Source organism: Providencia sp. 2023EL-00965 (genome assembly GCF_033550225.1).
Lineage (GTDB): Bacteria > Pseudomonadota > Gammaproteobacteria > Enterobacterales > Enterobacteriaceae > Providencia > Providencia manganoxydans.
The window spans coordinates 288,358-346,028 of the sequence record NZ_JAWUEH010000001.1 but is presented as its reverse complement, the minus strand read 5'-3'; the positions used below and the strand labels follow the sequence as shown (position 1 = coordinate 346,028).

The following is a 57,671-nucleotide window of genomic DNA, read 5'->3' as shown; positions in this document are numbered from 1 at the left end:
CAATACCATCAGGTAATTCACGTACTAACATCGTTTTACCATTACCCGTACATCCACCAACTAAAACAGTAGGCCGCTGTAATAACTCTTCGGTCGATTCAATGATTGTTTGTCTTATTGCTTTATAGCCTCCACTCACGAGTGGATAATCGATACCCGTTTCATGAAGCCATTGTTGAACAATGTGTGAACGCATTCCACCACGAGCACAGCAAATATAGCCTTGAGGGTTTTTAATACATGCATCGCGCCAAGCAGCTATTCGCCTATCACGAATTTCACCGCTCACTAATTGATGACCAAGTTCAACGGCTTTCTGAGATCCTTGTTGCTTATAACATGTGCCTACCGCTGAACGTTCTTCATCACTCATTAATGGTAAATTATAAGCTGCGGGCATTGAACCTTGATTAAATTCAATCGGTGCTCGAACATCAATTAGCGGAGTATCTGTGGCTAATATCTCTCGGATATTTTGTTGTGAATGTATTAATTCCATAAATAAAACTATAGTTAATCAAAATTAAACCAGAGGTCACTATACGCCTGTATGGCGATTATGGCACGTAATGATCCGTATTTTGTATTGCAATTAAATGCTTACACTGCGCCTTTATCGCTAAAATACAACATGTAATGGCGGTTTTGTTTGAAGCATCGAATACTTCGCCCGTTAAATAGGTTTGTTTCGCGGCCATAATCAGTTGCTGATGTAAAGGTTCTGAAATTCTCTCAATTAACCAATCGGCAGCTACCGATTTGGACTCAATTTCACCAGTAGTGAGCGTATACATAATGCGCGCTAAAGCAAGAATGATATTACATTCGTCATTCTCCCAATCAGCAGGGGCGTTCCATTGGTCTAACGTCGATATAAAGGCTTGAGCGAGATCTTCGCGAGGAATGGCTGGAAAATTTATCGTTGCTTCATCACCAAATAGAACAATATTATGTCGCCGAATTTTAGTGATTAAAATCGCAATATCTGGGTCAATTTGAGGTGCTTCATAAATCCCCGCGTTAATATCATCACGCAGCCATTCGCCAAATTGCAATTCACGTTTAGGCGGATAATGCCAGTGCTTGATGGTGTCATTGAGTAATATGGTAATCTCTAATGCTCTATATTGTGGATCCGCTCCGGGCCAGGCCGAAATGTTCAGAAATTGCGTCATTAAATTTTTACGCTGTTGTTCTGAAAGAGGGGCATTTACAGTCACCAATAAATCGATATCACTTAATGGTTTTAATCCTCCAAGTAGAGCTGAGCCATATAAATGAATACTGTTAAGCTGTTTTCCAATGTTTTGTTGAATAATTTCACAAGCTGCTTTCACTTGCTCACGAATATCATTATCAATATTTTCAAAAATCACATTTCACCCATGTATTTGTTTTTAATATAATATACTGAAAAATATATAAGATATATCCAATCTTTCTATAAAACACACTTGCATTAGACTGGTCGGTCTATTATGGTATCCATATGAACAGAAAAACTGAACATGACACCCGTGAACACCTTTTAACCACTGGCGAACGCCTTTGCCTCCACCTTGGTTTTACTGGGATGGGGCTAAGTGAATTGTTAAAAACCGCTGAAGTACCTAAAGGGTCATTCTACCATTATTTTCGCTCAAAAGAGGCATTTGGCGTTGCTATGCTTGAACGCTATTATGCAGGTTATTTGCAAGACTTATCTGACCACTTTGAGCATGGGAAAGGGAACTATCGGGAGCGTTTTCTGACTTATTATGGAAATGTTTTAAACAATACTTGTTTGCTAGAACATGTAAAGGGTTGCCTAACCGTTAAATTGTCAGCTGAAGTCTGCGATTTATCAGAAGACATGAATGCAGCGATGAATAATGGGGTTAGCCAAGTAATCGCATTGTTAGCTCAGGCCTTAGAAAATGGCCGAGAAGAAAAGTCGCTTTCTTTTCAGGGAGATCCATTTTCAACCGCACAAGTATTTTATTCATTATGGCTTGGAGCAAATTTACAAGCCAAAATTTTACGTAGTGATGCGCCGGTAAAAAGCGCCATTTCACATATCGAAAAATTAATCACAGCGCCTGAAAGTGAATAGGCGTTTTTATTTTCCTAGTTACTAGTCGACCGGTCTAATTTTCGGAGGTTAAATGTTACAAGAAAAACTATTTACACCCATTAAGATAGGTACATTCACTGCGCCCAATCGTATATTTATGGCTCCACTGACTCGATTACGTAGTATTGAACCTGGTGATATCCCAACTCCGTTGATGGCCGAATATTATCAGCAAAGAGCAACTGCTGGATTAATTATCACTGAGGCAACACAAATTTCAGCGCAAGCTAAAGGCTATGCAGGGGCTCCGGGAATTTATAGTGCCGAACAAATCACAGCATGGAAAAAAATCACTTCAGATGTTCATAAAGCAGGAGGGCATATTGCTGTACAGTTATGGCATACAGGACGTATCTCACATACCAGTGTACAACCTAACGGGCAAGTGCCTGTCGCACCTTCAGCAATTAATTCAGGTACACGAACCTCATTGCGTGATGAGAATGGTAATATTACCCGTGTTGATACATCGACACCACGTGCTTTAGAACTATCTGAAATTCCGGGTATTGTTAATGATTTCCGTAAAGCTGTAGCTAATGCAAATGAAGCGGGCTTTGATATGATTGAATTACATGCAGCACACGGATATTTGCTACATCAATTTTTATCACCATCAGCAAACCATAGAACAGATCAGTATGGTGGAAGTAGAGAAAACCGTGCACGTTTTCTTTTAGAGGTGGTGGATGCAGTTTGTGATGAATTGGGTTCAGAACGTATCGGTATCCGTATTTCCCCAATTGGCTCTTTTCAAAATACCGATAATGGACCAAATGAAGTAGAAGATGCGCTCTATTTAATTGAAGAACTTGAAAAACGTAAGATAGCCTACATCCACATGTCTGAACCTGATTGGGCTGGAGGGAAACCTTACACCGAGGATTTTCGTCAAAAAGTTCGTGAACGTTTCAGTGGAGTGATTATTGGCGCGGGAGCTTACACCACAGAAAAAGCAGCCTCATTGATAGGAAAAGGCTTAATTGATGCAGTTGCATTTGGCCGCGATTTTATTGCGAATCCAGATTTAGTTGCTAGGCTTCAGCAGAACGCTGAGCTTAATCCACAGCGCCCTGAAAGTTTCTACGGTGGAGGCGCAGAAGGTTATACTGACTATCCATTTCTTTTATAACAATTCGTTATTGATAAAATAATATATTAAATAAAAAAATCCGATATTAATTCAATATCGGATTTTTTATTATTCAAACATTTTTGAGCATTTGGTTAAGGACATTCAACAATCTTTCTCTGAGCATTTTTGATACGATGGGTTAATGTGAATATTAATACAAACGCTAATGATGCGACCAGTAACATACTTACCATCAAGATATAACCATTAAAATTATCCATGATATAGCCGCCAACTAAGCTACCAATAGTAATTAAAATTAAAAACATGAATGTGATAAGTGCGGAACCTTTTTCAACTAATTCAGGAACATGAACGTGCATCCACATATTAATTGTCGCGGGTATCATACCTGCCGCCACCCCCCATAAAAACACAATCATTGCACTATTGAACCAACTAAAATGCCAAATAGATAAAGCTAAAAATGTGACTGATAATAAAAATGCACTAATTGCAAAATTGTAACGCACATTATATTTACCAACATAGCCTGCTAGTACATTACCCAGAAAACTAGCAATACCAAAAACCAGTAATAATGCAGAGATCTGCTCATCTAAAAAACTAATCGTTTCTTTAAAGAAAACAGTAAAATAGTTATATGCGGCAAAGTGAGCTAAAAATATTAATGAAAATATAATTAAACCTTTACGAGCAATAGGATGAGAAGGAAGTAATAATAATTCTTTCCATTGCATTGTCGATGATGGTTTTAATGAAGGTAGAGATAGATATTGCATAACAAAAGCTATCACACCAAGGATCACTAAAATAAAGTAGGGAGCTCTCCAGCCATATAAATTACCTAGCCAAGAACCTAACGGTACTCCAAACACAGTAACGAATGTGACAGCAGAAAAGAATATAGTTACAGAAGTCGTAACGGGCATATTTTTAGGAGCTAAACGTAAGACTAACCCAGCTGAGACTCCCCAAAATCCCCCCAAAGCAATACCTAGAATGAATCGTCCTAATAAAACAAGATAATAATTGGTTGCTAATGCTGTAATGGCATTAGCAACTATCATTAATACCACTAGAAATAGTAGGACTTGTCGTCTATCGAGTGTTTTGGCATAGATAGGCACGAGTAATGCAGATGCCATACCTGCGATAGATGTAACAGTCACGGTTAGGCCAGCGGTGCCTACAGAAATCTGAAAGTCATATGCGATATTATTGATGACACTTATGGCCAAAAATTCACCTGTCACAATAATAAAGCAAGCAAAAGTTGCAGATATTAGCGAAAGCCAGTTACCATTGTGTGTAGAAAGGTTAGGTATTGCCATGTGTTTACCTTATTAAGTTATTGTTGCTAGTTAATATATAATTCTATAGCGGTCACTATAGAATTGAGCTATTCTTAATGGAAACATGATGGCTGTCAATTTATTTTATAGTGATCACTATAAAATAAAACAGTGATATGAAATTAATTGTTGGAAAACAAGTATATGACTCAGACAAAACGCGGACGTCCAAAAGGCTTTGATCAGCAAGAAGCTTTAGCTAAGGCGATGTTACTGTTTTGGGAAAATGGTTATGTTGCCACCTCAATTAGTGATTTGACTAAATCACTAGGCATCACTGCGCCTAGTTTATATTGTGCTTTCGGTGATAAAGCTGCCTTATTTAATCAATGTATTGATTATTATTTAACCCATGAGGCATGTCCCATCCTTGCTATCATGAAGCAAGCGAAGACAGCTAAAGTTGCGATTGAATTATTAATGTATGATACAGCAAAAAGATTGGCGCAACCTGATAAACCCGCAGGTTGTATGCTTATCACTGCCACGATGAATGGTGCAAAACAAATCGAAGAAGTATCACAGAACGTACATGAAAAAAGACAAAATTATCAAGAAATTTTGCTGAAAAGATTGGAGCAGGGCATTGAAGAAGGTGATATTGCTCCAAATGCACCAATTCATGCAATTACTGATTTTTATATTACAGTGATCAACGGGTTAACAATACAAGCCTGTGATGGCGCGGATATTGATAAGCTTAATCAAGTGATCCTAAATGCGATCAAAGCATGGTCAATTTTTGATGTTGATATTAACTAGCAATATTAAGGAAATAAAATTAATACTATGATTGAACCTAAAATTCGTCTACTCGGAGTAGCTGATGTACAAGATTTTCGTAACATTCGCTTGTCAGCGTTGAAGAAATCTCCAGAGATGTTTGGTTCAATTTATGATTGTGAGGAAAAACAACCAATTCAATCTTTTGCAAAACGGTTGGATAGTTTTACAGCATTCGGTGCATACATAGACGAAAAGATTGTCGGTTTGTGTGTCTTTAAACAAGATGATGGCATTAAAGATGCTCACAAAGCTTATTTATCGAGTGTTTTTGTTGAGCCTGAATTTCGAGGGTTAGGTATAGCGGAAAAGCTATTACAGTCAGTGAAAAATTATGCTCTTAAGCATGTTGAGCAAATCATGCTCAGCGTAGTAGATGGAAATACCGCTGCTATCAACCTCTATGAAAAACATGGTTTCAAAATCTACGGTGTTGAACCTCGTGCGCTGAAAGAGGGCACGGAATATCGAGACGAAATATTGATGGCGTTAATCCTTCGCTAAGGCTTTTTGTATAAACCTAATATTGCAAAATTTGGGATCTACATTACACAGAAGTAAAAGCATCGTTAATTTGCCTTTAGTAATTAGTGCAAGCCATTATTGACTGTGCAATCCTAACCAATTGATTATATTGTTATTTTCATTTTTGGTATAAATCGTCCAGGGATTGACTCTGAAGGTGTATTGTACATCGTTATTGCGCCCATTTTTTTATAAAAATTTTCAGCATTAGGATCTGCATCAAGTACTAGCTCTTTTATGTTCATCTTTCGTGCATGTTCCACAGCTCGTTCATACAAGGTTTTGCCAATCCCTTGGCCAATAAAAGAGGGTGCGACAAATAGCTTTTCTAGTTCTCCTTGTCCTGCGTTATCATTCAATTTGAGTTGAACAAAACCACAATATTTTTCATTATTTCTTGCGACCAAAATTAAAGAGTTAACAAAATCGGCTTCTTTCAATGTGAGTTCATCACGGCACATCTCAATAAAGTCAGAACTGTATCCCCAGTATTGTTTAGATTCCAGAGCGATTGTTGTAAGTTCTTTTGCTTCAGAGGCATTAGCTATATTAATACTAATCGACATATTATTAAGTCCTTATTGGGGATCCACGCAGAATTGAATAATTTATTCTAAAGATTATCTCAATGCCTGAAGCGCAACAACAAATATAATAAGAAAGAAAAGGTCACGATGATGTGCATGTGGTGAAGATTGAAATCACATCACAAGATATTTGATAGAGGTTTGGTTTAAAATAAGTTGTTCGGTCAGTATCTGTTTTTTACCTATGCGTAAATGCTGTATCGAGTATCTCATTAAAATTCTCAACACGTATCTGAGTCAATAGGGCTTTGAAGCGGTAAATTATTGAAAGGACCCATCTTATGAAGTTATTGCATTCAATTTAACATAATATTCATTATGTGAACCTAGGTATGAAATGAAGGAATCCAGCGTTCTGGCTGGTTAATCGTGTTGGTTCGTTTATCGCTGAAATGGTCTTTTGTCTCCGACCGTCAAGCCACTGAACCGCTTTAATCTCGCTAAAAGCAAAACCCGTCAGACAGCGCGAAGCGTGTTACTTGCTACTCGATAAGTCCCCCCGTTTTATTGGCGGTTTAACTGATGGTTATCTTTGAAACGATTACTTGCCGCCTTACATGCCTGACGGCATAAAGAGTGATTAATTTGATTTAAGAATCAACGTTGTGTTACTATTTTGTACTATTTAAAACTACATAGGTTGTTGATATCAATGTCTAATATAATTTATTTAAAGCTGACGGGTGAAAAGCAAGGCTTAATCTCTAAAGGCTGTGGAACCGAAGATTCAATTGGGAATAAATTTCAGCTTAATCATAAGGATGAAATATTTATTCTTCAATACTCAGAATCAACATCACGTGTACAAAATATGACTCATCACCCTATTGATTTAATTAAGATAATTGATAAGTCTACACCTTTACTTTTAATTGCGAATTCAAATAATGAAAAGCTTAAATTAGAATTAAGTTTTTATAAAACTGCAACAAATGGCTCCATGGAAAAATACTTGGTCGTAAAAATCAATGAGGCTTATATAATTCATCGTAATATAAGAGTACCACATTCTATAAATAGTAATGATATGCAACCAGAAGAATCTTTTTCTATTATATACAGAGATATTACATATAGCCATATAACCGCAGGAACGTCTGGCTATAGTATCAATGACAATAATAATTTCTAAAAGAAAAAGGTTTTTGTCATTAAGTAATTAATTGTTCTTAATAAGATAAAAACCTTTATAAAAAATTATCTTTTTTTAATGTTAAGTTTATTACAAATAATAGTTTTAATGTAAAACAATCCAATAAACGACAGCAAAAATAAAATCAATGCGGTTCCTGCACTATCAACCCCAAAATCTTGAAGGAAAAGATATATTGACATTGATATGAAAACTGAAATCAATATATTTACCCACATAAAAATCTCCAAAAATATCAAACTTAGCATTGCTCTAACAAAATCGATCATGTTATTTACCTGCTACCATGGCGTTTTTAATTAGTTCATTAAAAGATAAATATAAATTATCCAAAACTAATTTACTATCACTAGAAGAAACCAATGTTAATATTTTGCTTAAAAGTGGCTCAGCAAAATAATATAACATATTAATGTTTTTTTCTCTTAACTTACTATAAATAACTGGATGTGTTCTATATAATTTCCTTGATGATATAGACATTTTTTCAATCATGCCGTATCCAGAAATAGCAAGGGTTGGAAGCCCTATAGAGCCTCTAATAACCGCTGCTTTAGATAGATTATTTAGAATAATAATTGCAATAAGATTTGATAATGTATATACCAAAGCATCTTTAACGAGGATTTTTGCAGCAAAGCGCTCTAATACGTTTTGAGGGCTCTCATAATTAAGGTATGGATTAATATTCGTGACACTATGAATAAAGCCTGACATTGAAAAGGAAAACTTATCTTTAAAATAATTTTTAAGTTGTTGAGCAATGGTTACATCATCAATTAAGCCATTCTCAACCAAAGCTTGTAGAATGACTTCTATCTTTTCATTGGATGAAATAGCAATTATAGAATCGAAAATGGTTGAAACTAAATCAAATATAACCTCATAATACTTGAATGGAGAAGATAAAACTCGATATAAAATGATAACTATTTGTAATTCCTCATCGTTCATTGTTTGCCTTAACGCGGTTCTTAGAGGAATTAAATTATGCTCAAAATAGCGAGCGTGAAATGGATTTAATTTAGAAGGATCCATTGAAAACTCTCGAAGTGATAACCGACTTACTCCTTGATAAATATCATTTGCAACGCTAGCTCCCAATTCAGCGGCATCATCGGTTAATTTCATCCATTGCTCAGAATTCTTAGAGCGGTATATCCAGCCCTCATCAAAATCATCCATCATGTGTATATTTCCCTTATTGATTATTTGTTATAGATTTTAACTAGTTGACAGTATAAATTTCACTTATGTAATATGCAATCAAAACCCCTATTAATTGCACTTACACTGAAAACATCTAACAATATCAATACAAAGCACAACCTTTCTAACTATTGGTAACATCAGCGACGGTAACGCATTCGTGCGTCCTCGCACCGCTGCGGGCGGCGCGAACGCGTCACCGCCGCCGATTATTTCAAGCGTCCAAATGGCTGCGTTTTCTCTTGATCCACATCTAACTGTAAGAAAATCAAAATATCCGATTTCGATTTCTCATCACTGGACGATTTCCACGATTTAGGTAAAAACGTTAAACCTGTTTCGGCTTCGCTGCTTTTGGTTTCAGCCAGACCGACCGCCCAAAACGATAATATCGCCTGAACGCACCCCAACGGAGATTGAAACCTCCCGTTTTAATAACGTCGGTGAATCATTCACGCCTGTGTCCGTTTTTACAAAGGTACTCAACTGCTGGCTTACGGTTAAATCGGTGATATCGCCGCGCACATTGGGCTGAATTTCAAAAATAACCCCTGAGTTTTTATAGCTGATTGACTGGTATTTTCCCCCGTTATTGTCAATCTGAATGCCGCCCAAAACGGGCACTTCGGAACCCACCGAAAATTGGGCTTTATTGCCTGATTGAACGCGCAAGCGTGGCGAACTGACCACATGAAAACGGCTATCTTGCCGAAACAGCTCGTATAACGCGTCGATGCGTGACCCTGTCACACGAATGTAATTATCAAACGAGCCGGTTAATGATCCGGTGGCGATTTGTACTTTTCCGTTAAGTAATTTTGCCGCCAATGCCAAGCCGGAGCCGTTATGCTCAGCGGTTTGTACCTCGAACACGTAAGCGGCCACAAAGACTTTACGAGTTTTCGTGTCTAACTGGGGCAATACTTGCTGTATTTTCGCAATATTGGCTTTTGTACCATAAAACACGAGCAGATCACCCGAACGACTGAAGGCATCGGATGCCGTGTGCGGTTTGATTTGGTCAGGACTAAAGCCGCTCCCTATCCCACTGCCCGCCGCTGAAAATTAGTTAAGTTTTTTTGCTTCTTCAATATAGAAGTCGATTAAACATTCATTACCTACTGATTGCCCTATGTGGTCAGAGCCCATAAATGTCAGAAAAAATTCGATCGGGCCATACGTTTTTTGTGACGTAAAATTCCTTACCAGTACAATTGCTATTTTTCTCATCCAATCGGGTAAGTGTGTGATTTTGATTTCACGACCAAGGGCTTGACCGGCTAAATGACTAATTTGATTAAGGCTGAGTATTTCTGGTCCTCCTACGGCAACATCGCTTTGTTTTTGTGCTATCAAACTTACGATAAAATTAGCAAGATCGCCACCGGAGATAGGATTAATTTTTACGTTACCATTACCGAAAAGGTAAATCCGTCCAGATGCAGCCATATTGAGAAAGTCCCCCATGTCACTGAAGTAACCGTTAGGACGGACAATCGTTGAATCAATCGATGAACGTTTAAGTTCATCAGCAAATCGCTCTTTGGCTTGAAAAATTTTAAGTTGTCGGTTTTTGTCACCGTCTATTGCGGAGATATAGATGAATTTCTTAACGCCTGAGCCTTCCGCTTCGTGTAATAAATTAGCATTACCTTGGTAATCTACATCCATATACGTTAAGCCGTCTTTCTGACGAGTGATACCGACAGCACTGATCACGACATCTATTCCATCCGCTATACAGTGTAAGGTTTCTGGCTTGGTAATCTGACCAACAAAAATTTCATCCGCAGCTGAAACCTGAATTTGCTGCTTGGCTGATCTGACCAATGCCCTTACCCAATATCCTTTCTGTTTCAATTCTGAAACAAGATGACGACCTAAATAACCTGTAGCCCCTGCGACCAATACTTTTTGCACACTATATCCTATGGTTAACCGTTTGTTCTAAGCCAATTTACGGCTTATATTTTAAAAGAAAAAGCTAAGCAGCTAATGGCGCTCGCTCGGCATAATGGGCTGTAATGTTTAACGGAAGTAACACCTATCAATGCTATTCATGCTTTGCAAATAACCTAAATCGTTGGAAGCAAATGCCATCATATACAAGAGTACCATCTGGTTGAAAGCCATAACGAGATACTGCTTTAGCTGCTCTGGATAGTGGTAATAAGATGGTTATGCTCTCCAGATTCATTTCATCAAATGCTCGGCGGATAATTTCTTTATAAATAGTTTTCCCCATTCCCCAATATTTAGGGTGAAGCACAAGCGCTAAGTCTGCATCGTCACCTTCTTTTTGAAGCCCTCCCCAACCTATAAATATCCCATCAATTACAAAGGCCCAAGGGCCATAACCATGGATATCCCATTGAGAGTCTTTATCTTTCGCCCAAGCTTGGCTTTTTTCAATGTCAAAATTAGGGCTACCTAGTGGCATATGTCTGAGAACCTCAGGGTGGTTATTTAATTCTGCGATATCACTCGGCGCTATATCAATCAGTCTTTTAAACTCTAATTGCATCTCTTTCCTTATTACGAAATTCTACCTAGTATGTTAATGATATTTTATAAGCAGTTACTTGCCTACCTTAACCTTATAAAGGTCATATTTAGGTTTATTCTGTTATCTAGATATTATCATATGAAATATGATGCGTTGTAATCCGCTAATTTTCACATTTTTATGAGGTTAAATATGCCGACTGTAGCAAAATTGGTGAAAGGTGTTGCATTATTTTCAGCATTTATTTCGTTGCAATCTGTTGCTAATGAGATCCAATCAATAAATAAAGAATTAAAACTAAATCAAGCAACGATATTTTTGCGAGGTGCGGAACTTAATAATAGCGCTGAGTTAGTGCTGCCTGCTGGCCAAAGCCAAATAACGCTAACAAATGTAGCTAGAAATGTAGATAAACAAAGTCTTTCTATGAGTTTTGCAACTGATGATATTGTCATTCGTTCAGTCAATCTACAACATGTTCCGACAAAACCATCGTATACTGCTGATATTACAGCACTAATACAGAAAATTAATGAAATAAAAAATCAAATCGCAGATATCAATATCAACGTAAAAGTTAATGATGAACAACTTGCATTACTTAAAGATCAGCGTTTTTTTTGGTGAATCTACAGCATTATCTTTAGAACAAATCTCATCAAAACTCGACTTTATTCGTAAACAAATGGCATCAATTCTCAGTGAGCAACGTGTACATGAACAAAACATACAAAAATTAACTGAGGAAGTGGAGCTATTACAAGCTCAGTTAGAAAGTAAAATACCAGCCAATGCAGATTCTCAAACCGAAATTGTACTGACCGTTGATACACCTAAAAGTATTACAACAAATATGCACGTTTCTTATATGACTCCTGATGCGGGCTGGTCACCATCGTATGATATAAGAGCAAAAGCGATTGATAAGCCATTATTATTAACCTATAAAGCAGATGTTATTCAAAATACAGGTATTAATTGGGAGCAAGTTAAATTATCACTTTCATCAACTAACCCTACTCGTAATATTATTCCCCCGGCTTTATCACCTTGGTATTTATCTGTTTATGATGAACAAATGGCAGATATATCCGGTGGAAGAATGATGATGGAAATGGCGCCATCAGCCCCTGCTCCAATCGCTAGAATGAGTGCTAAAAAGGTTAATTCAGGTATTGCAGATTATGTGGTTACGGACACGAATGGTTTAAATCTTAGTTATAATATTGAATTACCTTATAGCTTAAATAGCACACCACGCTCCCAATCTATCACGATCAAACAAGAAGATGTTGATGCTAAGTATCGCTACACAGCAACGCCAAAACTATCAGAAGAGGTTTATCTACAGGCTGAAGTTGATAATTGGCAAAATCTTAATTTGCTTAATGGCCCTGCAAATATCTATTTAATGAATAATTATATTGGTAGCTACCAAGTGATGACGGATCAACTGACTAAAACATTAGACGTACCTTTTGGGGTAGATAAAAACATCCAAATAAGCCGAGTAAATAATGAGCTATTACGCAAAAAACCGACGTTTATCGGCTCAATGATTGAACAAAAAGAAAGCTATATTATCAAAGTTAAGAATAATCGTAATAATGATATAAATCTTGTGGTCTATGATCAGTTACCAGTTAGCCAAGATAGTGAGATTAAAATTACCGATATGGAATATGAAAACGGTAACTTGGATAAAACTAACGGTAAAATTAAATGGGATCTCTTGCTGAAACCTAATCAACAAACTGAAATCCCTCTTAATTACACCCTTAAATATCCAAAAGAAAAGCATATTGTCGGGTTATGATCTGCAATTTGTAGAACGGTGCCGCTAGCGCTAGAATGACGTAATACTAATCGATAATAATTTGACAGGGGTAATGATGATTATTTTAGTAACAGGCGCAACATCAGGTTTTGGCGAATCAATAGCTCGTCGTTTTATACAAAATGGTGCGACCGTTATCGGCACGGGTCGGCGTTCTGAGCGCTTAGCTGCATTGCAAAAAGAATTAGGTGATAATTTTTATCCTTTAACTCTTGATGTGAGAGATAGACAAGCTATACAAACTGCGATCGCTGAGCTACCTGCTGGTTTAAAAAACATTGATGTCCTTGTCAATAATGCAGGCTTAGCACTAGGTATAGAGCCTGCATTCAATGCTAATCCTGATGATTGGGCAACTATGATTGATACGAATACTAAAGGCCTAGTCAATATGACCTATGAAGTTCTGCAAACGATGGTTGCGAACAATCATGGGCACATTATCAACATAGGTTCAACAGCTGCAAATTGGCCATATAAAGGTGGAAATGTTTATGGCGCAACAAAAGCATTTGTTAGACAATTCTCTTTAGGTTTACGGGCTGATCTGCAAGGTAAAAAAATACGAGTCACCGATATTGAGCCAGGCTTAGTCGGTGGAACTGAGTTTTCAAATGTCCGCCTTAAAGGTGATGATGATAAAGCCGCAAGTATTTATAAAGGTGCTGATGCATTAACACCGGATGATATTGCAGAAACTGTCTATTGGGTGGCCAACTTACCGGCTCGTATGAACGTAAATACACTTGAATTGATGCCTGTCTGTCAAACATTTGCTGGTTTGACGATCCATAAAGAAGGCTAATTTTTCGTACTTTTCTAAGGTATTTAAGTCAACTTTTATGGTTACATTGTTAGAATGGAACTAAAGTAAGGAACTAAAATGAACTCATCATCAAAGTTTATTAAACATGGTTTAGCAGCATTACTTCTCTGTTTACCTTTAATGGGCGCTCAAGCTGCGAGTGTCAACTGTACTGCTGGAAGTACGTGTGTAACTTCGGGTAACGTTGATAGTGTTTTGACAAAAGAACAAGCACGTCAAGAAAAAGAGCAATGGGATCAAACTCGTCAATTGCGTACAAAAGTTAACTCTCGTACCGAAAAAGAGTTCGATAAAATTGATGCTGCGTTTGATGCTAAAGATGCATGTGAAAAAAGCCTTAATTTAAATGCTTATTGGGAACCAAGTACTCAACGTTGTCTTGATGTCAATACTGGACGCCCTCTTGCTCGCCCATAACTCATTAATCAATTAAGGAGTTATTATGAAAATGAGATTGGTACTACCTGCATTAGTCGTTTTACTCGCGCCTGTATTCGCTCAGGCATCATGTGAAAGTGTGATTGAAGAAATTAAACAAAAAATTATTAATAATGGCGTGCCTGCTGATAATTTTAGTTTAGTTGCCGTCCCAAATGATGAAGCGGAACAGTCTCAAGGCCAAGTTGTTGGCCACTGTCAAAATGAAACGTATAAAATTATTTATACGCGTCATTGATAGCCAAAAGGGCACTAATTTCAGTGCCCTTGTCAATTTTGTTCGTCTTACTAAGCGTATTCACACATAAACTCTTTCAGTTTATTTTGATTCAAATACTGACTGAGCTCTTTTTCTTCTGGTCTTAACAAATAAGGGATTTCTCCAAGCAATGGGGCTTGTATATGTTGCTGTAGACGATTAATAATTTGTGCATAGTGGCCTAGCCCAGGGTTGATTCGATTGGCAATCCAGCCAACAAGCGGTAAACCATCAGCACGTATCGCATCAGCTGTTAATAAAGTATGATTAACACAACCATGTTGAATGCCAACAACGAGTATCACGCCAACTTTTTGGTCTTTTAGCCAATCCGTATAAAATGTATTGTCATCTAATAGATAACGCCAACCACCATTTCCTTCAATAACAACAGTATCACATTGGCTATTTAAATTGTCTAAACCTTGTTTTACCTTATTGAAGTCAATGAGGTTTTCTTGATTATAGTTATCTTTAATTTTAATGGGATTTACATCATCATAGGATACTAATTGTTGTGATGCGCCATGTATTAGCAATGCATCTTTATTCCGCATTCCTTCTGGAGTATCAATACATTTATCTGCGATAGGCTTATAACCTACCGCTTTAATTCCTTGACTATTAAGTGCCTGCAATATCGCTAATGTGGATACTGTCTTCCCGACATCTGTATCTGTCCCGGTAACAAATAGATTCATCATGGTTATTTTCTATCCTGAAGTGACAGACGACTGCATAATTCGCAGTGAAAAATGATATGGGACCAGTTTATGGGAAGAGAGAACTCTGAAGTTTGCGTTAGCTCAATTTTCTAGTTAATAACAATAATTTTATTAATAGTTATTAACCTTGTAGTAACTGAAGTAATAAAGAACCATCATAGAGCGCTTGTAAAATTAATGCTGTTTCACTGTCTTTCTTGGTAATTATAGAATTTTCTATCTGTAATTCATTACAATATAGGGGAATGGATTGAGAAATACAGTATTGGCGTAAAAGACAATTGAATTGATCTGAAATATTATTTAAAGGTGAATTGATTAAAATTAATTCGGTACCAAAGATATTGATTAATTGAGAAAGCTGGTTAGCAAGTATTTTAGCGACATACTTCAATACATATAAGCAATGGGGATCTTGATTTTCAACACCGTGACAAAAGTGATTAAATGAAATATCACGACTAGTCAGATTAGATAATGAGAGTTGTTCTTGTGACTGATTGAGTTTTGCTAAAATGGCGGGAATTGAGATGACACTTTCAAGGCACCCTGTTCTACCGCAATAACAGTTTTCATTGTGCCCCTCAATTTTCACATGACCAAAATGTATTGCACGGCGAGTACTACTGTCTAATGCAACACCATTATTGATGATGGCGGCACTAACAATCTCATCAATTTGTAAGTAGATAATATTTTTGGCTGTTCGTTTAGTATGCAATGAAAAATAATCTGTTAACGCTAATGCATTGACGTAAGGCTGTATATAAGTTGGCAATCCTGTTTTTTCAGTTAAAAAATTCCCAAGCGATAGATTTTCAATATCATAGCTCGCTAATTTATAAATGACCCCAGAGAACGGTTCAATTAAACCATCGAGAAGAATGCTAATTGCAGTCACACGTTCTAATTGCCGTGCATAGGTTGAAAAAAAATCACTAATTAATGTTGCAATGGTGCTTGAAAATTCATCATTACCTTTTACATTAAAAGGATAATCTTGCTCAATAATGGTTTGTGTATTGATCTGTTTAAGTGAAAGACTGATTGAGTTATGTTCAATACGTATTGATAAAAATTGCCACCCTTCGCTCTCTATCACTAAGCCAATTGCTGGACGCCCTCGTAAACCGAGTACAGGGAACTCAATCTCTTTCACTAAATGTGCATCAATTAATTCACGAGTAATTTTAGTGATACTGGCTGGTGCCAGTTGTGACTGCTTTGATAGGGCAATTCGGGAAATTGGTCCATATTGATCAATGACTCGGTAAACAATACCAGTATTTAATTGCTTTATTTGATCAATATGACCCGTTTGGTTTTCCATAATAAGCTGTTAGATCCTATTGTATAGCAGTAGATTGACTCATTAATCATCATCGTCCTTCAAGTTGCCTTGTTTTTAAGCGCCTAGCGACGTGCTTATCTGTCGCCTAGTTACAACTTGAATTATTTAGAGTATACATCAAGTTATGGCGAACTTAGCTATCTTCATTTGAATTTGTTTAACCAACAATATTTTTGATTAGCAGATCCGTCAATTTTTTAGCCGCTGCGGGTAATGCTCTACGTGTATTGTAGACTAACCATACTTCTGAAGCTGCCTCGATGTTAGAAAATTTGATATATCTAACGCCATCAATTTTCATACGAGTAAAGGATTCTGTAATAATTGAGATCCCCATTCCAGCTGAAATTAACCCCAAAATAGTCATCGCTTCCCCTGCTTCTTGGGAAATTTTGGGCGTGATCCCTGCTGATGTTAGTAAATGATGGATTTCGTCATACAAAGCAGTACCAACCTCTCTTTCGAAAAATACTAGGGGATAATCGGCTAATAGATGAATGTCGATGCCTGTTTTTTCATATTTTAACAATGGATGTCCTTCATAAACAGCCACCATAAAAGGTTCTTTAAAGAGCAATTGATAATCTAAATGTTCAGGCAAAGCCGTATTTCGCATAATACCGATATCAATCCGCCCAGTAAGTAACGGAGCCAACTGTTGTTTAGTATTCATCTGGTGCATATGAATCGCCACTTCCGGAAATGATTCACGATACTGGCGTAAGCTTGTTGTGACTTTATTCATAAAAGGCGTAGTTGAAGTAAAGCCTATTGATAGCTCCCCTAGCTCTCCCTTTTCCATCCTTGCGGCCTTAGTTGCCGCCGCATCAACTTGAGACAAAATTTGATAAGCCTCTTTAAGAAACATACTGCCTGCTGGCGTCAACGAAACGTTTCTATTATTCCGCTCTAGTAGTTTTGCGTTGATCTGCTCCTCAAGAGCTTGAATTTGCTGGCTTAACGGTGGTTGAGAAATATGCAACCGTTCAGCGGCTCGTCCAAAATGGAGTTCCTCAGCGACAGCAATAAAGTATCGTAAGTGTCTTAATTCAATGGCCATTTTCATTTGATATGTTTAAAGTATTATTTTTAATAATTAATATATTAGACAAAAAACTCTGAAGTTTCTATCTTTGATCAAAATCAATTGGATTGTTATGACAAGGAACATTATGGAACACTCAACAACAAATAGTCTGCCGACTGAAAATACTGCTAATGGAAAGCAAGATAATCCCACGCCTAAAAAACACTACATTCAACGTGATGACTCGCTGTACTTACGCGTAACGCTGTCATTTTTCACTGTTGGGTTAGCAACATTTGCGTTGCTTTACTTTGTACAACCAATTTTACCAATGCTGTCGGAAGATTTTAATGTGTCGCCAGCCACAGCGAGCCTCGCCCTCTCATTAAGCACAGGACTAATGGCATTAGGGTTATTGATCACAGGGCCAATATCGGATGCGATTGGTCGTAAAAATGTCATGGTAGTTGCATTAACCAGTGCGGCGTTATTTACTTTATTGAGTGCCTTCATGCAAAGTTGGCAAGGCATATTAATTGCGCGAGCTATGGTTGGCCTATCTTTAAGCGGCGTTGCCGCTGTAGCGATGACTTATTTAAGTGAAGAGATTCACCCTAGCTATGTTGCGCTATCTATGGGCTTATACATTAGTGGTAATTCAATTGGTGGCATGAGTGGTCGTTTGGTAACAGGTGTGATTGCTGATTTCTATTCTTGGCGTGTTGCCGTCATTTTATTAGGTAGCTTAGCGCTAATTGCAGCAATAGGTTTTTGGCGTTTACTACCACCGTCACAACATTTTCGCGCTAGCTCATTAAAACCTAAAAATTTATGGATCAACTTACGCCTTCATTTTAGGGATAAAGGGTTACCTTGGCTATTTATTGAAGGTTTTGTTTTAATGGGCGGTTTTGTCACTATGTATAACTATATCGGTTATCGTTTATTGGAAGCCCCCTATCATTTTAGCCAAGCGACAGTAGGTTTATTATCTATTATATATTTAACAGGAACTTACAGTGCATCTAAATCAGGTAGCCTCACGCACAAATTTGGTTTAGCAAAAGTACTACTTTCTGCACTGGCACTGATGCTTATTGGTATTTTGTTAACATTATTCTCAGAGTTTTGGATTATTTTATTAGGTATGACAATATTGACCACAGGCTTCTTTGCTGCTCATTCAGTTGCAAGTAGTTGGGTTGGCCATAGAGCGAAACGAGCAAGAGGCCAAGCTTCATCTCTTTATTTATTCAGTTATTACGCGGGTTCGAGTATTGCTGGCACAGTAGGCGGAGTATTTTGGTTGAAATTTGGATGGTCAGGTGTTGCCTTATTTATTGCTGCCTTATTGCTTGTTGGTATGTTGATTGGTTATAAATTGAAAGTTAGTTGTTAACAAAATAATTAATTTTTAATGCATTTGATTTGTTAATACCTATCAAACGATGAAATTTATTTATAGCGTTTGATTAAGAGAACATGTTGTCTTCAATCTTAACGAGGACAACATATGAAAAACTTTTTTCTACTCTCTGTTTTATTTTGCTTTTCTACCACTGTTTTTGCCCATGGCTATGTTGAGAACCCAGAAAGCCGCGCCTATTTATGCAAACTGAAAAAAAATACGAGTTGTGGCGCTGTAGAATATGAACCTCAATCTCTAGAAGGTCCTAAAGGTTTCCCACAAAATGGACCTAAAGATGGTGAAATTGCCAGTGCGGGTATTCAGCGATTTGATGCATTGAATGCGCAAACCCCTTCACGATGGATAAAAAACACGATTACTCACCCTCAATTAACATTTAAGTGGTATCTAACGGCTAGGCATGCAACTAAAAAATGGGAATACTTTATTACTAAGCCTAACTGGAACCCTTCCCAATTATTAGCTCGTGATCAACTTGTTTTAACCCCATTTTGTGAATATAACGAACCAACTCATCCACAAACGATAGTAACTCATAATTGTAAGTTACCGGTAGAAAATAAAGGCTATCATGTGATATTAGCTGTTTGGAGTATTGCTGATACGGCGAATGCATTCTATCAAGTTATTGATGTAGATATTAAATAATCATTCAGGGGAAAAGAACTCCCCTAATTGCTGGTTAAATTATTATTATGCACGGTGTTTAATATTTGCTATTCTATTTTCAAGAACTAATGAATGTTGTAACTAAATGGACATCTGTGATATGAACAAAGCTAAATATGACCTTCTTGATAACTTCAAACAGTTGGAAAGTAGAATATCTGAATTCAGTCAACAGCTGTCGCAATTAACTGACTTTACAGCCGTTGTATTTCGTTTACCCGACATAATGAAAGGCGATGAAAACAAAGAAATTAGTGAAATTAATGTTGAGAAATTTACCGGTTTATCCGCCATTAGACAGGCTATAGACCATTTTAACCTATTATTTCTTCAAGATAAATCAGAATCGACGAGCAATAAGTCTGCTATTCGCTTACCTGGTGCAATATGTGTCAGTACCCCCTATTCTACTTTTCGTTTACTTCAGTCTCAATTAGATGAAATTAATCAGTTAAAAAAACAAATTAAACATATCGTTACGAAAAAATCAGGAATTGATGAATCACAACGCTTTGAATTTGTTCATGATAGTTTACATGGCCTATTGACTCTCAATACCTATCGAACACTAACCTATCTTGTTGATGTTGATACTGTTAGATTTGGCTGGGCCAATAAAAAGGTTATCAATAAAGTCACTAAAGAACAGATTCTAAATAAGTTACAGGATTCATTAGAGAGTAAACGTTCACCATTAGGAATGACCCGTGAACATTGGCAAAGCCAAATAGAACAAGAAATACTTCTGATCAAAAGTTTAAGCGATAACGCGGTTTTAAAAACACAGCGTCCAGTGAAAGTACAACCTATTGCTCGAGTTTGGGACAGCGCACAGCAAAAACAAACGCAATTAGCCTGTGCGAACCCATTGATTGTGTTTGCGGTTGATAAATCTTATGAAGAGATAGTGCTAGGCGATCTGCCTGATTATCGAGCGACGAATATTGCTTTACGCAATCGACCTCGTTCAAAGCCTGTTGAATTGCTGCTCCCGCGTCTCAACTTATATGTGGAAATATGATGTGATGAATGGCTAATATAATTAATCATATAAAGCACCTGCCGCGCTGCGAGCAAGTGCTTTTCATTACCAATTAATTAATGATTAGCTTTTCATGCTACCAACCATATCTTCAGGGCGAACCCACTCATCGAACTGCTCAGCAGTCAGATAATTAAGTTTCAATGCTGCTTGTTTCAGCGTTAACCCTTCTTTATGGGCTTTCTTAGCAATTTCAGCTGCTTTATCATAACCAATGTGCGTATTAAGCGCAGTGACTAACATTAGCGATTCATGCAGTAATTTTTCAATACGTTCACGGTTTGGCTCGATACCAATTGCACAGTGCTCATTGAAACTACGCATACCATCAGCTAATAAACGGATAGATTGCAGGAAGTTATCAATCAACATTGGACGGAAAACGTTCAATTCAAAGTTACCAGAAGCACCACCGATGTTCACTGCAACATCGTTACCCATTACTTGAGCGCACAGCATAGTCAGTGCTTCACATTGAGTTGGGTTTACTTTACCAGGCATGATAGAGCTTCCTGGTTCATTTTCTGGAATAGAAATTTCACCGATACCACAACGCGGACCCGATGCTAACCAACGAACATCATTAGCGATCTTCATTAATGATGCGGCCAAACCTTTTAGAGCACCATGAGCATGTACTAATGCATCACAGGTTGCCAGTGCTTCAAATTTATTTGGTGAAGTAACAAATGGTTGCCCTGTTAGCTCAGCAATTTTTTTCGCAACACGCACCGCGTACTCTGGATGAGTATTCAAACCTGTACCAACAGCAGTACCACCTAACGCCAGTTCACAAACATGTGGAACTGAATTTTCAATGTGTTTCTCACTGTGAGCTAGCATTGCTGCCCAGCCAGAAATTTCTTGGCCTAAAGTCAGTGGAGTTGCATCTTGCAAGTGGGTACGACCAATTTTGACGATGTCTTTGAACTCTTTTGCTTTAGCATCTAACACTTTGTGTAACGCTTTTAGTTCAGGTAACAAGTGTTCGCGAATGGCTACAACGGCCGCAACATGCATTGCCGTTGGGAACACATCATTTGAACTTTGGCTCTTGTTCACATCATCATTTGGGTGAATAAGACGGTCGTTCCCTCTTTGTCCACCTAAGATCTCGCTACCACGGTTCGCTAGCACTTCGTTCATGTTCATGTTGCTTTGCGTACCAGAACCTGTTTGCCAAATAGCGAGAGGGAATTCAGTAGGATGTTTACCCGCTAATACTTCATCCGCAGCTGCAACAATTGCATCACCACGATCTTTAGGGAGTAATCCTAAATCCATGTTCACACTCGCCGCCGCTTTTTTAGTGACCGCTAAAGCATGGATCAATGCGACAGGCATCTTTTCTACAGATATACGGAAATGTTCTAAAGAACGCTGAGTTTGCGCGCCCCACAACTGGTCAGCAGGTACTTCGATTGGTCCCATTGAGTCTTTTTCAATGCGAGTGGCTGCCATTACTATCTCCTTAAGTACATACACAGAATAATCGGTTTTGGAATCATTGGCTTGCAGGTAAGCCGATGACAACGAACCTATAATGCCACATATTTAATTTCAATAATGCGACTTAACCGTGTTTATTGTATTGTAGTGTATAAGGAAATAAGTTGATTTTTAGAAAAAGAGAGTTTGCCCATGCTAAAAATGATTAATAAAGTTCAAAATTATGACTGGGGAAGTAAAACTGCTCTCACGCAGTTGTACTCAGTCCCTAATCCAGAACATTTGCCAATGGCTGAATTATGGATGGGGGCTCATCCCAAAGCGAGTTCTTACGTTATTGACAATAAAACAGGGCATAAACTCTCATTAATCGATTACATCGCACAAAACCCATCTCAAATTTTAGGCGATAAAATAGCAGAGACATTTAAATCTCGTTTACCTTTTTTATTTAAAGTGCTTTGCGCTGCAAGACCACTGTCAGTTCAAGTTCATCCAAATAAAGTATACGCTGAGGTTGGCTTTGCAAAAGAAAATGCGGCGGGTATTCCATTAGACTCCCCCATCCGTAACTATAAAGATGATAACCATAAGCCCGAGTTAATTTATGCACTAACTCCGTTTAAGGCAATGAATGCATTTCGCCCATTAGAGGAAATTGCTGAATTACTTGATTTTGTCTCTGCCGCACATCCAGAAATTCAGTTTTTTGTTCAATCACCTAACGATGAGAAACTCGCTAAATTATTTGCACAAATTCTCAGCCTGACTGGAGAGCAAAAAGAACTCGCTTTAGGGGTGTTAAAAGCAGCATTAAATAGCCGCCAAGGAGAACCGTGGAATACGATAAAACAAATGGTCAGCCTGTATCCAGAAGATACAGGGCTATTTGTTCCTCTTTTGCTTAATGTCATCGAGTTGCAGCCGGGCGAAGCTATGTTCTTGTATGCAAGAACGCCTCATGCCTATATTGAAGGTGTTGGTTTAGAAATCATGGCTAACTCAGATAATGTATTGCGTGCTGGGCTAACAAATAAGCATATTGATGTTCCTGAATTGATTGCTAATGTCGATTTTATTTCGAAAACTAAAGAAAGCTTACTTAGTGAACCAGAAAAATCAGGAAATATCTGTAAATATCATATACCAGTAGAAGATTTTGCATTTAGTATATATTCTATTAACGACACGGGAATAGGCATAACTAATGAAACCGCTTCTATTCTATTTTGCATAGATGGCGAATTAGTTTTGAAATCAGGCGATGATGAATTAAAGATCTGTTCAGGAGAATCTATTTTTCTTTCTGCCTTTGAAAAAGAAGTTTATGTCACAGGTGTGGGTAAACTCGCTCGCGTGTATAACCTTTAATGTGTTTTTTTGTGTTTTATTCGTCTTGATTGCACGCAATAGACGGTTGGATGAAACTTGTAAATTTTTATAGTGCGTTAATAAAACGTGCTAAAAGGATGGATGTTTATAATGAAAAAGTCATTAGTTGCAGTTGGTGTGATTGTTGCTGTTGGTGCGGCTTGGACCGGTGCATCTTGGTATACAGGCTCTAAAGTTGAAAATGAACTGAATAAAATCATCAGCAACACTAACGAGTTCTTTGCTGCAAATGCCCCTGAAGCGGGTGTTGTGTTTAAAGTTGAAAACTTTAAACGTGGCGTCTTTTCTTCACAAGCGAACATCGTTATTTCAGCAGCAGAATCTAACGGTGCTGATGAAACTATAGTCTTCAATACCGATATTGAACATGGCCCTTTCCCTCTATCTCAAGTTGCTAAGTTTAATTTAATTCCTAAACTAGGTGCCGCGAATATTGAGCTCGCAAATAATGCTGCGACTAAAGAGTTATTCGAAATCACTAAAGGTAAACCTTTCATTTCTGGTACTGCTGTTGTTGGTTATAGCAAAAGTATTGATTCTAATTTAGAGTTGCTTCCAATTGAATATTCTAAAGATGATGCAAGTATCTCTTTCAGTGGTTCAAAACTGGTATTCAATTCCTCTGCTGATTTCGCTGATGTTGATGGCTCAATTATCACTGATAACTTAGTTATTCAAAAAGCTGACAAATCTGAGAGCATGACGTTAAAAGGGTTAAAAATAACCACGAACGTAACCAAATCTCAATACGGCTTCTACACGGGTAAACAAGATCTCGTTATTGCTGATACTGATTTCAACATCCCAGAAACGAAGTTCTCTTTCAAAAATCTGGTTATAGGTTCTGATACTGTTCTTGAAAAAGAAAGTGTTAAAGGTAGCATCTCCTATAGCATTGACGATTTGAAAGCATTAGAGCAAAACTTAGGTTCAGGTAAAGTTGCACTTTCAATCGATAAACTGGATGCGAAAGCGCTGGGTAAATTTGTTGAGCAGTACAACAAAGCATTAGCCGAAGGTTTGGCTACAGGTGATCCTTCGGCAGCGGCTGAGCAAGTTGCAATGGATATGATGACCAAAACATTGCCTGAGTTACTGCAAAGTAAACCAACCTTCTCTATCAGCCCGGCTTACTGGAAAAACGATGCAGGTCAAAGTTCAATCGATTTGAGTATGACCTTCAACAAATGGGATCAAGACGAACTGACTTCATTGGCTATGGCTAATAAAGTGGATGAAGCCGTTAAGAGCCTACTGACTTCTTTTGATTTTAACTTTACGTTGAATAAACCAATGGCGATTGAGTTAATAGCTCAAGCCGCAATTTTAGATCAAGGTAAAGCTGTTGATGCAGCGACTAAGAAGCAATTTGTGGAGCAAGCAACCGCTGAGTTTGACCAAGCGCAAGTTATGCTGACTTCAGACATGTTCTCTTCACCATTCGAAGAAATGTTCATGACCGATGAACAACGTGCAGAAAAAGCAAAACAGAAAAAATCACCTTGGATGGTTGAAAAAGGTAATGACCTGACAATGACTATCAAGTTTGCAGGTAACGATATCACCTTCAATGCTGATAAATACACTCTTGCTGATTTCTTAACTAAAATGAAAGTTATGTCTAGCCCTGAAGATAACATGGGTTATGAAGAAGACTTAGCTGAACCAGAAATGGGTACTGAAGAAGCCCCTGCGGAAGGTGCAGATATTGCTGTACCAGCAGCTAACTAATTACGATTAATTAGTTAGGATCACAAACAAACGCCAGCTTTATTTTTAAGCTGGCGTTTTATATTTATACCCCAAATAATTCGAGGTGCAGCCAATAGCAGAGAAATTAGTCACCAAATGCGCTGACTAAAAGCACTGCAACGTGAAGGATGACGGGTATATACTAAAGATACGATATAACGACATAGGAACGGAATTCAGTGATCAACAAACAACTACCACTCACAGACATTCATCGTCATCTCGATGGCAATATCCGCCCTGAAACAATTCTTTCTCTCGCACAACAACATAATATTATTTTACCTGCTAATGAAATTGAAAGCCTACGCCCTCATGTGCAGGTTATTACTCAAGAAGCTGATTTAGTAGGTTTTTTACAAAAGTTAGATTGGGGAGTCGCCGTTTTAGCTGATTTAGATGCTTGCAAACGAGTCGCTCAAGAAAACGTTGAAGACGCTTATAATGCTGGCATCGATTATGCTGAATTACGCTTCTCTCCGTACTATATGGCCATGAAACATCAGCTTCCTGTTGAAGGTGTCGTTGAGGCTGTAATCGATGGCATTGCCGCTGGTTGTCTAGAATACGATATAAAAGTAAATCTAATTGGTATTCTAAGCCGTACTTTTGGCCAAGAGGCTTGCGCAAAAGAGTTAGCTGGATTATTAGCCCATCGTAATAAACTGTGTGCTCTTGATCTTGCAGGCGATGAACTTGGCTTCCCTGGCGCCCTATTTCATAATCATTTTAAACAAGCGAGAGATGCTGGCTTACAAATTACTGTACATGCAGGTGAAGCAGCCGGTGCTGAAAGTATTTGGCATGCAATAAAAGAGCTTGGTGCTCAACGGATCGGCCACGGTGTAAAAGCTAGCGAAGATCCGAAACTTATTGAGTATTTAGCAACACATAAGATAGGTATCGAAAGTTGTTTAACCTCTAATATTCAAACCAGTACCGTTGCTTCTTTGGCTAACCATCCACTGAAAATGTTTTTACAGCACGGAATCATTGCCTCAATAAATACGGATGACCCTGCGGTAGAAGGAATTGAATTAGCTTATGAATATGAAGTTGCTGCACCTAAAGCAGGATTAACCCCTGCTGAAATTGAACAAGCTCAAATTAATGGTTTAACCATGTCATTCCTCAGTGATAATGAAAAACAGCAACTACGGCAAAAAGCTGCCCTACGCCAATAAGTCACCATCTAACGACCATGGGTAGAAAGTCCCTTTCTGCCCTGTTTAACCTGTAAATGGCGCCATTGTTTATGTGATTTTTATTTTTTACACCACAAGTATGTTGTAACTAAAAACTATAAGGCCGAACAAGTTTAATTGTTCGGCTGATAAATATTATTTCGTTAGACGATTGGCGTAGCGCTGCGCAAGAACAGCGCTGACCATTAACTGAATTTGATGAAATATCATGAGTGGTAGAAGGATCACGCCAACTACCGAGGCTGGAAATAGTACATTAGCCATAGGTACCCCATTGGCGAGGCTTTTTTTAGAGCCACAAAAAACAATGGTGATCTCATCTTCTTTGTTAAATTTAAATAGTCGAGCTGCAATTATGTTTAGTATCATAACAATAAATAAAATAATACAACTCACGACAGCAATCATAAATAATGAGAAAGCATCAATCCGTTGCCAAATTCCCTCTACTACCGCTTCACTGAACGCAACATAAACAACAAGTAGTATCGATGAACGATCTGTAATATTGATCAGCTTACGATTGCGACTCATCCAATTAGCAAGTAATGGTCGAGCTAAGTGTCCTACAACAAATGGTAACATCAATTGCAGTAAGATTGACCCTATCGCATTGAGCGTGTCCATCGCTTGACTGCCATCTTCATCCATTAAAAAACCAACAAGTATCGGAGATAAAAAGACCCCAAGTATGCTTGACGCTGATGCACTACAGATTGCGGCAGCAACATTACCTCCGGCAACAGAAGTAAATGCAATTGCTGATTGTACTGTTGCGGGCAATGCACATAAATAAAGGAAGCCCATATATACCGTTGGAGACATCCATGAAGGCACCATAAAGTGCAATCCTAGCCCAATAATTGGAAATAAAATAAATGTGCTAGAAAACACCATTAAATGTAGTCGCCAATGCCCTATCCCAGCAACAATTGATTCTCTAGATAGTTTTGCGCCATGCATAAAAAAGAGCAATGCAATCGCTGCTGTAGTTAAATATTGAAAAGCCACCTTTATATTCCCCTCACAAGGAAATAGGCTGGCAATCACGACAACACAAATCATGATCAATAAGAACGGATCAATTTTTAGTTTAGCTAACAAATTCATCATATTACCCAAAAAAGAACCAGCAAATGCTGATGCATCAAATAAATATTAGAAATCAATATTGATAGTACGTTTTTCCTTGTCAGAACGTATGCCTGCTTCAATAAGTTTCATAATATTGATAGCTTCTTGAGGAAGAACAGGCGTGGCTGCGCCATTGCGTATCGCCTCATAAATCGCAAGGTAATATCCACCATAGTTACCTTTCTCATTGATCCATTCTTGGGTAACGAGTTCATCATTTTGTGACAACGTCACGTAACCGTTGCGTTTATCTATTCCCCAATTATCATCAGTGGGTAATCGCCCTTTTTTCAATTCATCTTCTTGTGAATCAAGGCCATATTTAACATAGCTACCTTTCATGCCGTGAATAACATACAACGGTGATTCTGCTGCTGCGACTGTCGTCGCATGTAAAACCACTTTTTTATCTGAATAGTTAAGTAAAACATGAAAATAATCAGTTGCTTCGGCATTAGGGCGAATAATGCCTAAATCAGCCGTAATACCGAGCGGTTTACCAAAAAACTGCAATGCTTGATCTAATAAATGAGGGCCTAAATCATACCAAATACCGCCACCTGCAACGGCTGATTCACGCCATCTTTGACGCGTTTCGGGACGATAGCGATCAAAGTGTGACTCATAATATTTGATATCACCTAAGCAACCATCAGCAAACAGTTTTTTAAGGGTTAAAAAACCTGCATCCCAACGGCGGTTATGGTAAACAGAGAGTAACTTACCCTCTTTAAGCGCCTGTTGTTGTAACTTTTCAGCTTCTTCGACTGTCACTGTGAATGGCTTATCAACAACGACGTGCTTACCTGCAGCCAATGCTTGGCTCGCTAATGCATAATGTGTGTCATTAGGTGTGGGAATTATGACTAGTTCTATTTCTGGATTAGCAAACAATTTTTCAGGGGAAGAGGCAACAGCTACATTCGGCCAATCGAGGGTGACTTTATTAGGATCGCTACTAGAGATGGCGGTCAATTCATATCCGGGTAACGTGGCAATAAACGGCGCATGAAATGTTTTACTGGCATAGCCATAACCCACAATACCTACTTTTATCGGTGTAGACATAAGTAACCTCATTAATTATTTTTTATTCGTAACCACAAAAAGTATCACCATAACCAATTAATTAGCAAATTAAACTATGGTAGGATACTCATTAATTGATTTTATGGAATAGATGATATGACTCCTGTTTATGACCATCACCGTATCACTGGTTGGCTACTCGCTCCAGCTGCTTTTATTTTACTCACTTTCTTTGCCGTTTGTGCGATGGTTGTTATGTATTCCATTAAGCTTTATCAAATAATCACCACCATCGATAATTGGACTAGTTATATTCCACTTGATTGGTGCTTATCTTTTTTGATTACCATCGTAATGGCATTATTTACTGCTCATATCATTAAACTCATGTTTAACCGTTCCCGCTTCTTCCCACGCCGCTTTATTATTTGGCTGCTGATCTTATTACTACTCGGGCTAAAAACATTTGCATTTGCCGCTGTCGATGATGCAACAGCCCTTAAAGCATTGGCTTGGCCTCTTATCGGTGCTGGTTTCTTTGTCCCCTATATCAAGAATTCTGCACGTGTAAAAATGACTTTCACACAAGATCGATAAGCATCACAAAAATAGCTTGTTATGATACGGCCTGTTTAACTGACATTCGTCGTTTTTTGTACTTTTAATTTTGTTTTCAGGCTATGAAATGACTGATTATCTTTTGCTATTTATTGGAACAGTACTGGTTAATAACTTCGTACTGGTAAAATTCCTTGGTCTGTGTCCTTTTATGGGCGTATCAAAAAAACTCGAAACAGCCATTGGAATGGGATTTGCCACGACCTTCGTAATGACGCTCGCCGCGATCTCTTCTTGGTTAATGGACACCTTAATATTGGTTCCCCTTGACCTCCTTTACTTACGCACATTAAGCTTTATCTTAGTCATTGCAGTGGTTGTGCAATTCACTGAAATGGTGGTGAGAAAAACCAGCCCAACCCTGTATCGCCTACTAGGTATTTTCCTACCATTGATCACCACTAACTGCGCAGTACTGGGTGTCGCACTACTCAACATTAACCAGTCGCATGGCTTTTTACAGTCTGCCGTCTATGGCTTTGGTGCGGCCGTTGGTTTTTCATTAGTTATGGTGTTATTTGCAGCCATTCGTGAACGCCTTGCAGTTGCAGATGTACCCGCACCTTTTCGAGGCTCATCTATCGGCTTAATTACAGCTGGATTGATGTCTTTAGCATTTATGGGCTTTAGTGGTTTGGTGAAATTCTAATGATGTCATTATGGATTGCTATCGCTATTTTAGCTGTATTAGGGCTGATTTTTGGTCTGATCCTTGGCTATGCCTCTTTACGTTTTAAGGTTGAAGAGGATCCGATTGTTGAAAAAATTGATGCTATTTTACCTCAGAGCCAATGTGGTCAATGTAGTTACCCTGGCTGTCGTCCGTATGCAGAGGCTGTTGCCAATAATGGTGAAATGATCAACAAATGTGCCCCCGGTGGTGAACAAGTGATGCTTAAACTAGCAGAACTTCTTAACGTCGACCCTCAACCTATTGATGGTGATGAAAGCGCACAAAACCCTGTGCGTAAAGTCGCGATTATTGATGAAGACAATTGCATCGGTTGTACTAAATGTATCCAAGCTTGCCCTGTAGACGCCATTGTAGGTGCAACTCGTGCAATGCATACCGTTATCGAAGATTTATGTACAGGGTGTGATTTATGTGTAGCCCCCTGCCCAACAGACTGTATTGAACTTGTCCCCGTGAAAACCACCACAGCAAATTGGAAATGGGATTTAAACAGTATCCCAGTTAAAAATATACCTGTATCACCGAATCAAACAGCAGTAAAAGGTGAAACACATGTTTAATTTATTTAACTGGTTGAAAAAAGATAATATTTGGGACTTTGCAGGTGGCATACATCCACCTGAAATGAAGCTACAGTCTAGCCAAACACCCATGCGCATTGCCACGATCCCTGATGAGTTAGTCATTCCATTACAACAACATTTGGGCCCAGAAGGTGAACTAATAGTTAATGTTGGCGATCATGTATTAAAAGGCCAACCATTAACGCGAGGTGTTGGGCGGACTGTTCCTGTACATGCTTCAACATCAGGCACGATCACCGCCATCAAACCGATGGTCACTGCTCACCCTTCTGGCTTGAGTGAATTATCCGTCTGTCTCAAATCTGATGGCCTTGACACTTGGTGTGAATTGTATCCAGAGGCGGATTATTCACGTTTAACGCCTCAACAGCTACTGCAAAAAATCGAACAAGCAGGCATTGCGGGTTTAGGTGGAGCAGGATTCCCTACCGCTTCAAAACTTGCCGGTGGTAAAGATGCCATCAAAACATTAATTGTTAATGCAGCAGAGTGTGAGCCTTATATCACCGCTGATGATCGATTAATGCAAGAGCATGCTGATGAAGTGATTGAAGGCTGCCGAGTATTACAGCATTTGTTAAACCCAGACCAAATATTAATTGGTATTGAAGATAATAAACCTGAAGCAATCGCAGCGTTAAAAAATGCGATTACTGACCATGACAGACAGATCATTGTTCGTGTCGTGCCCACTAAATACCCTTCTGGCGGTGCTAAACAGCTCACTAAAATCTTAACTGGTAAAGAAGTGCCGTCTGGTGCCCGTTCGTCACAAATTGGCGTACTGATGCAAAACGTGGGAACTGTCGTTGCAATTAAACGAGCAATTATCGATGGACAACCATTAATTGAACGTGTTGTGACCGTGACTGGCGAGTCAATTACTTCTCCCGGTAACTTTTGGGTACGTTTAGGAACTCCTGTTTATCATCTCCTAAAGCAAACAGGCTTTACACCTGCCACAGAACAAATGGTGATCATGGGAGGGCCTTTGATGGGCTTTACCTTACCTGATCTTAACGTTCCTGTCGTGAAAATCTGTAACTGCTTATTAGTTCCTAGTCTTGAAGAAGTGGGTCAGAAACCACTAGAAGAAGCTTGTATTCGTTGTGGCCTGTGTGTTGAAGCATGCCCTGCTGCCTTGTTACCTCAGCAATTATATTGGTTTAGTAAAGGCAAAGAACACGAAAAAGCCCAAAAACATAACTTGTTCGATTGTATTGAATGCGGAGCTTGTGCTTATGTCTGCCCGAGTAATATTCCACTGGTACAATATTATCGACAAGAAAAAGCTGAAATACGCGAAATTAATCAAGAAGAACGCCGTGCTGCTGAAGCTAAATTGCGTTTTGAAGCAAAACAACAGCGAATGGAACGAGAGAAACTCGCTCGAGAAGAACGCCACAAAAAAGCCGCAGTACAAGTCGAGGCATCTGATAAAGATGCAGTTGCAGCGGCATTAGCTCGCGTAAAAGCTAAACAAGCTAATGCAACAGCTGATATCAATATTGTCAGTGGCGCTGAACCTGATAACAGCGCAGTCATTGCAGCTAGAGCCGCTCGTAAAGAGCTTGCTAGAGCAAAACAAGCAGAAAAACAAGCCGCAACGACTACGGCTAATGATGTAGCAGATGACCCACGTAAAGCGGCCGTCGCCGCTGCGCTTGCTCGAGCCAAAGCTAAAAAAGCACAGCAAGCGGCGGAAAGTGACAGTGTAACTCAAGGAGCAGCTTCACCTGAAGTGGATGACCCACGTAAAGCCGCTGTTGCCGCTGCCATTGCCCGTGCTAAGGCCAAAAAAGCGGCGCAGCAAGCTGAGGCAGCCCCTGCCGCGACTGAGCTTGATGCATCCGTTGGAGTAGCCGAAGCCGAAGTGGATCCACGTAAAGCCGCCGTTGCCGCAGCCATTGCCCGTGCTAAGGCCAAAAAAGCGGCGCAACAAGCTGAGGCAGCCCCTGCCGCGACTGAGCCTGATGCATCCGTTGGAGTAGCTGAAGCCGAAGTGGATCCACGTAAAGCCGCCGTTGCTGCTGCCATTGCCCGAGCCAAGGCCAAAAAAGCGGCGCAGCAAGCTGAGGCAGCCCCTGCTGCTACTGAGCTTGATGCATCCGTTGGAGTAGCCGAAGCCGAAGTAGATCCACGTAAAGCCGCCGTTGCTGCTGCCATTGCCCGAGCCAAGGCCAAAAAAGCGGCGCAGCAAGCTGAGGCAACCCCTGCTGCTGCTGAGCTTGATGCATCCGTTGGAGTAGCCGAAGCCGAAGTGGATCCACGTAAAGCCGCCGTTGCTGCTGCCATTGCCCGAGCCAAGGCCAAAAAAGCGGCGCAGCAAGCTGAAACAGCCCCTGCCGCGACTGAGCCTGATGCATCCGTTGAAGTAGCCGAAACCGAAGTGGATCCACGTAAAGCCGCTGTTGCTGCTGCCATTGCGCGAGTTAAGGCAAAAAAATTAGCTCAAGAAAAAGCACAAATGGTTGCTCAAATTAGAGAAGAAGAGTTGCTTTCTCCAGCCGCGGAGCTACCTATTGAAGAAGAAACGGATCCACGCAAAATTGCCGTTGCAGCAGCCATAGCTCGCGTAAAAGCTAAACAAGCTCAAAAGCAAAATGAACAAACAACGACAGAGTAAGTGATTAGACACCATGAAATTTAGGCCTATTGACCCAAATAATCGCCGCTTAAAAATTGCTAGCGCGCCATTTACCCACGATAAACAAAGTACCAGCTCGGTGATGTTTTGGGTTTTACTGGCAGCGATCCCAGGTATAGCAGCACAGCTTTATTTTTTTGGTATTGGTACACTCTATCAGATCATTTTAGCCATGCTGACTGCGTTAATTGCCGAAGGTATATCTATACGTTTGCGTAAGCAACCTGTTGTTAACGTACTAAAAGATAACTCCGCGGTCGTCACCGCATTGCTCTTAGGTGTAAGCTTACCGCCGTTAGCGCCATGGTGGATGATTGTTTTAGGAACAGCGTTTGCCATTATTATTGCCAAACAATGTTACGGTGGATTGGGACAAAATCCATTTAACCCAGCAATGGTTGGCTATGTTGTATTATTGATATCATTTCCCGTACAAATGACCAGCTGGTTACCACCTCATGAATTACAATCACTCAGCATAAACCCATTAGAAAGTTTAGCCATTATCTTTACTGGACATACGCCAACAGGTGTGACCCTTGATGCTCTACGCATGGGGGTTGATGGTATGAGCCAAGCAACACCTTTAGATAGCTTTAAAACAGGGCTGTTAACACACTCCATTTCTGATGTTTTACAACAACCTATTTTGCAAGGCTCATTAGCTGGTATTGGCTGGCAGTGGGTAAACCTTGGCTATTTGCTAGGTGGGTTGATCATGTTGAACCGCCGCATTATCAACTGGCAAATTCCAGTGTCGTTCCTTGTTACATTAGCTTTCTGTGCAACTGTCAGTTGGTTGCTAGATGATAGCCGTTACTCATCACCGATGTTGCAACTGTTATCTGGTGCAACGATGTTAGGCGCCTTCTTTATTGCAACCGATCCTGTTACGGCATCCACAACACCGAAAGGTCGCCTTATTTATGGTGTTATGATTGGTTTATTAGTTTGGTTAATTCGCGTATACGGCGGTTATCCAGATGCGATCGCTTTTGCAGTGTTATTAACCAACATCGCAGTCCCACTTATTGACCACTATACGCAACCTCGCGCATACGGGCACGGACATAAGTAAGGAGCCTTTATGCTAAACACAATGCGCCGTCATGGCACGATATTGGCTATCTTTGCAGCAGGTACAACAGCACTCAGCGCGGCTGTCTATACCTTGACTAAAGATACTATTGCTCAACAAGCTGCGATCGTTCAAAAGCAGTTGCTCGACCAAGTCGTACCCACCAATTTATATGATAATGAATTTGGCCAAGAGTGTTATCTTGTAGGTGCAGAAGCTGAACTCGGCAGTAAACAGCCGCATCGACTGTATATTGCGCGTAAAAATGGTGAGCCTGTTGCAGCTGCCCTTGAATCAACTGCGCCTGATGGCTATTCAGGGGCAATACACTTATTGGTCGGTGCGGATTTCAATGGAAATGTATTAGGTGTTAGAGTTACCGAGCACCATGAAACACCCGGTCTTGGCGATAAAATCGAAACGCGAATTTCAAACTGGATCACGTTACTTACGGGTAAAGTCGAATCAGAACATGATCCTAAATGGGCGGTAAAAAAAGATGGCGGTGATTTTGACCAATTTACAGGAGCAACGATCACACCTAGAGCTGTAGTGAATGCCACTAAGCGTACGGCCACATTTATGCAAAAAATACCACAAAACTTATCAAATTATCCTATTTGTGGAGCAGAATAAACATGAGTGAATCTAAAGAACTGTTTGCACAAGGCTTATGGAAAAATAACTCGGCTCTTGTACAACTATTAGGTCTATGTCCATTACTGGCAGTTTCATCAACGGCAACTAATGCCCTTGGTCTCGGCCTTGCGACCACTTTGGTTTTAGTTTGTACCAACGTCGCCGTTTCTGCGTTTCGTCGCTGGGTACCTACAGAAATTCGTATTCCTATCTATGTTATGATTATTGCATCTGTCGTAAGTGCCGTACAGATGCTGATCAATGCATATGCCTTTGGTTTATATGAATCTCTGGGAATATTTATCCCTCTTATCGTTACCAACTGTATTGTCATCGGTCGTGCTGAGGCCTACGCCTCAAGAAACCCTGTATCACTTTCTGCTATAGATGGTCTAGCGATGGGGTTAGGTGCTACCGCCGCATTATTTGTGCTTGGTGCTATGCGTGAAATACTGGGTAACGGTACTTTGTTTGATGGTGCTGATTTACTCTTAGGTTCGTGGGCTAAATCATTACGCGTTGAGGTATTACACCTTGACTCACCGTTTTTACTCGCTATGCTGCCACCGGGCGCTTTTATTGGCCTAGCCTTGATGCTTGCGGGCAAATATTTGATTGATGAAAAAATGAAAAAACGTGCCGTACTCAAGTCAGGTGAACAACCTGAACGCGAATATCAAAAAGAACAAGGGTGCGGCAGCCATATTTCTAGATAAAAATAACATTGAATGTGAGTATGAATAAATCGAAACGCATTGAAATATTAACTCGCCTGCGCGATAACAATCCAAATCCTACCACGGAGCTGCAATTCAGCTCCCCTTTTGAATTGCTGATAGCCGTATTGCTATCAGCGCAAGCGACCGATGTCAGTGTCAATAAAGCGACTGCAAAATTATACCCTGTCGCTAACACCCCTGAAGCCATGTTAGCGCTTGGTGTTGATGGTATTAAAGAATACATCAAGACTATTGGCCTATTTAATACTAAAGCCGAAAGCGTAATTAAAACGTGCAAAATCCTGATCGAAAAGCATAACAGCCAAGTCCCTGAAGATCGCGAAGCACTAGAAGCGCTTCCTGGAGTAGGTCGTAAAACGGCGAATGTCGTCCTCAATACGGCTTTTGGTTGGCCTACCATTGCTGTTGATACCCATATTTTCCGCGTTTGTAATCGAACTAATTTTGCTCCGGGTAAGAATGTCGTCGAAGTTGAAGAAAAGCTTCTAAAAGTTGTTCCAGTAGAATTTAAAGTTGACTGCCATCATTGGCTGATTTTGCATGGTCGTTATACTTGCATTGCACGTAAACCTCGCTGTGGCTCGTGCATTATCGAAGACCTCTGTGAATTTAAAGATAAGGTTTACCCAGAAAATTAATCTAACACAGCTCCCAGTTATTTGTTGCCTGCGCAAATTTTTCCTTGCCCTAAGACTTTGTCTTACGTAACAATGGGAGCCAAACTCAACCTCCATAAAAACGGTAAGTATGTTTCAAGACAACCCATTGCTCGCGCAACTTAAACAGCAGCTACACTCTCAAACGCCTCGCGTTGAGGGCTTAGTTAAAAGCACCGATAAAGGTTTCGGTTTCCTAGAAGTAGATGGTCAAAAAAGCTACTTTATTCCACCGCCACAAATGAAAAAAGTCATGCATGGTGATCGCATCATTGCCGCCGTTCATACTGATAAAGATCGCGAATTCGCTGAACCTGAAGAGCTGATTGAACCCTTTCTCAGCCGCTTTGTGGGTAGAATTCAAAAAAAAGATAACGATAACCGTTTATTCGTTATTCCTGATCATCCACTTCTGAAAGATGCTATCTCTTGCCGCCCAATCAAAGAAGTTACTCATGACTTTGCTCAAGGCGATTGGGTCGTCGCTCAGATGCGCCGCCATCCTTTAAAAGGTGACAAGGGTTTTTATGCAGATATCACTGAGTTTATTACTGATGGCGAAGATCATTTTGCTCCTTGGTGGGTAACGTTACGCCGTCATCAACTCGACCGTGCTGAGCCGCAAATGGTTGACGGTGAGCGTGATGATGAAGGTATTGAGCGTGTTGATTTAACTGACTTACACTTTGTCACTATTGATAGCGCAAGCACCGAGGATATGGATGATGCGCTCTATGCCGAAAGAACAGAAAATGGTGATATAAAGTTATATATCGCTATTGCTGATCCAACAAGCTACATCAAAAAAGATAGTGAGCTAGATAAACTCGCTTTAGCGCGTTCTTATACTAACTATCTACCGGGTTTTAACATTCCAATGCTGCCTAGAGAGCTGTCAGATAACCTTTGCTCTTTGCGCCCGAATGAACGTCGCCCTGCTCTGGTATGCTGTGCAACTATTTTAGATGATGGCCACATTGCTGATGATATTCAATTTTTCAGCGCATGGGTCGAGTCTAAATCCAAGTTAGTCTATGATGAAGTTTCTGATTGGCTAGAAAAGTCTGGTAGCTGGCAGCCTGCAAACAAGACTGATCAACAGCAAATTGAATTATTGAAAGAGATGGCTGATAAGCGCCATCAATGGCGTCAACAAAATGCATTAGTATTTAAAGATCGCCCAGACTACCGTTTCATATTAGATGATAAAGGTAATGTCATTGATATTATTGTTGAAAGCCGTCGCTCAGCCAATCGTATTGTTGAAGAAGCCATGATCACCGCGAACTTATGCGCTGCAATCCAACTCAAAAATAGCTTAGGTTTTGGGGTATTTAACGTGCATATGGGCTTTGAGCCCTTACAGATTGAGCAAGTTGTACAAACACTAAAAGATCACGGTATTGAAACAACGGCTGAATCTTTACTCACACTTGAAGGTTTCCGTCAACTTCGCCGTAAATTAGATGCTCAACCAACCCAATTCCTAGATAGCCGCATTCGTCGTTTCCAAACTTTTGCTGAAGTTAAAGGTGAGCCAGGACCACACTTTGGGCTCGGTTTTGATGCTTATGCAACATGGACTTCACCAATCCGTAAATATACGGATATCGTTAATCATCGCCTGCTCAAATCAGTTATTGCCGGTAAGCCTTCTACCGACAAACCAACTGAAGAGCTTTCTTTAAAGCTAGCAGAGCGTCGTCGCGCAAACCGCATGGCAGAACGTGATGTCGGTGATTGGTTATATGCACGATTTTTGAAGCCATTTGAAGGGACAGATAAAGCCTTCCCTGCTGAAATCATTGATATAACTCGCGGTGGTGTACGTGTTAGATTAACCGATAATGGCGCTGTCGCCTTTATACCTGCTCCATTCTTACATTCTGTACGCGATGAAATTCAATGCAGCCAAGAAACGGGTAGCGTGCTAATTAAAGGTGAGCCCGCTTACCAGCTCAATGATATTATTAATGTCAACATCGCCGAAGTGCGTATGGAAACTCGTAATATTGTTGCTCGCCCTGTTGCATAATCAATTTTAATACTATAATTCTATGTGCTACTAAATACTTTTTAGTAGCACATTATTTTTATTATCGTCCATTTACCGTGTTGTACTCAGACATATTACTGCTCTCTATATAAATCAATTCCCGATAATTCTGATTCGTATAATTACTGATTGTGATAATTTGGTTACGACCTTGAAACTAGGAGTCACTAAAATGAACACGACAAGTAAACGCGTTATGACATTTACTCTTGCTGCTGTACTAGCTGTGAGTTTAAGTGCTTGCTCAAACATGTCAAAACGAGATAAGAATACTGCTGTTGGCGCAGGTGTTGGTGCTGTTGGCGGAGCGATCCTAACTGGCGGTAGCACACTTGGTACTGTCGGTGGCGCTGCGGTTGGGGGGATCATAGGACATCAAGTCGGAAAATAGATAGACAGATAGATAAATTCATGGATAAGGAGAGGCTTCTCCTTATCCAGCTTCTATAGAATAAATCCCCTCTCAATCTCAATTGTATTAGACTCTTATCCAATAAACTCGCCATAATATCTATTACATCTCAATAAATGCACTATTAAATTTATAACCAAATAACTCTTTAAATGGAAATATAACCCCCAAAAAATATCTATTTTTGATAATTAAAAAAGACAATCAATTAATGAAAAAGCATCCCTACTTGATTTAAAAAATCATTTAATATAAATAAAAATAATAATTTCCATATAACTAATTAGATGCTATATTCTCGCGGAAATTAATTCAGCATTAATAATCATCAGAAACTTATAAATCTGACAATCTAAATTTGATTTTTTATATACTCACAATGATATTGAGTATAATTAAGGCTCGTTTATGGAAAAGACAACAAACTCTTATTTAAATATAGAAAAAGAAAGCCTGTGTTCGGAAACTCATCCTGTTATATTTCATGGTAAAAAATCCGAGTATTTCTTAATTTGGCTCGTAAACTTACTGCTAACAATAATCACTCTAGGTGTTTACTCCGCATGGGCTACAGTAAGAACAAGAAGATATTTCTTAGGAAATACAGAAATTAATGGTTCTAGATTTGAGTATCATGCATCCGCTTTCAGGATCTTTTTAACACGCTTAATTATTGTTGTACTGTTAGTTTTATTCATAGTGAGCGAGTATATTCACGTAGGTTTTAAATATGCATTTTTAGCTACCCTATTCCTTTTAACGCCCTATTTTTTAGTTCGTTCTTGGCGTTTTAATGCAATAATGACGAGTTACAGAAATGTGAGATTTAATTTTCAAACCAATTACTCTAAAGCCTATTGGATTATACTGCTCCTCCCATTTCTATTAATAGTAGCATCAATAGTATCTGTTTATGGAATTGGCTCAGTTATTTCCATCATAAACACGATAAATCAACGAAATAATGGGTATTCATACCAAGAATTAAAGAGTTTTTACTTTGTTATGTCGATTGTTCAAATCGCTGTAATGACTGTTTTACTCTACCTTATTGCTAGTTTTCGCTCAAAAAAAATATATGAATTTTTTGTAAATCACCTTTGTTTTGGAAAGTCAAATTTTAGTATAAAATTAAAATATTCAAAATTTCTTAATATCTATGGGATCGCTTTTTTAATATTTTTACCTTTTTTAATCATAGCAGCGTTAGGTTTCTATCAATTTTTATCTACAGAAGTCTTTCATGCAAACTACAATGTAGATAAAAAGAGCACTTCATTTGTTACAAGTGTTCTATTCCTGAGTTATATAGATGTATACGTTGGTTTTTTTGTTTCCTATGCCTATATTCATGTCGCTACTCGACGTCTTGTCATCAATACAATGGAATTCAATAACACATTGAATTTCAAATCAACAATGACATTTTCATCCTATTTACTATTGTTAATTACCAATGCTTTATTGGTTATTTTCACTTTAGGTTTTGGTGCACCTCTCTCCCAAATACGTTATGCCAATTATATGGCTGAAAATACAAAAATTATTGGTGATCTATCATTAAAAAATGAAATAGCTCATGACGATACACACGCAACGGCTTTACATGATGAAGTTCTCAAGGAGTTTGATCTTGGGCTCAGTATATGATTTTCGAGGGTAAATACACCTATAATAAAATGGCACAGCAGTACAGTGCCATTTTATTGATAGACAATGTGTCGAATGAAATAACATTAACAATTAACGGCGACAAAAAATCATACTCTCTCTGTGAAATCAAAATATCCGATTCGTTAGGCTCACTACCTGATGTGCTCTACTTTTCGGATGGTGGATGCTTCACCTGTGATAAAAAAAACCAACTACGAAAAATAATTAGAAGTAAAAAAAAGAAAAAAATTGAAATCATTGACTTTTTAGAGCGCCGAAAAGCCACTTGCTTGTATTTGTTTATGAGCTTAATTCTAATGACTACTCTTGTTTTTCAATACGTCATCCCGTATTCATCCGGCATAGTTGCAAAGAATATTCCCATTTTCATCCAAAAAAGCCTCGGAGAAGAAACATTAGCATTACTAGATAAATCTGAGCTTAAACCAAGTAAGTTACCACTAGAAAAACAGCAAGAAATCAGCTTGCTATTTAATAACATTATGTCAATAGAGCTAAAGAACTCACCTTTAAGGCCATCGTTAATATTTAGAGATTTTCCCGGTGAGGCGAATGCATTAACTTTAGCCGATGGTACAATTATCATCACTGATGAGTTAATTAATCTAACTAAAGATGAAAATGAAATTGCATCGGTATTATTACATGAGATGGGGCATCATTATCATCAGCATATCATGCATACACTAGTGAGTTCTTCATCCATTAAATTGCTATTTTTATGGATGGTAGGGAAAACATCTAATTTAGAAGAGCTTCTTATAAATTCAGGAAGTTTATTACTCTCTCTGAGCTATTCGCGAGATATGGAATTAGAAGCCGACCAATTTGCATTAGATGCGATGATAGAGCAGGAACGTCCAATAGAAATGATGAAATCTATATTTACCAAATTATCTGAACAGCACGTAAACGTAAATTCGAAGCTATTAAGTTCTCATCCTTCTTGGCAAGAACGGCTAGATAATTTAGATAAAGCACTATTACAACAGTAAATAGGCTATTGCTAATTTATCTATTGTTTCTCGCTATAAATATTAGATATATCAACAACAATAAATCTGTATTAGACTTAAATTCAAAATCAACCCATCAAAAATAGAAACCAGTCGTATGAATTCATTTGAAAACCGCGTATCTCATTCATTATTATGCATTTTTATTTTTATCTTTTGTTTTTATTCGTCATATTTTATATTATTCATTCCTAATGTAATTCAATTACTACGTTCAGATTATGCTATACCTGCATCACTTCTGTTTTTTACACTTCCGGTATCATTAATCAGTTGGTATTACTATCAAAAAAAGTCCGGTCTAATGCCAGTTGGTATGACAACATGGCAAATAGTGTTCTTACTATTATTAACCGCAATAGGTTTATCTATTATTAGTGGTTTTTTAGGAAATGAAGAAGAATGGCTTGTGCTTTTTAAACATATAAATGGTTTTCCATTCGTTTTGTTAAGTATTAGTATAATATTTGCCGCACCTATTTCAGAAGAAATTATGTTTCGAGGTTTTTTGCTAAACGCGAGTATGTGGTATGGCCCAAATGGAAAATGGATCGGTATATTAGCGTCATCGCTCATATTTTCATCTTTGCATACACAGTATACTTCTATGAGCACCTTTGTTTACCTTTTTATAGCTGGTATCATTCTTTGCCAAATTAGAATTTATACGCGTTCACTCATTGCTCCCATGATACTTCACATGTTTATAAATACTATCTCGGTAATTTGTCTACTCTAAATAAATTTTAGTTTAAATTGTAAGCTACAACCGAATTTTATCTAAAAAAGATGTCATATACCCTATGAAATTTATTAATAAATACTCTTGTATTCTGTTAATGGCTACAAACATTTCATACGCAAATGTTTGTAATGATTTATATGAAAAAAATAAAGTCCGTTGGGACAAAAACCAAAACTTACAACTTTGTTATAATGCACTTAAAGGCGATCCTGATGCTCAATTTGATTTGGCGGGCTGGTATAAGTTGGAAGAAAATGATGCTAATGAGGCACTAAATTGGGCTTTAAAATCCGCAGAGCAAGGGTGTGCAAAATCTCAATTTGTGACTGGTCTTTTATATTATGATATCAATGGACCTGAGCCAAATTGGTTTAAAGCTTTTGAGTGGATCGAAAAATCCGCTAATAACGGGCTGCCACACGCACAAGCTATGCTTGGTTTTATGTATCAACATGGCCAAGCTGTCGCACAAAATAAAATAAAAGCCAAACAACTCTACGAAGCCGCCATTGAACAACAAAATGAGGATGGCTACAACTACTTAGGGAAAATGTATGAAAGTGGTGATGGGATCCCTATCGACAAACAGAAAGCTCAACTATTGTTTGCCCAAGAGAAAATAGCAAGGGTACTCACCATCATTAATAATAATAATTACCCCTGCCAGCAAAATGAAATTTCTCACTGAATGATTCAATCTAACTCAGTTAAATTAGCCACCAGCTAATTTAACTTGATAACCTTTAGCTTCAAGGAGTTGTTTGATCACATCGCGTTTATCGCCTTGAATTTCAATATCACCGTCTTTCACTGAGCCACCGCAACCACATTTTTTCTTAAGTTCAGCAGCTAACTTAGCTAAGCTCTCGTCATCGAGATCTAAGCCGGTAACAACACAAACGCCCTTGCCTTTACGACCCGCGGTTTCTCGACGGATCCTTACAATCCCATCACCTTTAGGACGTTGAACTTTAGGTTTTTGTTCTTCGATACGCCCAACATCCGTACTATAAACGAGACGGCTATTTGAATCACTCATGACCATTCCTTATCGACTGATTGATTTGCTGTAGAGCCAATGCAGGATCATCACTACGCGTAATTGGGCGACCAATAACCATGTAATCAACCCCTGCTTGCAATGCATCTTGTGGGGTCATAATACGACGCTGATCACCAACCTCGCTACCAACTGGACGAATACCCGGTGTGACTAGTTTAAAATCAGCACCACATAACGACTTCAGCCTGGTTGCTTCATGCGCAGAGCACACAACACCATCTAGGCCACAATCTTTTGTCAGTAATGCTAACCGCTCCGCATGTTCCGCAGGAGTAGCATTAATACCGACACCAATAAGATCAGACTGTTCCATACTGGTTAATACCGTAACAGCGGTTAATAATGGCGCATCTTTGCCAAAAGAGCTCAAAGCTTGACGAGCGGCTTCCATCATACGGCTACCACCACCCGCATGGACGTTAACCATCCAAACGCCCATTTCTGCGGCAGCGGCCACCGCACGCGCTACAGTATTTGGAATATCGTGAAATTTTAAATCAAGGAAAACATCAAAACCACGTTGATGCAGCGATTTAACAAATTGAGGGCCATTGAAAGTAAACATTTCTTTGCCCACTTTTAAACGGCATTCACGCGGATCAATCAAGTCAACAAATGCTAATGCTGCATTTGCATCTTCATAATCAAGCGCAACAATAACAGGTGAATGAGTTGATGCACGAGCGTGGTTCTCAGATGAAGAAATCATTTCGTAATAGCCTTTAATCGTGTTTGGTAATAAGTGACGTTGTCACTGGCCATCCAACCCTCTAATCGGTTTGATTGTGTCCCATGAACGGCAGGATGGGCAATGCCAATATAACGAATGCGAAGTAAAACCACATTTGTGGCAACGGTAATCAGGTTTAGTTCTTATTTGTTCACCTACCATTTTGCGCAGCAGAATTAAGCTTTCTTTTGCACGCCCTTCTTCTGCTTCTTGTAGGTGGTAATCCATCAAACGATAAAACAGCCTCATTGTAGGATGGCGTTGTATTTGATCATTGATATAACTTGCAGCGGCTTCATGGCTTTGTTTAGCGACAATAATATCTGCTAAATACAGTTCAGCAATCGCTCCTGTATTCCCTGCTACACACTGGCGCAGATAGGTTTCCCATGCATCAATATCGGAAACCTTGTGATAGCAATCATGAAGCAGCGGCAGAGTTTCTGCAACAAGTTCCCGATCTTGCTCATACACCTGTTTAAGTACCGCAATCGCTTTTTCATAATGAGACTGCTCAATAAAAATACGCCCTTTCATGATGGATACACGAGCACAATTTTTATCGGCTTGCTCAGCTTTATTAAGTAAGCTCAACGCACCATCAAGGTCATCACTACCGAGATGTTGAATCGCTAATTCACAGTAAAAATGAGCAATATTTTCTCTTAGCTCTTCATTACCCAATTTAACTAATTTAGTTGCTGTCTCAATGGCTTTAGTCCATTCACTTGTCAATTGGAAAATTGAAAGTAACGACTGTAACGCACTTTGTTTAAAATCAACTTCATCTGTCAGTTGTTGAAACATATTTTCAGCGCGATCATAAACCCCAGCAGCCATGTAATCACGGCCAAGTTGTTGAGTGGATAAGAGTCGTTGTTCAAATGATAAGGCGGCACTTTCGACTAGGGATTGATGTATCCGTATAGCACGCTCTACTTCCCCCCTAGAACGGAATAAATTTCCCAAAGTGAGATGAGCTTCAAAGGCGGAACTGTCTTCCTTTAACATATCAAGGAATAAATCGACAGCTTTATCTTGTTGGTTTGACAACAGAAAGTTAACGCCTGTCACATAATCTCGTGACAGGCGATTAGCATGTTGCTGCTTGTCTTGTTGAGCGCTTCGACGCCCCATATACCAACCATATGCAGCAGCGATTGGTAATAACAGAAACAGCAACTCAAACATATAACGTTATTCCTTGCTATTCTGCGCAACAATCTCGGTTGATTCAGCGAATGTTTTATCGCCTGTGCTTAATTGAGATTCAAGACGCCTAATTTTACGGCGGGCATTTTTTAAACTCACCATAGCGCGTAAATAGAACAGTCCAGCGACTAACCAACCCAGCACAAACCCGACACCAAACAAAGAAGCTAATAGTGAAGATACTGAGAAATCTCCCTGTGCAATCAGGTAGTTAAATGTAATAACCTGATTATTGCTTGAGCCTAGCGTAATTGAAATGATAAAAATGACGACAGCTAGTAATAAAATCAGAAAATATTTCACATTTTTTCCCGTTATCAGTTCTTATGAAAAACAAAATATCTACCTGATAAGGTAGCATTTCTAGGCCATTCAGACAAAGTAATTTATCTTATACGCCCACATAACGAATGGGAGAAGATCTGGCTACTGGTTTCTATTTATTCTTTACTCGTAATACGAATTTGCGTTTGCAATAAACGGCATGCCACCATAGCAAGAACTGCACTGATAATAATAGAAACGATGACATCTGAGGGCCAATGCATTCCCAATAACAAACGGCTAAAGACAATTCCTTCAGCCCAAACAGCAATAACAATTGCTAACGCATATTGGCGACGCTGCCAAAAAAGGCCAATCAACAACAGAGCCCAGCCAGCAGCAAATAAAACATGACCTGATGGAAAAGAATAACCCGTTTCAGCTTGCCAATGCTTACGCTGCCATGAAGGAACTTGTTGATCGCGCTTAACGACTTCTTTTATGACATCCACACGTTGTTTTCTTTTTAGCTCATAAAAATCTGAGCTAGAAATATCATAGTTTTCTTCTAACCAAACGACATAAGGCCGTGGTTCTTGAAATGTATTTTTCACAACCCCTTTTATACCTTGACCAACTAATATGCAGCAGATAATCACTATCATCCATTTTATTATATTAGCCTTCGTTGGCTGACAAATCGCCAGCGCTAACACTAACAACACAGCAGAAGTTATCAAACTATAAGGAAGCCCTGCTGTTTCAGTAAGCCAATATAACCATTTAAGTGATTCTGTGCTTTCTGATGGCTGCCAATGCCAACCGGCAAATAACATTACCGCAGGGGGAATGATCAATAAAATTGAAAATGCAGATATTGGGTAAACAGTTTTATTCATTTAATGCTATCCAAACCGATAGGTTACGCAGATTGATAAAATTAAGTTCACAGCTAATTAACTCTGCTATAGTAATATATCGCTGACCGTGTGCAAATGAATGTCAGCCTTCTATATGCTAAGTGCTAAACACCATATAGCATCGATAAATGATTTTTCTTATCGGTTAACACTATTTAATTATGTAAGAGTTATTCCAACTAATGAATGAAAATATGCAGCTAAAACGTATTGCAGAGGCCAAATTACCAACGCCTTTTGGCGAATTTTTAATGGTAGGTTTTGAAGAGATTGCAACCGGTCGTGACCATGTCGCCTTAATATTTGGTGATATTTCAGGCCCTGAGCCAGTTCTCAGTCGCATCCATTCTGAATGCTTAACCGGAGATGCATTATTCAGTTTACGTTGTGATTGTGGTTTCCAATTAGAAGCCGCACTTTCGCAAATTAGTAAAGAAGGCCGTGGCGCGCTTCTCTATCACCGCCAAGAAGGTCGTAATATTGGTCTACTCAACAAGATCCGTGCATACGCATTACAAGATCAGGGCTTAGATACTGTTGAAGCTAATTTAAAATTGGGCTTCAAAGCTGATGAACGTGATTTCACACTCTGTTCCGACATGTATAAGCTATTGGGAATTAATGAAGTTCGTTTATTAACCAATAATCCTAAGAAAATTGATATTATGCGCGAAGCGGGTATCAATGTCATTGAACGAGTACCGTTAATTGTTGGGCGTAATCCAAGTAATGCCCACTATCTAGATGTGAAAGCTGAAAAAATGGGTCACATGCTATTCAAGCACCAATAACCCTTCTCAATAGGAAGAGCTAATAACAGTGCTCTTCCTTTTCTGATATTAAACAAATAACACTCTGTTGTATTTGTTTAATCAATTGATATATTCACTTTCAATTTATAAGGTTTATACTCTAAATAATTCGAGGTGCAGCTAGGCGACAAGTGAATGAGTCGCTAGGAACATACATAAGTATGTGACTGGTGCGAGTGAATGCAGTCAACAACGCTGCAACTTGAAGTATGACGAGTATATACTGTTTGCCAATAAATTTAACACCTTAAGTTTATTTTTCTGATAACAAGGAGCTACGGTGAACAACCTGCATTCTATCCAACGCATGAGAAGATTACGTAAATCCGAAAAAATGCGTGATTTATTCCAAGAAACCCATCTTTCTATTAATGACCTATGTCTGCCTATCTTTGTTGAAGAAGGCTTAGATGATTATCAGCAAATAACCAGTATGCCTGGTGTCGTGCGTATTCCTGAAAAACGTTTAGCTTATGAAATCGAACGTATTGCTAAAGCTGGTATTAAATCCGTGATGACATTTGGTGTGTCCCACCATCTTGATGAAACAGGTAGCGATGCGTGGCAAGAAAATGGCCTTGTGGCGCGTATGTCGCGTATTTGTAAAGATACCGTTCCTGAAATGATTGTTATGTCAGATACTTGTTTCTGTGAATATACCTCTCATGGCCACTGCGGCGTAATGCATGGTGATATTGTCGATAACGATGCCACTATTCACAATTTAGGTTTACAAGCTGTTGCTGCTGCCCGTGCAGGGGCAGATTTTATCGCTCCCTCTGCGGCGATGGATGGACAAGTTGCCGCAATCCGTCATGCGCTTGATGCCGCAGGTTTTACAGATACTGCGATTATGTCTTATTCAACCAAGTTTGCATCCGCCCTTTACGGTCCATTTAGAGATGCAGCAGGATCCTGTTTAAAAGGTGATCGCAAAACTTACCAAATGAATCCAATGAATCGCCGTGAAGCACTTCATGAATCATTAATTGATGTGCAAGAAGGTGCTGATGCGCTAATGGTTAAGCCTGCCGGTGCCTATCTCGATATCATTCGTGATCTGCGTGAGTGCACAGAGCTCCCTATCGGTGCTTATCAAGTCAGTGGGGAATATGCACAAATTAAATTTGCTGCCATGGCTGGGGCGATTGATGAAACCCGCGTCACCCTTGAAACATTAGGCTCGATTAAACGTGCTGGTGCAGATTTGATCTTCACCTACTTCGCATTACAACTGGCTGAAGACAAAATTTTGTAAATATCGGCGTAACAGTCTGAAGCCCGCTATTGGCGGGCTTTTTATATTTAAGATTTAGGCTTTTTGGGCTGCGAGTTGCTCAGTCAAACGTTCGACATAGTTTTTAGCGACACTAGGCTCAAATACGCCTGTGATCATAAGAAGTTGTTTGCCCGCAGTTGTTTTCGCAACCACTCCCCATGAATAAATATCTTCTCTTGTTTGATACATCTCGACTGGATCGGTAGATTTTTCAGGTAATGCAACAATTGTGTCATCCTTAGCTAAAGCAACCAGCTCAAACGAAACATAATCCGCATTACGTCCTAATGGGAATTCTTTATCAACAAATAAACGTAGATCAAATACCTCAGTTTCTGGCGTTTGCATCACAATGGAGTACAAATTAGGAATATGCTCAAGAATATCTCTGATTTCCTCTTTATAGCGATGGCTTGAAGAAGTGCTAACTAAAATATCTGCTGCCCATAGTGCACCTTTATAAAAATCAGTTGCGTTAATATCTGCCATGTATTCATCCTTTACGTTGCCTAGCGACTTTAAAATACCCCTAAGTACTATTCTCTACTGCTATAAAAAGTTAAACACAACTCTTTCCGGTAACGAAATTTTTAAGCTAAATTTCCCATAAAAAAATCAAAATATTTTCATTTTTATGATGTATTCCCAATTTAGCTTATTAATCTTTCTTTACGTAACAATCATAACTTGAATTAAATAACCTAATATTGCGAAATAACAATAAAAAACGCCCATAGGGCAAACACATATGGGCGTTTTAGTTTGATTGATTAAAATTAATGCAGCATTTGACGGATCACATAGTGCAAGATACCACCATGACGGTAATATTCCATTTCCGTTGCTGTATCAATACGACAACGTGTCGCAATTTCTTGAACATGACCATCACCATAAGTGATTTTCACCACAATATGTTGTCCAGGTTCAATGGATTGTAGGTATTCAACGTCAATGCGTTCATCCCCTTTTAACTCTAGAGTTTTACGCGTGGTTCCCTGAGGGAACTCAAGAGGGATCACCCCCATACCGATTAAGTTTGAACGATGAATTCGCTCGTAAGATTCCGCAATAACCACACGGACGCCTAGCAAGTTAGTTCCTTTAGCAGCCCAGTCACGGCTGGAGCCAGAACCATATTCCTTACCTGCGATAATGGCTAACGGACGTTTTTCCTCTTGATACAACATGGCTGCATCATAAATCGCCATTTGTTTACCACTTGGAATATGTTTTGTATAACCACCTTCAACACCCGGTACCATTTCGTTACGAATGCGAATATTGGCAAATGTTCCTCGCATCATAACCTCATGGTTACCACGGCGTGAACCATATGAGTTAAAGTCAGCCGCTGCAACACCATGCTCTTGTAAATAACGCCCAGCAGGACTATCCGCTTTGATATTACCTGCTGGAGAGATATGGTCAGTAGTCACTGAGTCGCCTAAAATCGCTAATATATTAGCGCCATGAATATCTTTAACCGCTTCTGGTGCAGCTTTCATACCTTCAAAGAAAGGTGGATGGCGAATATAGGTCGAATCCTCCTGCCAGTTATACGTTGCTGAACTTTCAACTGCTAAGGCCTGCCATGCTTCATCACCATCAAAAACCGCACTGTATTCTTTGCGGAACATATCCGTTTTAACTTTTTCAACCGCTTGAGCAATTTCAGCACTTGATGGCCAAATATCTTTCAGGTAAACATCATTGCCTTGTGTATCCTTACCTAAAGGATCCGTTTTGACATTAATATTCATGTTACCTGCTAATGCATAAGCAACCACCAGCGGTGGTGAAGCCAGCCAGTTAGTTTTCACTAATGGATGGATACGGCCTTCAAAGTTACGGTTGCCTGATAATACTGCACCCACCGTTAAATCAGCTTGTTTGATCGCTTGTTCAATCGGTTCAGGCAAAGGACCTGAGTTACCAATACAGGTTGTACAGCCATAGCCGACTAGGTTAAATCCAAGCTGATCTAAATAAGGCGTAAGCCCTGCTAATGCTAAATAATCGGTAACAACCTTTGACCCCGGTGCTAATGATGATTTCACCCAAGGCTGGCGAGTGAGCCCCTTCTCTACAGCTTTTTTCGCTAATAGCCCAGCAGCCATAAGAACACTTGGGTTAGAGGTATTAGTACAAGACGTGATAGCGGCAATGACCACTGCGCCATCTTTCATTTCAAAGTTTTGCCCTTGATACTCAACAGCTAAATGAGCGGCTTTATCTTTTTTGTTCAGCTCTAACTCAATTGCTGCTTGGAATGCTTTTGGAACTTGGCTCAGTTCAACACGATCTTGTGGACGTTTAGGACCCGCCAAACTGGATTCAACTGTCGACATATCCAGTTCTAGTGTGCTGGTAAAGATAGGCTCATCACCTTTATGACGCCATAACCCCTGCTCTTTGCTATACGCTTCTACTAGGGCAATTTCTTGATCGCTACGCCCAGTTAATTTCATATAGCTCAGTGTCACTTCATCTACGGGGAAGAAACCACAGGTTGCCCCATATTCAGGGGACATATTAGCTATAGTTGCTCTGTCCGCGAGTGGTAAATCAGCGAGACCATCACCATAAAATTCAACAAACTTCCCAACCACACCATGCTTACGTAGCATTTGAGTTACGGTTAAAACTAAATCCGTCGCGGTGATACCTTCCGCTAATTTGCCTGTCAATTTAAAACCGACCACATCAGGGATCAACATAGAGATAGGCTGACCTAACATAGCAGCTTCAGCTTCAATGCCCCCAACACCCCAACCTAATACACCAAGGCCATTAATCATGGTGGTGTGGGAGTCAGTACCTACTAAAGTGTCTGGATAAGCAAATAATTTACCGTCTATTTCTTCATACCATACGGCTTTACCAAGGTACTCTAAATTGACTTGGTGACAAATACCGGTTCCAGGTGGCACAACTCTAAAACGATTGAATGCTTTTTGCCCCCAACGTAGAAATAGGTAACGCTCATGGTTACGCTTCATTTCAATTTCGACGTTATCATCGAAGGCATTATTTGTTGCGAACTCGTCCACCATCACCGAGTGGTCGATAACCAAATCGACAGGTGATAATGGGTTAACTTGCTCAACATTACCCCCTAACGATTTAACCGCTTCTCGCATCGCTGCAAGGTCAACCACAGCGGGTACGCCAGTAAAATCCTGCATTAATACACGTGCTGGGCGATAAGCTATTTCTCTATTAGCATGCCCAGTTTTTTGCCAATCAATAATCGCTTGTAGATCGGCTTCGACCACTGATTTGCCATCGATATTTCGCAATAGATTTTCGAGCAGAACTTTAAGGGATTTGGGTAGTTTTGTAGGATCACCGAGTTGCTTAGTCGCAATCGGTAAACTGAAGTAATTATAGAGCTTGCTTCCCACACTGAGTGTTGCTGCACTCTGCGTTTTTAGACTCAACGACATAACTCCTCCTTGGTTTTTTATGATGATTATCGGTCATCTTATTTACCTAGCAAATGACATAAGATTTGTTAAGTACTTGTAATTATAGTTGCTATAATTATTTACTTTATGGATTTTGTGTCAAATCCATAAATTTATTGTACTTACTATCATAAAAAGAAGAGATATAAAGCGAAATGGTTAGCAGTAAAGGTAGGTTTGATGGATCCTACTACGGATCCATCATTCAATGAAAAGGATCACTCAATTACACGATCGGTAATTTAATGTCCTTAAACATCTCTTCAATATCTTCATTATTACGAAGTGCAATCGCTTTATCGACAACATCTCGGGTTAAATGAGGCGCAAAACGCCAAATAAAATCATACATATAGCTACGTAAGAAGCTGGTTCGTTTAAAACCAATTTTCGTGGTGCTATAACTAAACTTATCTCGCATATCGATAACGACCAAATCGTTATCCAATTCAGGATTAACAGCCATACTGGCAATGATACCGATACCCAGCCCTAACCTAACATAAGTTTTAATCACATCGGCATCTGTTGCTGTAAAAATGATTTTGGGTTCAAGATCTGCTTTTTGGAATGCCACATCCAATTCAGAACGACCAGTAAAACCATGGGTATATGTTACGATTTGATACTGAGCGACATCTTCAATAGTCACATTTTTCTTTTCTGCTAATGGATGCCCTTTTTGCACCACTACACATCGATTCCAATGGTAGCAAGGCAGCATAATCAAATCGCTGTATAAATGTAATGCTTCAGTGGCTATCGCAAAATCACTATTTCCTTTGCACACTTCTTCCGCTATTTGGGTTGGGGATCCCTGTTGCATATGTAATGAAACGTGTGGGTAGCGCTCGATAAAGCCTTTGATCACCGGAGGTAATGCATAGCGAGCCTGTGTATGAGTCGTCGCAATATGTAATGTGCCTTTATCAGGATAAGTATGTTCGCCTGCTACAGACCGGATGGCTTCAATTTTTGAGAGGACTTCTCGGGAAATACGGATCACTTCTTCACCAGCAGGCGTAACATGTGTTAGATGTTTACCACTACGGGCAAAAATTTGAATACCTAACTCATCTTCAAGCATTCTCACTTGTTTACTGATACCAGGCTGTGAGGTAAATAACCCTTCAGCGGTTGAAGAGACATTCAAGTCATGATTAACCACTTCAACAATATAACGTAATTGCTGTAATTTCATATTGCGATCCACCTCTACAGAGCAGCAAGAAATTTGCTATAGCTAAAAATTATTACTTATAATTAAAAGCTATATATATTCGATTTGATATAACCAATATATCATCATTCCGTACAGAGTGAATAGCCAGATGATAAAATTTCACCTAAGTTAATTTATTTTGAAATAATTTATACTTGGGATCAGTAAGAAAATGAAAAGATACAATTCACGTTTCACGATCTATGATTGAATAAGTGCAAGACGATTTGGCTAAAATGGAAATATAAAAGAGGATATTACATGCAGAAAAAAATATTGGCGCTGTTAATTAGCATGTCAACTATTGCTATGGTGCCTTCCCTCCATGCGAAAGAAATTTCTTACGGCGATCAAAAAATTGTATTGTCTGACAATATCGTTTCTGGAGATGATTTCTATCGCTATGTTAATCAGGATTGGATTAGTAAAGCCAAAATTCCAACGGGTATGCCACGGATCAACTCATTTGTTGAGCTATACCTGAATACAGAAAAACAACTACAAACCATTATCGATGAATTACAGAGCACACCAGAAAGCGCTCTCAATCATAACCAACGAAATATTCGCAACTTATATACCAGCTATTTAAATGAAGAGGCGATAGAAAAAACAGGTATCACACCGCTCAAAAGCGACCTTGACGCTATCAGTAGTGCAAAAAATCACAATGATATAAATAAGTTAATGGCTCAGCCTGCTTATACACCTTTTATCTCGTATTGGGTTGACCTTGATGCCAAACAACCTGATACCTACGTTTTATACCTCGGACAAGGTGGCCTCGGTTTACCAAATCGTAATTATTACCTCGACCAAACACCACAAATGGAAGAGATCCGCAAAAACTATATCGCCTATATAGCGACAATCTTAAAACTGTCAGGTGAAAAAGACGTAGAGAAAAAAGCACAACAAATTTTTGACTTAGAAAAATCAATGGCTGAAGTGCATTGGAGTCCAGAAGAACGCCGTGACACCATAAAGAACTATCACCCAATGACCTTAGATGAAATGAAAAAATTCACTAAAGGGTTTGAATGGGAGAGCTTTATTAATCAATGGCAACTTTCAAACAAACAGTTGAATAAAATTATTGTCGAAAATGATAGTGCGGTTGAACAACTGGCTAAAATTTATGCTGACACGCCTGTCTCAACGCTACAAGACTACTTACGTTTTCATTATTTGAGTAACCAAGCCGCTTATTTAAATCGTGACTATTCTGACGCTCGGTTTGATTTTTATTCACGTAAACTAAACGGCGTGGAAAAACAAAGAACCCGCAAAGAACGCGCTCTTGAAACCGTTAATCGTTTACAAGGCGAACCTATGGGGCAAATTTATGTTGAAAAATACTTTAATCCTGAATCCAAAGCAAAAATTACTGATTTGGTCAGTTACGTCAGAGGCACATTTAAGTCACGTTTAACCCAAAATGACTGGATGGATGAACCAACCCGTCAAGAGGCACTCAAAAAACTCGACCAATTTACGGTTAAGGTTGGTTATCCGGATAAATGGCATGATTTTAGCGATATTAATTTAACTTCAGATAATTTACTTGATAACTATAAGCAGGTACTTAATTGGTCCTATCACGATGATATGAGCAAAATCGGCCAGCCAGTACGTCAATGGGAATGGGGAATGACCCCACAAACCATCAATGCTTATTTCAATCCAGTGCAAAATGAAATTGTATTCCCTGCGGCAATACTACAAGCGCCATTCTTTGATCCTAATGTTGACCCTGCCTACAACTATGGCGCAATTGGTGCCGTTATAGGCCACGAAATGGGTCATGGCTTTGATGACCAAGGCAGCCTATATGATGGTACTGGTCAATTACGAAATTGGTGGAGCGATACCGCGAAAGAACATTTTAAACAAAAGACGGATAAGTTAGTCACACAATACGATAGTTTCACTGTTGGTGACCAAAAAGTGAATGGTCAATTAACATTAGGTGAAAATATTGGCGATTTAGGCGGTCTAAATATCGCCCTAAGTGCTTATAAGCAATTTGTTAAAGAGAACTATCCAAATGGAGAAGCTCCCATTATTGATGGAACCACAGGGTTACAACGCTTCTTTATCTCTTGGGCAAGAACATGGCAAGAACTTGCAAATAAAGAATCTGAGCGTAATAAGATCCTCACCGATCCACACAGTCCGAATCAATTCCGCGCAAATGGTGTCGTCCGTAATATGGATGAGTGGTATCAAACCTTTGGTGTTGATAAAGACAATAAATTATACCTAGAACCAGAACAGCGTATTCGTATTTGGTAGACAAGCAACCATACTGTATGTTTATACAGTCATCGGTAAAATCGATACCTAAATATCCCCACAAAATACATTATCGTTAGTTTTCAATAAATTAAAGGCTCCGAGTGATTGGAGCCTTTTGAGTATTCCATTCTTAAAAATGGGATACCATAATTTCAATATTTCATTTGCTAAAAAAATTGTTAATGCGTAACACTGATTTTAATATCATTTGCTGTCTTGAAGCCGTAGCGACTCAGTGGTGATATCATCACGTCAGCAACATTGCCTGACACATCAATGATTTTTTTCTCGCTCGATGTAATATAAAACTGTCCAATTGAATAAGATTACAACTATCTTTATTAACAATGTTTTTTACTTAAGAGAAAGACACTACGAATACTCTTATATTGATAAAACTGAGAATTTCAATCTGCGCTTATACTATTTTCATTGTTTTTTAAAAAATATATTTTGAGATTTGTAAACTTTTTTTGATTTTTTCTATTATTTATCAATGCATTACATGGGTTTACTTTCATGAAAAACAGATGTGATGACACATCGAGCCAAATTGGATAATCCAATATTAATGTTATTGATTGATTTTTTATAACTATAAAGAATTAATACACATCAGGGAGCAAAAAATAAAACCTTTCAAGCTAAGAATTAAGAATAATGAATACAGTTAAATACGACATACAATATTTGAGTCTTCCCATTGTTAGGAAAGACCCATATATGCAACTAGTCAATAACACCACATGCCATTCGAGCACCGCCACCACCTAATGCCTCTGGGTGGTCTGAATAGTTATCACCCCCTACATGTACCATAATGGCATGCTTTTCTACTGCTTTAAGCTCCTTTAAACGTGGTGCCAGAACGGCATAATCTGCATTTCCTTTAGTATCCACAACTAAACCAGGCAGATCGCCTAAGTGGCCTGTTTTATCATAAGGCCCTTTATGTACACCTGTTTTTTCAGGATCTAAATGCCCACCAGCCTTTAATGCAGGAACCATTTTGCCCTCTTTTTCACCTGCATCACAGCTTGGGTTTTCATGAATATGGAATCCATGTATACCTGGTGCTAAACCTGTGAGTTTTGGCGTAAACAATAATCCATAGTCCGTTTCAGAGATCACAACTTCACCAATTGTTTTTCCTTCTCCTTGTGCTGTTGCTTCTTTCAATTCTACCGTTTTTTCTGCGCCATTGGCTGCAAATGCAGTTAGTAAGCCTGCTAGTAAACATATTTTGAGTTTCATTCAACCTCCGGTTGTGATGGTGTTATAGCTCTTACGTTTAATAATATGACAACACTGAATATCACTTATCAATGATAACTATAAATAGAATAGCAACTCCATTTTGGATTGCTTTGCGGTTTGCCACATAAAATAAAACTTAACTCAAATAATACGGTTTTTAAGATAGATCCATATGGTGAGATAAAACGAAAAACTGAGGCCAAAATTGAAATGAAAAAGGCGATAGAAAAACTATCGCCTTTATATTTGAAAAGACATTAAAAACACTTATTTGTCTTTAACTTCCCATTTACCATCAACGTAAAACGCACTCCAGCCGGTTGCTTTGCCATTTTTATCTGAAGAAACATATTGCTGTTTCGTTTTACGGCTAAAGCGAACCACCGTTGGGTTTCCTTCAGGATCTTTAGCAGGAGCATCAGCCAAATATGCTAATTTCTCTGGTAATCTCTCTCTGAAGCGCTGTAATTCTTCAACCAATGGCGCACGTGTTTCACGTGATTTCGGGAACGTGTTGGCTGCAAGGAATACGCCAGCAGCACCATCACGCAAAACGAAATAAGCATCTGATTTTTCACATGGCAGTTCAGGCAATGGAACTGGATCTTCTTTTGGTGGGGCAACTTCACCATTTTTTAAGATCTTACGTGTGTTCTTACACTCTTCGTTGGTGCACCCCATATATGGACCAAAA

At 39.0% G+C, this 57,671-nt stretch carries 57 protein-coding genes (2 of these 57 only partly in view); 33 read left to right on the top strand and 24 right to left on the bottom strand.

Going from position 1 to position 57,671, the window contains the following annotated elements; translation table 11 throughout:
- Window positions 1–499, bottom strand: the 5' end (the start) of a protein-coding gene (gene mnmH / locus SC428_RS01610; RefSeq protein WP_318705701.1) for a tRNA 2-selenouridine(34) synthase MnmH. It extends 590 nt beyond the left edge of the window; only the first 499 of its 1,089 coding nucleotides appear in the window; the start codon lies at window positions 497–499; the stop codon falls past the left edge of the window.
- 58 nt (window positions 500–557) lie between these two features.
- Window positions 558–1,376 (bottom strand): aminoglycoside adenylyltransferase family protein, encoded by an 819-nt coding sequence (locus SC428_RS01605; protein WP_081335944.1) that lies wholly within the window; start codon window positions 1,374–1,376, stop codon window positions 558–560.
- 113 nt (window positions 1,377–1,489) lie between these two features.
- Here SC428_RS01605 and SC428_RS01600 point away from each other — a divergent pair, with 113 nt between their 5' ends.
- Together SC428_RS01600 and SC428_RS01595 are read left to right on the top strand one after the other, a co-directional pair.
- The gene (locus tag SC428_RS01600; RefSeq protein WP_070928027.1) at window positions 1,490–2,092 is read left to right on the top strand and encodes a TetR/AcrR family transcriptional regulator; all 603 of its coding nucleotides are present in this window, start codon (window positions 1,490–1,492) and stop codon (window positions 2,090–2,092) included.
- Window positions 2,093–2,144: 52 nt separating this feature from the next.
- On the top strand, window positions 2,145–3,245 hold the full coding sequence (locus tag SC428_RS01595; protein WP_318705700.1) for an alkene reductase: 1,101 nt from the start codon (window positions 2,145–2,147) through the stop codon (window positions 3,243–3,245).
- A 95-nt stretch (window positions 3,246–3,340) separates the two neighbouring features.
- Here SC428_RS01595 and SC428_RS01590 read toward each other — a convergent pair whose 3' ends face one another.
- Entirely contained in the window at window positions 3,341–4,543 is a 1,203-nt protein-coding gene (locus tag SC428_RS01590) for an MFS transporter (RefSeq protein ID WP_318705698.1), read from the bottom strand.
- A 165-nt stretch (window positions 4,544–4,708) separates the two neighbouring features.
- Here SC428_RS01590 and SC428_RS01585 point away from each other — a divergent pair, with 165 nt between their 5' ends.
- Window positions 4,709–5,326 (top strand): TetR/AcrR family transcriptional regulator, encoded by a 618-nt coding sequence (locus SC428_RS01585; protein WP_070928033.1) that lies wholly within the window; start codon window positions 4,709–4,711, stop codon window positions 5,324–5,326.
- A gap of 27 nt (window positions 5,327–5,353) precedes the next feature.
- Window positions 5,354–5,851: a GNAT family N-acetyltransferase gene (locus SC428_RS01580; protein WP_318705695.1), complete on the top strand. Its 498-nt coding sequence runs from the start codon at window positions 5,354–5,356 to the stop codon at window positions 5,849–5,851.
- 125 nt (window positions 5,852–5,976) lie between these two features.
- On the opposite strand, the gene SC428_RS01575 is transcribed toward SC428_RS01580, so the two are convergent.
- Window positions 5,977–6,438 carry a GNAT family N-acetyltransferase gene (locus SC428_RS01575; RefSeq protein ID WP_318705693.1) on the bottom strand — a complete coding sequence of 154 codons (462 nt, stop codon included), beginning with the start codon at window positions 6,436–6,438 and terminating at the stop codon, window positions 5,977–5,979.
- 673 nt (window positions 6,439–7,111) lie between these two features.
- On the opposite strand from SC428_RS01575, the gene SC428_RS01570 reads away from it, so the two are divergent.
- Window positions 7,112–7,591, top strand: a complete 480-nt coding sequence (locus tag SC428_RS01570; protein WP_318705691.1) for an Hcp family type VI secretion system effector — start codon at window positions 7,112–7,114, stop codon at window positions 7,589–7,591.
- Window positions 7,592–7,882: 291 nt separating this feature from the next.
- Here SC428_RS01570 and SC428_RS01565 read toward each other — a convergent pair whose 3' ends face one another.
- From SC428_RS01565 to SC428_RS01550, 4 genes are all read right to left on the bottom strand, one after another.
- Window positions 7,883–8,800, bottom strand: a complete 918-nt coding sequence (locus SC428_RS01565) for a hypothetical protein (RefSeq protein WP_318705689.1) — start codon at window positions 8,798–8,800, stop codon at window positions 7,883–7,885.
- A 381-nt stretch (window positions 8,801–9,181) separates the two neighbouring features.
- Entirely contained in the window at window positions 9,182–9,787 is a 606-nt protein-coding gene (locus tag SC428_RS01560; protein ID WP_318705687.1) for a hypothetical protein, read from the bottom strand.
- Window positions 9,788–9,886: 99 nt separating this feature from the next.
- Complete coding sequence (locus SC428_RS01555) at window positions 9,887–10,741, bottom strand: SDR family oxidoreductase (protein WP_318705685.1); 855 nt, start codon at window positions 10,739–10,741, stop codon at window positions 9,887–9,889.
- A 133-nt stretch (window positions 10,742–10,874) separates the two neighbouring features.
- The gene (locus SC428_RS01550; RefSeq protein ID WP_070928047.1) at window positions 10,875–11,345 is read right to left on the bottom strand and encodes a GNAT family N-acetyltransferase; all 471 of its coding nucleotides are present in this window, start codon (window positions 11,343–11,345) and stop codon (window positions 10,875–10,877) included.
- A 174-nt stretch (window positions 11,346–11,519) separates the two neighbouring features.
- Between SC428_RS01550 and SC428_RS01545 the strand changes: the two genes are divergently transcribed.
- The 5 genes from SC428_RS01545 to SC428_RS01525 all read left to right on the top strand — a co-directional run bounded on the left by SC428_RS01545 (window position 11,520) and on the right by SC428_RS01525 (window position 14,666).
- Window positions 11,520–11,954 carry a DUF4140 domain-containing protein gene (locus SC428_RS01545; protein ID WP_318705684.1) on the top strand — a complete coding sequence of 145 codons (435 nt, stop codon included), beginning with the start codon at window positions 11,520–11,522 and terminating at the stop codon, window positions 11,952–11,954.
- Entirely contained in the window at window positions 11,911–13,143 is a 1,233-nt protein-coding gene (locus SC428_RS01540; RefSeq protein ID WP_318705683.1) for a DUF4139 domain-containing protein, read from the top strand. The genes SC428_RS01545 and SC428_RS01540 overlap by 44 nt, the downstream gene beginning before the upstream one ends.
- Before the next feature lie 76 nt (window positions 13,144–13,219).
- Entirely contained in the window at window positions 13,220–13,969 is a 750-nt protein-coding gene (gene ydfG, locus SC428_RS01535) for a bifunctional NADP-dependent 3-hydroxy acid dehydrogenase/3-hydroxypropionate dehydrogenase YdfG (RefSeq protein ID WP_283125151.1), read from the top strand.
- A 78-nt stretch (window positions 13,970–14,047) separates the two neighbouring features.
- Window positions 14,048–14,407, top strand: a complete 360-nt coding sequence (locus SC428_RS01530; protein ID WP_070928053.1) for a DUF1283 family protein — start codon at window positions 14,048–14,050, stop codon at window positions 14,405–14,407.
- Between the two features lie 25 nt (window positions 14,408–14,432).
- The gene (locus tag SC428_RS01525; RefSeq protein WP_070928056.1) at window positions 14,433–14,666 is read left to right on the top strand and encodes a DUF1161 domain-containing protein; all 234 of its coding nucleotides are present in this window, start codon (window positions 14,433–14,435) and stop codon (window positions 14,664–14,666) included.
- 50 nt (window positions 14,667–14,716) lie between these two features.
- Here SC428_RS01525 and bioD read toward each other — a convergent pair whose 3' ends face one another.
- The 3 genes from bioD to SC428_RS01510 all read right to left on the bottom strand — a co-directional run bounded on the left by bioD (window position 14,717) and on the right by SC428_RS01510 (window position 17,823).
- Window positions 14,717–15,391, bottom strand: coding sequence for a dethiobiotin synthase (bioD, locus tag SC428_RS01520; RefSeq protein ID WP_070928058.1), 675 nt, complete (start codon window positions 15,389–15,391; stop codon window positions 14,717–14,719).
- Between the two features lie 142 nt (window positions 15,392–15,533).
- Complete coding sequence (locus tag SC428_RS01515) at window positions 15,534–16,742, bottom strand: ROK family protein (protein ID WP_070928060.1); 1,209 nt, start codon at window positions 16,740–16,742, stop codon at window positions 15,534–15,536.
- Window positions 16,743–16,920: 178 nt separating this feature from the next.
- On the bottom strand, window positions 16,921–17,823 hold the full coding sequence (locus SC428_RS01510; protein WP_070928062.1) for a LysR family transcriptional regulator: 903 nt from the start codon (window positions 17,821–17,823) through the stop codon (window positions 16,921–16,923).
- A 112-nt stretch (window positions 17,824–17,935) separates the two neighbouring features.
- On the opposite strand from SC428_RS01510, the gene SC428_RS01505 reads away from it, so the two are divergent.
- The 3 genes from SC428_RS01505 (at window position 17,936) to tus (ending at window position 20,909) form a co-directional block, all read left to right on the top strand.
- Entirely contained in the window at window positions 17,936–19,189 is a 1,254-nt protein-coding gene (locus SC428_RS01505; protein ID WP_140187593.1) for an MFS transporter, read from the top strand.
- 114 nt (window positions 19,190–19,303) lie between these two features.
- Complete coding sequence (locus SC428_RS01500) at window positions 19,304–19,867, top strand: lytic polysaccharide monooxygenase (protein WP_283125154.1); 564 nt, start codon at window positions 19,304–19,306, stop codon at window positions 19,865–19,867.
- Window positions 19,868–19,988: 121 nt separating this feature from the next.
- On the top strand, window positions 19,989–20,909 hold the full coding sequence (gene tus, locus SC428_RS01495) for a DNA replication terminus site-binding protein (RefSeq protein WP_318705674.1): 921 nt from the start codon (window positions 19,989–19,991) through the stop codon (window positions 20,907–20,909).
- 84 nt (window positions 20,910–20,993) lie between these two features.
- On the opposite strand, the gene fumC is transcribed toward tus, so the two are convergent.
- A complete protein-coding gene (gene fumC / locus SC428_RS01490) occupies window positions 20,994–22,391 on the bottom strand; it encodes a class II fumarate hydratase (RefSeq protein WP_070928066.1) in 1,398 nt (465 codons plus the stop codon).
- Between the two features lie 180 nt (window positions 22,392–22,571).
- On the opposite strand from fumC, the gene manA reads away from it, so the two are divergent.
- From manA to add, 3 genes are all read left to right on the top strand, one after another.
- On the top strand, window positions 22,572–23,750 hold the full coding sequence (gene manA, locus SC428_RS01485; protein WP_140179578.1) for a mannose-6-phosphate isomerase: 1,179 nt from the start codon (window positions 22,572–22,574) through the stop codon (window positions 23,748–23,750).
- 111 nt (window positions 23,751–23,861) lie between these two features.
- Window positions 23,862–25,502, top strand: a complete 1,641-nt coding sequence (locus SC428_RS01480) for a YdgA family protein (RefSeq protein WP_081335945.1) — start codon at window positions 23,862–23,864, stop codon at window positions 25,500–25,502.
- A 200-nt stretch (window positions 25,503–25,702) separates the two neighbouring features.
- Window positions 25,703–26,707, top strand: a complete 1,005-nt coding sequence (gene add, locus SC428_RS01475; RefSeq protein WP_070928072.1) for an adenosine deaminase — start codon at window positions 25,703–25,705, stop codon at window positions 26,705–26,707.
- A 156-nt stretch (window positions 26,708–26,863) separates the two neighbouring features.
- Here the strand turns inward: add and SC428_RS01470 are convergent, their stop codons facing one another.
- Together SC428_RS01470 and SC428_RS01465 are read right to left on the bottom strand one after the other, a co-directional pair.
- Complete coding sequence (locus tag SC428_RS01470; RefSeq protein WP_318705670.1) at window positions 26,864–27,838, bottom strand: bile acid:sodium symporter family protein; 975 nt, start codon at window positions 27,836–27,838, stop codon at window positions 26,864–26,866.
- Window positions 27,839–27,886: 48 nt separating this feature from the next.
- A complete protein-coding gene (locus SC428_RS01465) occupies window positions 27,887–28,930 on the bottom strand; it encodes an oxidoreductase (RefSeq protein ID WP_070928076.1) in 1,044 nt (347 codons plus the stop codon).
- A gap of 117 nt (window positions 28,931–29,047) precedes the next feature.
- On the opposite strand from SC428_RS01465, the gene SC428_RS01460 reads away from it, so the two are divergent.
- The 14 genes from SC428_RS01460 (at window position 29,048) to SC428_RS01395 (ending at window position 43,138) form a co-directional block, all read left to right on the top strand.
- Window positions 29,048–29,488, top strand: coding sequence for a DUF2569 domain-containing protein (locus SC428_RS01460; RefSeq protein ID WP_070928079.1), 441 nt, complete (start codon window positions 29,048–29,050; stop codon window positions 29,486–29,488).
- Between the two features lie 88 nt (window positions 29,489–29,576).
- Entirely contained in the window at window positions 29,577–30,158 is a 582-nt protein-coding gene (rsxA, locus tag SC428_RS01455) for an electron transport complex subunit RsxA (protein WP_070928081.1), read from the top strand.
- Window positions 30,158–30,763 carry an electron transport complex subunit RsxB gene (gene rsxB, locus SC428_RS01450; protein WP_140179576.1) on the top strand — a complete coding sequence of 202 codons (606 nt, stop codon included), beginning with the start codon at window positions 30,158–30,160 and terminating at the stop codon, window positions 30,761–30,763. The genes rsxA and rsxB overlap by 1 nt, the downstream gene beginning before the upstream one ends.
- The gene (gene rsxC / locus SC428_RS01445) at window positions 30,756–33,413 is read left to right on the top strand and encodes an electron transport complex subunit RsxC (protein ID WP_318705665.1); all 2,658 of its coding nucleotides are present in this window, start codon (window positions 30,756–30,758) and stop codon (window positions 33,411–33,413) included. The genes rsxB and rsxC overlap by 8 nt, the downstream gene beginning before the upstream one ends.
- 13 nt (window positions 33,414–33,426) lie before the next feature.
- Window positions 33,427–34,512 (top strand): electron transport complex subunit RsxD, encoded by a 1,086-nt coding sequence (gene rsxD, locus SC428_RS01440; protein ID WP_318705663.1) that lies wholly within the window; start codon window positions 33,427–33,429, stop codon window positions 34,510–34,512.
- A gap of 9 nt (window positions 34,513–34,521) precedes the next feature.
- Entirely contained in the window at window positions 34,522–35,148 is a 627-nt protein-coding gene (gene rsxG / locus SC428_RS01435; protein ID WP_070928087.1) for an electron transport complex subunit RsxG, read from the top strand.
- 2 nt (window positions 35,149–35,150) lie between these two features.
- Window positions 35,151–35,867 carry an electron transport complex subunit E gene (locus tag SC428_RS01430; protein ID WP_140179569.1) on the top strand — a complete coding sequence of 239 codons (717 nt, stop codon included), beginning with the start codon at window positions 35,151–35,153 and terminating at the stop codon, window positions 35,865–35,867.
- A gap of 20 nt (window positions 35,868–35,887) precedes the next feature.
- Window positions 35,888–36,529 (top strand): endonuclease III, encoded by a 642-nt coding sequence (gene nth, locus SC428_RS01425; protein ID WP_318705659.1) that lies wholly within the window; start codon window positions 35,888–35,890, stop codon window positions 36,527–36,529.
- Between the two features lie 109 nt (window positions 36,530–36,638).
- On the top strand, window positions 36,639–38,582 hold the full coding sequence (locus tag SC428_RS01420; protein WP_318705657.1) for an exoribonuclease II: 1,944 nt from the start codon (window positions 36,639–36,641) through the stop codon (window positions 38,580–38,582).
- A 193-nt stretch (window positions 38,583–38,775) separates the two neighbouring features.
- Window positions 38,776–38,994, top strand: a complete 219-nt coding sequence (gene osmB / locus SC428_RS01415; RefSeq protein ID WP_070928095.1) for an osmotically-inducible lipoprotein OsmB — start codon at window positions 38,776–38,778, stop codon at window positions 38,992–38,994.
- A 429-nt stretch (window positions 38,995–39,423) separates the two neighbouring features.
- The gene (locus SC428_RS01410) at window positions 39,424–40,665 is read left to right on the top strand and encodes a YjgN family protein (RefSeq protein ID WP_318705655.1); all 1,242 of its coding nucleotides are present in this window, start codon (window positions 39,424–39,426) and stop codon (window positions 40,663–40,665) included.
- The gene (locus SC428_RS01405; RefSeq protein ID WP_318705653.1) at window positions 40,662–41,684 is read left to right on the top strand and encodes a M48 family metallopeptidase; all 1,023 of its coding nucleotides are present in this window, start codon (window positions 40,662–40,664) and stop codon (window positions 41,682–41,684) included. Before SC428_RS01410 ends, SC428_RS01405 begins: the two co-directional genes overlap by 4 nt.
- 118 nt (window positions 41,685–41,802) lie before the next feature.
- Complete coding sequence (locus SC428_RS01400; RefSeq protein WP_318705651.1) at window positions 41,803–42,444, top strand: type II CAAX endopeptidase family protein; 642 nt, start codon at window positions 41,803–41,805, stop codon at window positions 42,442–42,444.
- Window positions 42,445–42,544: 100 nt separating this feature from the next.
- Window positions 42,545–43,138 carry a tetratricopeptide repeat protein gene (locus SC428_RS01395; protein WP_318705649.1) on the top strand — a complete coding sequence of 198 codons (594 nt, stop codon included), beginning with the start codon at window positions 42,545–42,547 and terminating at the stop codon, window positions 43,136–43,138.
- 24 nt (window positions 43,139–43,162) lie between these two features.
- On the opposite strand, the gene yciH is transcribed toward SC428_RS01395, so the two are convergent.
- The 5 genes from yciH to pgpB form a co-directional block, all read right to left on the bottom strand.
- Complete coding sequence (gene yciH, locus SC428_RS01390) at window positions 43,163–43,489, bottom strand: stress response translation initiation inhibitor YciH (protein WP_070928099.1); 327 nt, start codon at window positions 43,487–43,489, stop codon at window positions 43,163–43,165.
- Window positions 43,482–44,222, bottom strand: a complete 741-nt coding sequence (gene pyrF, locus SC428_RS01385; protein ID WP_070928101.1) for an orotidine-5'-phosphate decarboxylase — start codon at window positions 44,220–44,222, stop codon at window positions 43,482–43,484. Before pyrF ends, yciH begins: the two co-directional genes overlap by 8 nt.
- Window positions 44,223–44,264: 42 nt before the next feature.
- Window positions 44,265–45,434 (bottom strand): lipopolysaccharide assembly protein LapB, encoded by a 1,170-nt coding sequence (gene lapB, locus SC428_RS01380; RefSeq protein WP_318705645.1) that lies wholly within the window; start codon window positions 45,432–45,434, stop codon window positions 44,265–44,267.
- A gap of 6 nt (window positions 45,435–45,440) precedes the next feature.
- Complete coding sequence (locus tag SC428_RS01375) at window positions 45,441–45,758, bottom strand: LapA family protein (protein ID WP_070928102.1); 318 nt, start codon at window positions 45,756–45,758, stop codon at window positions 45,441–45,443.
- Window positions 45,759–45,895: 137 nt separating this feature from the next.
- Entirely contained in the window at window positions 45,896–46,618 is a 723-nt protein-coding gene (pgpB, locus tag SC428_RS01370) for a phosphatidylglycerophosphatase B (protein WP_318705642.1), read from the bottom strand.
- A gap of 215 nt (window positions 46,619–46,833) precedes the next feature.
- On the opposite strand from pgpB, the gene ribA reads away from it, so the two are divergent.
- Window positions 46,834–47,430, top strand: a complete 597-nt coding sequence (gene ribA, locus SC428_RS01365) for a GTP cyclohydrolase II (RefSeq protein ID WP_318705789.1) — start codon at window positions 46,834–46,836, stop codon at window positions 47,428–47,430.
- Between the two features lie 301 nt (window positions 47,431–47,731).
- The gene (gene hemB, locus SC428_RS01360) at window positions 47,732–48,709 is read left to right on the top strand and encodes a porphobilinogen synthase (RefSeq protein ID WP_140179550.1); all 978 of its coding nucleotides are present in this window, start codon (window positions 47,732–47,734) and stop codon (window positions 48,707–48,709) included.
- 54 nt (window positions 48,710–48,763) lie between these two features.
- Here the strand turns inward: hemB and SC428_RS01355 are convergent, their stop codons facing one another.
- From SC428_RS01355 to cysB, 3 genes are all read right to left on the bottom strand, one after another.
- Window positions 48,764–49,219 carry a hypothetical protein gene (locus SC428_RS01355; protein ID WP_070928106.1) on the bottom strand — a complete coding sequence of 152 codons (456 nt, stop codon included), beginning with the start codon at window positions 49,217–49,219 and terminating at the stop codon, window positions 48,764–48,766.
- 287 nt (window positions 49,220–49,506) lie between these two features.
- Entirely contained in the window at window positions 49,507–52,179 is a 2,673-nt protein-coding gene (gene acnA / locus SC428_RS01350) for an aconitate hydratase AcnA (RefSeq protein WP_140186603.1), read from the bottom strand.
- Between the two features lie 247 nt (window positions 52,180–52,426).
- Complete coding sequence (gene cysB, locus SC428_RS01345) at window positions 52,427–53,401, bottom strand: HTH-type transcriptional regulator CysB (RefSeq protein WP_070928108.1); 975 nt, start codon at window positions 53,399–53,401, stop codon at window positions 52,427–52,429.
- 282 nt (window positions 53,402–53,683) lie between these two features.
- Between cysB and SC428_RS01340 the strand changes: the two genes are divergently transcribed.
- The gene (locus tag SC428_RS01340) at window positions 53,684–55,717 is read left to right on the top strand and encodes a M13 family metallopeptidase (protein ID WP_318705636.1); all 2,034 of its coding nucleotides are present in this window, start codon (window positions 53,684–53,686) and stop codon (window positions 55,715–55,717) included.
- 732 nt (window positions 55,718–56,449) lie between these two features.
- Here SC428_RS01340 and sodC read toward each other — a convergent pair.
- Window positions 56,450–56,974: a superoxide dismutase family protein gene (gene sodC, locus SC428_RS01335; protein WP_070928112.1), complete on the bottom strand. Its 525-nt coding sequence runs from the start codon at window positions 56,972–56,974 to the stop codon at window positions 56,450–56,452.
- Between the two features lie 270 nt (window positions 56,975–57,244).
- Window positions 57,245–57,671, bottom strand: the end of a protein-coding gene (topA, locus tag SC428_RS01330; protein ID WP_140179542.1) for a type I DNA topoisomerase. It continues 2,168 nt past the right edge of the window; 427 of the gene's 2,595 nt are visible here — the last part of the coding sequence; its start codon lies beyond the right edge, outside the window — the gene reads right to left on this strand; it ends in the stop codon at window positions 57,245–57,247.

Coding starts and splice junctions, on each gene's coding strand:
- SC428_RS01600 (WP_070928027.1), top strand. CDS start 1,490: ATGAACAGAAAAACTGAACATGACACCCGTGAACACCTTTTAACCACT.
- SC428_RS01595 (WP_318705700.1), top strand. CDS start 2,145: ATGTTACAAGAAAAACTATTTACACCCATTAAGATAGGTACATTCACT.
- SC428_RS01590 (WP_318705698.1), bottom strand. CDS start 4,543: ATGGCAATACCTAACCTTTCTACACACAATGGTAACTGGCTTTCGCTA.
- SC428_RS01585 (WP_070928033.1), top strand. CDS start 4,709: ATGACTCAGACAAAACGCGGACGTCCAAAAGGCTTTGATCAGCAAGAA.
- SC428_RS01580 (WP_318705695.1), top strand. CDS start 5,354: ATGATTGAACCTAAAATTCGTCTACTCGGAGTAGCTGATGTACAAGAT.
- SC428_RS01575 (WP_318705693.1), bottom strand. CDS start 6,438: ATGTCGATTAGTATTAATATAGCTAATGCCTCTGAAGCAAAAGAACTT.
- SC428_RS01570 (WP_318705691.1), top strand. CDS start 7,112: ATGTCTAATATAATTTATTTAAAGCTGACGGGTGAAAAGCAAGGCTTA.
- SC428_RS01565 (WP_318705689.1), bottom strand. CDS start 8,800: ATGATGGATGATTTTGATGAGGGCTGGATATACCGCTCTAAGAATTCT.
- SC428_RS01550 (WP_070928047.1), bottom strand. CDS start 11,345: ATGCAATTAGAGTTTAAAAGACTGATTGATATAGCGCCGAGTGATATC.
- SC428_RS01545 (WP_318705684.1), top strand. CDS start 11,520: ATGCCGACTGTAGCAAAATTGGTGAAAGGTGTTGCATTATTTTCAGCA.
- SC428_RS01540 (WP_318705683.1), top strand. CDS start 11,911: ATGAACAACTTGCATTACTTAAAGATCAGCGTTTTTTTTGGTGAATCT.
- ydfG (WP_283125151.1), top strand. CDS start 13,220: ATGATTATTTTAGTAACAGGCGCAACATCAGGTTTTGGCGAATCAATA.
- SC428_RS01530 (WP_070928053.1), top strand. CDS start 14,048: ATGAACTCATCATCAAAGTTTATTAAACATGGTTTAGCAGCATTACTT.
- SC428_RS01525 (WP_070928056.1), top strand. CDS start 14,433: ATGAAAATGAGATTGGTACTACCTGCATTAGTCGTTTTACTCGCGCCT.
- bioD (WP_070928058.1), bottom strand. CDS start 15,391: ATGATGAATCTATTTGTTACCGGGACAGATACAGATGTCGGGAAGACA.
- SC428_RS01515 (WP_070928060.1), bottom strand. CDS start 16,742: ATGGAAAACCAAACGGGTCATATTGATCAAATAAAGCAATTAAATACT.
- SC428_RS01510 (WP_070928062.1), bottom strand. CDS start 17,823: ATGGCCATTGAATTAAGACACTTACGATACTTTATTGCTGTCGCTGAG.
- SC428_RS01505 (WP_140187593.1), top strand. CDS start 17,936: ATGGAACACTCAACAACAAATAGTCTGCCGACTGAAAATACTGCTAAT.
- SC428_RS01500 (WP_283125154.1), top strand. CDS start 19,304: ATGAAAAACTTTTTTCTACTCTCTGTTTTATTTTGCTTTTCTACCACT.
- tus (WP_318705674.1), top strand. CDS start 19,989: ATGAACAAAGCTAAATATGACCTTCTTGATAACTTCAAACAGTTGGAA.
- fumC (WP_070928066.1), bottom strand. CDS start 22,391: ATGGCAGCCACTCGCATTGAAAAAGACTCAATGGGACCAATCGAAGTA.
- manA (WP_140179578.1), top strand. CDS start 22,572: ATGCTAAAAATGATTAATAAAGTTCAAAATTATGACTGGGGAAGTAAA.
- SC428_RS01480 (WP_081335945.1), top strand. CDS start 23,862: ATGAAAAAGTCATTAGTTGCAGTTGGTGTGATTGTTGCTGTTGGTGCG.
- SC428_RS01470 (WP_318705670.1), bottom strand. CDS start 27,838: ATGAATTTGTTAGCTAAACTAAAAATTGATCCGTTCTTATTGATCATG.
- SC428_RS01465 (WP_070928076.1), bottom strand. CDS start 28,930: ATGTCTACACCGATAAAAGTAGGTATTGTGGGTTATGGCTATGCCAGT.
- SC428_RS01460 (WP_070928079.1), top strand. CDS start 29,048: ATGACTCCTGTTTATGACCATCACCGTATCACTGGTTGGCTACTCGCT.
- rsxA (WP_070928081.1), top strand. CDS start 29,577: ATGACTGATTATCTTTTGCTATTTATTGGAACAGTACTGGTTAATAAC.
- rsxB (WP_140179576.1), top strand. CDS start 30,158: ATGATGTCATTATGGATTGCTATCGCTATTTTAGCTGTATTAGGGCTG.
- rsxC (WP_318705665.1), top strand. CDS start 30,756: ATGTTTAATTTATTTAACTGGTTGAAAAAAGATAATATTTGGGACTTT.
- rsxD (WP_318705663.1), top strand. CDS start 33,427: ATGAAATTTAGGCCTATTGACCCAAATAATCGCCGCTTAAAAATTGCT.
- rsxG (WP_070928087.1), top strand. CDS start 34,522: ATGCTAAACACAATGCGCCGTCATGGCACGATATTGGCTATCTTTGCA.
- SC428_RS01430 (WP_140179569.1), top strand. CDS start 35,151: ATGAGTGAATCTAAAGAACTGTTTGCACAAGGCTTATGGAAAAATAAC.
- nth (WP_318705659.1), top strand. CDS start 35,888: ATGAATAAATCGAAACGCATTGAAATATTAACTCGCCTGCGCGATAAC.
- SC428_RS01420 (WP_318705657.1), top strand. CDS start 36,639: ATGTTTCAAGACAACCCATTGCTCGCGCAACTTAAACAGCAGCTACAC.
- osmB (WP_070928095.1), top strand. CDS start 38,776: ATGAACACGACAAGTAAACGCGTTATGACATTTACTCTTGCTGCTGTA.
- SC428_RS01410 (WP_318705655.1), top strand. CDS start 39,424: ATGGAAAAGACAACAAACTCTTATTTAAATATAGAAAAAGAAAGCCTG.
- SC428_RS01405 (WP_318705653.1), top strand. CDS start 40,662: ATGATTTTCGAGGGTAAATACACCTATAATAAAATGGCACAGCAGTAC.
- SC428_RS01400 (WP_318705651.1), top strand. CDS start 41,803: ATGAATTCATTTGAAAACCGCGTATCTCATTCATTATTATGCATTTTT.
- SC428_RS01395 (WP_318705649.1), top strand. CDS start 42,545: ATGGCTACAAACATTTCATACGCAAATGTTTGTAATGATTTATATGAA.
- yciH (WP_070928099.1), bottom strand. CDS start 43,489: ATGAGTGATTCAAATAGCCGTCTCGTTTATAGTACGGATGTTGGGCGT.
- pyrF (WP_070928101.1), bottom strand. CDS start 44,222: ATGATTTCTTCATCTGAGAACCACGCTCGTGCATCAACTCATTCACCT.
- lapB (WP_318705645.1), bottom strand. CDS start 45,434: ATGTTTGAGTTGCTGTTTCTGTTATTACCAATCGCTGCTGCATATGGT.
- pgpB (WP_318705642.1), bottom strand. CDS start 46,618: ATGAATAAAACTGTTTACCCAATATCTGCATTTTCAATTTTATTGATC.
- ribA (WP_318705789.1), top strand. CDS start 46,834: ATGCAGCTAAAACGTATTGCAGAGGCCAAATTACCAACGCCTTTTGGC.
- SC428_RS01355 (WP_070928106.1), bottom strand. CDS start 49,219: ATGGCAGATATTAACGCAACTGATTTTTATAAAGGTGCACTATGGGCA.
- acnA (WP_140186603.1), bottom strand. CDS start 52,179: ATGTCGTTGAGTCTAAAAACGCAGAGTGCAGCAACACTCAGTGTGGGA.
- cysB (WP_070928108.1), bottom strand. CDS start 53,401: ATGAAATTACAGCAATTACGTTATATTGTTGAAGTGGTTAATCATGAC.
- SC428_RS01340 (WP_318705636.1), top strand. CDS start 53,684: ATGCAGAAAAAAATATTGGCGCTGTTAATTAGCATGTCAACTATTGCT.
- sodC (WP_070928112.1), bottom strand. CDS start 56,974: ATGAAACTCAAAATATGTTTACTAGCAGGCTTACTAACTGCATTTGCA.